General features: G+C 72.7%; 35 protein-coding genes. 8 read left to right on the top strand and 27 right to left on the bottom strand.

The window, feature by feature from the left end:
• Positions 1-215: 215 nt before the first annotated feature.
• From AC0682_RS10120 to AC0682_RS10090, 7 genes are all read right to left on the bottom strand, one after another.
• A complete protein-coding gene (locus AC0682_RS10120; protein ID WP_478532103.1) occupies positions 216-1,709 on the bottom strand; it encodes a DUF1996 domain-containing protein in 1,494 nt (497 codons plus the stop codon).
• Positions 1,710-1,882: 173 nt separating this feature from the next.
• Positions 1,883-2,530 carry a LuxR C-terminal-related transcriptional regulator gene (locus AC0682_RS10115; RefSeq protein WP_478532101.1) on the bottom strand — a complete coding sequence of 216 codons (648 nt, stop codon included), beginning with the start codon at positions 2,528-2,530 and terminating at the stop codon, positions 1,883-1,885.
• The gene (locus AC0682_RS10110) at positions 2,515-3,795 is read right to left on the bottom strand and encodes a sensor histidine kinase (RefSeq protein ID WP_478532099.1); all 1,281 of its coding nucleotides are present in this window, start codon (positions 3,793-3,795) and stop codon (positions 2,515-2,517) included. The genes AC0682_RS10115 and AC0682_RS10110 overlap by 16 nt, the downstream gene beginning before the upstream one ends.
• A 245-nt stretch (positions 3,796-4,040) precedes the next feature.
• Positions 4,041-4,697 carry a winged helix-turn-helix domain-containing protein gene (locus tag AC0682_RS10105; RefSeq protein WP_478532097.1) on the bottom strand — a complete coding sequence of 219 codons (657 nt, stop codon included), beginning with the start codon at positions 4,695-4,697 and terminating at the stop codon, positions 4,041-4,043.
• Between the two features lie 402 nt (positions 4,698-5,099).
• Positions 5,100-6,134 (bottom strand): glutamine synthetase, encoded by a 1,035-nt coding sequence (glnII, locus tag AC0682_RS10100; protein ID WP_478532095.1) that lies wholly within the window; start codon positions 6,132-6,134, stop codon positions 5,100-5,102.
• Between the two features lie 164 nt (positions 6,135-6,298).
• Positions 6,299-7,444: an ARPP-2 domain-containing protein gene (locus tag AC0682_RS10095; RefSeq protein WP_478532093.1), complete on the bottom strand. Its 1,146-nt coding sequence runs from the start codon at positions 7,442-7,444 to the stop codon at positions 6,299-6,301.
• A complete protein-coding gene (locus AC0682_RS10090; protein ID WP_478532092.1) occupies positions 7,441-8,991 on the bottom strand; it encodes a hypothetical protein in 1,551 nt (516 codons plus the stop codon). The genes AC0682_RS10095 and AC0682_RS10090 overlap by 4 nt, the downstream gene beginning before the upstream one ends.
• 388 nt (positions 8,992-9,379) lie before the next feature.
• Between AC0682_RS10090 and AC0682_RS10085 the strand changes: the two genes are divergently transcribed.
• On the top strand, positions 9,380-10,309 hold the full coding sequence (locus AC0682_RS10085; RefSeq protein WP_478532091.1) for a Gfo/Idh/MocA family protein: 930 nt from the start codon (positions 9,380-9,382) through the stop codon (positions 10,307-10,309).
• An 83-nt stretch (positions 10,310-10,392) separates the two neighbouring features.
• On the opposite strand, the gene AC0682_RS10080 is transcribed toward AC0682_RS10085, so the two are convergent.
• A complete protein-coding gene (locus AC0682_RS10080) occupies positions 10,393-10,770 on the bottom strand; it encodes an ArsC/Spx/MgsR family protein (protein WP_478532089.1) in 378 nt (125 codons plus the stop codon).
• Positions 10,771-10,889: 119 nt separating this feature from the next.
• On the opposite strand from AC0682_RS10080, the gene AC0682_RS10075 reads away from it, so the two are divergent.
• The 3 genes from AC0682_RS10075 (at position 10,890) to AC0682_RS10065 (ending at position 12,473) form a co-directional block, all read left to right on the top strand.
• Positions 10,890-11,195, top strand: a complete 306-nt coding sequence (locus AC0682_RS10075; protein WP_478532087.1) for a hypothetical protein — start codon at positions 10,890-10,892, stop codon at positions 11,193-11,195.
• A gap of 140 nt (positions 11,196-11,335) precedes the next feature.
• Positions 11,336-11,896: a chloramphenicol phosphotransferase CPT gene (cpt, locus tag AC0682_RS10070; RefSeq protein WP_478532085.1), complete on the top strand. Its 561-nt coding sequence runs from the start codon at positions 11,336-11,338 to the stop codon at positions 11,894-11,896.
• A 10-nt stretch (positions 11,897-11,906) separates the two neighbouring features.
• Complete coding sequence (locus AC0682_RS10065) at positions 11,907-12,473, top strand: GNAT family N-acetyltransferase (protein WP_478532083.1); 567 nt, start codon at positions 11,907-11,909, stop codon at positions 12,471-12,473.
• 356 nt (positions 12,474-12,829) lie between these two features.
• Here the strand turns inward: AC0682_RS10065 and glnA are convergent, their stop codons facing one another.
• Positions 12,830-14,239 (bottom strand): type I glutamate--ammonia ligase, encoded by a 1,410-nt coding sequence (gene glnA / locus AC0682_RS10060; protein WP_028415537.1) that lies wholly within the window; start codon positions 14,237-14,239, stop codon positions 12,830-12,832.
• A 294-nt stretch (positions 14,240-14,533) separates the two neighbouring features.
• Here glnA and AC0682_RS10055 point away from each other — a divergent pair, with 294 nt between their 5' ends.
• Entirely contained in the window at positions 14,534-14,941 is a 408-nt protein-coding gene (locus AC0682_RS10055) for an RDD family protein (protein WP_254813280.1), read from the top strand.
• Positions 14,942-15,099: 158 nt separating this feature from the next.
• Here AC0682_RS10055 and AC0682_RS10050 read toward each other — a convergent pair whose 3' ends face one another.
• From AC0682_RS10050 to lipB, 4 genes are all read right to left on the bottom strand, one after another.
• Positions 15,100-15,807 (bottom strand): DUF4191 domain-containing protein, encoded by a 708-nt coding sequence (locus AC0682_RS10050; protein WP_254812687.1) that lies wholly within the window; start codon positions 15,805-15,807, stop codon positions 15,100-15,102.
• Positions 15,808-15,837: 30 nt separating this feature from the next.
• Positions 15,838-16,038: an SCO2195 family GlnR-regulated protein gene (locus AC0682_RS10045; protein WP_254812688.1), complete on the bottom strand. Its 201-nt coding sequence runs from the start codon at positions 16,036-16,038 to the stop codon at positions 15,838-15,840.
• A gap of 289 nt (positions 16,039-16,327) precedes the next feature.
• Positions 16,328-17,305, bottom strand: a complete 978-nt coding sequence (lipA, locus tag AC0682_RS10040; RefSeq protein ID WP_254812689.1) for a lipoyl synthase — start codon at positions 17,303-17,305, stop codon at positions 16,328-16,330.
• Positions 17,306-17,487: 182 nt separating this feature from the next.
• Positions 17,488-18,303, bottom strand: a complete 816-nt coding sequence (gene lipB / locus AC0682_RS10035) for a lipoyl(octanoyl) transferase LipB (RefSeq protein ID WP_254812690.1) — start codon at positions 18,301-18,303, stop codon at positions 17,488-17,490.
• 344 nt (positions 18,304-18,647) lie between these two features.
• On the opposite strand from lipB, the gene AC0682_RS10030 reads away from it, so the two are divergent.
• Positions 18,648-20,441 (top strand): regulator, encoded by a 1,794-nt coding sequence (locus AC0682_RS10030; RefSeq protein ID WP_478532082.1) that lies wholly within the window; start codon positions 18,648-18,650, stop codon positions 20,439-20,441.
• A gap of 99 nt (positions 20,442-20,540) precedes the next feature.
• Here the strand turns inward: AC0682_RS10030 and AC0682_RS10025 are convergent, their stop codons facing one another.
• Positions 20,541-21,977 carry an FAD-dependent oxidoreductase gene (locus AC0682_RS10025; RefSeq protein WP_478532081.1) on the bottom strand — a complete coding sequence of 479 codons (1,437 nt, stop codon included), beginning with the start codon at positions 21,975-21,977 and terminating at the stop codon, positions 20,541-20,543.
• A gap of 250 nt (positions 21,978-22,227) precedes the next feature.
• Positions 22,228-23,127, bottom strand: coding sequence for a TIGR01777 family oxidoreductase (locus AC0682_RS10020; RefSeq protein ID WP_478532080.1), 900 nt, complete (start codon positions 23,125-23,127; stop codon positions 22,228-22,230).
• Positions 23,128-23,223: 96 nt separating this feature from the next.
• Here AC0682_RS10020 and AC0682_RS10015 point away from each other — a divergent pair, with 96 nt between their 5' ends.
• Positions 23,224-23,760, top strand: a complete 537-nt coding sequence (locus AC0682_RS10015) for an N-acetyltransferase family protein (protein ID WP_478532079.1) — start codon at positions 23,224-23,226, stop codon at positions 23,758-23,760.
• A 131-nt stretch (positions 23,761-23,891) separates the two neighbouring features.
• Here AC0682_RS10015 and AC0682_RS10010 read toward each other — a convergent pair whose 3' ends face one another.
• From AC0682_RS10010 to AC0682_RS09975, 8 genes are all read right to left on the bottom strand, one after another.
• A complete protein-coding gene (locus AC0682_RS10010) occupies positions 23,892-24,413 on the bottom strand; it encodes a DUF4240 domain-containing protein (protein ID WP_478532318.1) in 522 nt (173 codons plus the stop codon).
• A 62-nt stretch (positions 24,414-24,475) separates the two neighbouring features.
• The gene (locus AC0682_RS10005; protein ID WP_254812691.1) at positions 24,476-25,465 is read right to left on the bottom strand and encodes a helix-turn-helix transcriptional regulator; all 990 of its coding nucleotides are present in this window, start codon (positions 25,463-25,465) and stop codon (positions 24,476-24,478) included.
• 277 nt (positions 25,466-25,742) lie between these two features.
• Complete coding sequence (aceE, locus tag AC0682_RS10000) at positions 25,743-28,463, bottom strand: pyruvate dehydrogenase (acetyl-transferring), homodimeric type (RefSeq protein WP_478532078.1); 2,721 nt, start codon at positions 28,461-28,463, stop codon at positions 25,743-25,745.
• Between the two features lie 268 nt (positions 28,464-28,731).
• Positions 28,732-29,355, bottom strand: coding sequence for a GntR family transcriptional regulator (locus AC0682_RS09995; RefSeq protein WP_070203261.1), 624 nt, complete (start codon positions 29,353-29,355; stop codon positions 28,732-28,734).
• A gap of 149 nt (positions 29,356-29,504) precedes the next feature.
• The gene (sucB, locus tag AC0682_RS09990; protein ID WP_478532076.1) at positions 29,505-31,319 is read right to left on the bottom strand and encodes a 2-oxoglutarate dehydrogenase, E2 component, dihydrolipoamide succinyltransferase; all 1,815 of its coding nucleotides are present in this window, start codon (positions 31,317-31,319) and stop codon (positions 29,505-29,507) included.
• Between the two features lie 62 nt (positions 31,320-31,381).
• Entirely contained in the window at positions 31,382-32,770 is a 1,389-nt protein-coding gene (gene lpdA / locus AC0682_RS09985) for a dihydrolipoyl dehydrogenase (protein ID WP_019764045.1), read from the bottom strand.
• A gap of 344 nt (positions 32,771-33,114) precedes the next feature.
• Complete coding sequence (locus AC0682_RS09980) at positions 33,115-34,662, bottom strand: leucyl aminopeptidase (RefSeq protein WP_254812694.1); 1,548 nt, start codon at positions 34,660-34,662, stop codon at positions 33,115-33,117.
• Positions 34,663-34,888: 226 nt separating this feature from the next.
• Positions 34,889-35,674 (bottom strand): adenosylcobinamide-GDP ribazoletransferase, encoded by a 786-nt coding sequence (locus AC0682_RS09975; protein ID WP_478532075.1) that lies wholly within the window; start codon positions 35,672-35,674, stop codon positions 34,889-34,891.
• 102 nt (positions 35,675-35,776) lie between these two features.
• Between AC0682_RS09975 and AC0682_RS09970 the strand changes: the two genes are divergently transcribed.
• Positions 35,777-36,541, top strand: a complete 765-nt coding sequence (locus tag AC0682_RS09970; protein WP_478532073.1) for a hypothetical protein — start codon at positions 35,777-35,779, stop codon at positions 36,539-36,541.
• On the opposite strand, the gene AC0682_RS09965 is transcribed toward AC0682_RS09970, so the two are convergent.
• From AC0682_RS09965 to AC0682_RS09950, 4 genes are all read right to left on the bottom strand, one after another.
• Positions 36,481-37,242 carry a hypothetical protein gene (locus AC0682_RS09965; protein WP_478532071.1) on the bottom strand — a complete coding sequence of 254 codons (762 nt, stop codon included), beginning with the start codon at positions 37,240-37,242 and terminating at the stop codon, positions 36,481-36,483. The genes AC0682_RS09970 and AC0682_RS09965 overlap by 61 nt on opposite strands.
• Positions 37,239-39,020, bottom strand: coding sequence for a phosphatidylglycerol lysyltransferase domain-containing protein (locus AC0682_RS09960; protein WP_478532069.1), 1,782 nt, complete (start codon positions 39,018-39,020; stop codon positions 37,239-37,241). Before AC0682_RS09960 ends, AC0682_RS09965 begins: the two co-directional genes overlap by 4 nt.
• Before the next feature lie 180 nt (positions 39,021-39,200).
• Positions 39,201-40,328 carry a nicotinate-nucleotide--dimethylbenzimidazole phosphoribosyltransferase gene (cobT, locus tag AC0682_RS09955; protein ID WP_478532067.1) on the bottom strand — a complete coding sequence of 376 codons (1,128 nt, stop codon included), beginning with the start codon at positions 40,326-40,328 and terminating at the stop codon, positions 39,201-39,203.
• A gap of 187 nt (positions 40,329-40,515) precedes the next feature.
• Positions 40,516-41,706: a bifunctional adenosylcobinamide kinase/adenosylcobinamide-phosphate guanylyltransferase gene (locus tag AC0682_RS09950; protein WP_478532317.1), complete on the bottom strand. Its 1,191-nt coding sequence runs from the start codon at positions 41,704-41,706 to the stop codon at positions 40,516-40,518.
• Positions 41,707-41,731 lie beyond the last annotated feature (25 nt).

Below are 41,731 nucleotides of genomic sequence, written 5' to 3'. Positions count from 1 at the left end.
ACCCCCCCCGCCAAACACCCGACCACCCATTACCCCTACAGCTGCCCCCCCCCCCCCCCCCCCCCCCCCCCCCCCCCCCCCCCCGACGCCGGAGTCGCGGCGTCGGCGCGTGGGCCCTGCCGGATCGGCGGGCAGCGGCGCGTGGGGCCGTGCCGGACCGGCGGCGTAGGCGTGGGGGCCGTGCCGGACCAGCGGTGGCGGCGCCGGAAGGTGTATCAGCGGCAGCGGCGCCCGTCGTTGATGCACCGCACCATCTTCTTCATCAGCTGCTGGTCGAAGACGTTGATGAAGTCGCCGTGGTCGGTGACCGGTTTGTGCAGCTGCTCGGGGAAGGAGTCGACGGCGAAGCCGGGACCCGGCGGCACGTCGTACACGATCCGCTGGACCAGCTGCGGAATCGCCCGGAACCCCTTCGGACAGCGCCCGTCGGCCCGTGCGAACGCCACATGGGTGCGGTGGTTGGCGCTGTCGGTGTTCCGCCCGTCCCAGCAGCTCTGGAACGCGAAGGTCCGCACCACCTGACTGCCCTCGGGGCAGATCGGGTACTTGTCCTTGAGCTGGCGGTCCTCGAAGCCGGTGCAGCTCCAGGAGGCGTTCGCGTTGGCGTCGCCGTTGGTGAACGCCTTCGCGTCCCCGGTGATGATCCGCAGGAAGCGCGGCATCGCGGTGACCCTGCCGACAGGGGAGCCGACGAACCTCAGCGTCACCTCGGACGGCGTCTGGATCTCACCGACGTTCTGGTCCCGCCCGCCCCCGTCCGCGTCCACGTCGGCCTCGTCCTGCCCGTTCTGCAGCCGCAGCACGGGCCAGTAGTAGGTCGATCGGTCGCCCTGGTTGCGGCAGGTGGTGGCGCCGCCCGCCAGGACGTCGTCGGTGGCGAAGGCGTCGTTGGCCTGGTTGCCGATGTAGTCGTGCATATGGTGCGCGCCGTTGCTCACGCCGGGCGCGACGATGACGTTGTCCGGGTTGAACTTCCCGTTCTCGTTGCGGCCGCAGTCGGTGGTGAAGGTGCCCCGGGAGGCGCCGCGGCGCTGCCGGGGGCGGACGACGTTGGGCTGGACGGACTGGATGTCCACAAAATCGGACGCCTGGGGGCCGTTCCCGGCCTGGCCGCTGCCACCGCCCGGGCCGCCGCTGTTGCTGCCCTTGCCGCCATCACCTCCGCCCCCCGTATCGCCGGAGCCGCCCGTGCCGCCCGGGTTCCCCGGGGCGTTGTCGTCGGCGCGCAGGCTGCATCCGGCGAGGCTCTCGATCCCCGCCGGCCGCTGCCCGACGCGACCGATGGCGATGGCGATGCGGTCGAGGCTCGCCGTCCGCTTGCTCCGCAACGGGCCGAGCACGGCGTTCTCCGCGAGCCCCGGATCCCGGGATATCCGCTCCTTCCGATCGGCGAACTGCCGGTAGGCATCGGTGATCTGCGTATCCATCGCCGCGAGCTCGCGGTCCACCTCGCCGCGTGCCTGCTCGGGCACCTCGCGCAGTTCGTTACCGGCATCGGGACAGTCGATGGTGGACATCTGGCGGCCCACGTCCTGGGCCCGGGAGGGCGGTGCGGCGGACGGCCGCCCTTCCCCCGCGGAGGCGTGGACATTGACCGCCACCAGCCCTCCCCCGCCGAGGATCAGGGCGGCGGAGGCGGCTATGGCCCGGTTGACCCGGCTGGAGCGCTTCTTACGGGACGTACGGGGGGTACGTGTTGAGCGTGGCATGGGACTCCTCTGCTTCGAGGGAGAAGCGTGACGTCCCATACGCGCGGCCCCGGCCTCCCGTTCAGCTCCCCGCTCGAAGCCCCGGAGCATTCGTCGAAAGCTCCAGCGGGAAAGCGGCCCGAATACCCAACTGCCCCGCGAAGAAGGTCAATCCGGCACCAACCGGTTCCTGTTCAACCACGGTCCAGGTAGGCGAGGACGGCGAGGACGCGGCGGTTGTCGTCATCCGAAGGCGGCAGGCCGAGCTTTCCGAAGATGTTCGAGGTGTGCTTGGCGACCGCCCGTTCCGTGATCACCAGCTGGGCGGCGATCGCCGTGTTGGACCGGCCCTGGGCCACCAGCTCCATCACCTCCCGCTCGCGCGGGGTGAGCCCGCCTATCGGCTCGTCCCGCGAACGGCGGGAGAGCAGCTGGGAGATGACCTGCGGGTCCATCACCGTGCCGCCCGCCGCCACCCGCCGCACGGCGTCGACGAACTGGTCGGCGTCGAACACCCGGTCCTTCAGCAGATAGCCGATCCCCCCGTTGCCGTCGGCCAGCAACTCCCGCGCGTACAACTGCTCCACGTGCTGGGAGAGCACCAGCACCGGCAGCACCGGGCGCGCCCGCCGGGCCGCCAGCGCGCACTGCAGCCCCTCGTCCGTGTGGGAGGGCGGCAGTCGTACGTCGACCACCGCGACGTCCGGGTCCAGCTCGGCCAGTGCCCGGGCCAGCTCCGGCCCGGTCTCCACGGCGGCGGCGATCTCGAACCCGTACGCCTCCAGCAGCCGCACCAGCCCGTCCCGCAGCAGGAAGAGGTCTTCGGCTAGGACAACACGCAAGGCAGCTCCATGGTGACCATGGTGGGGCCGCCCGCGGGGCTGCTGACGGCCAGGACGCCGTCGAATGTACCGAGCCGCCGTTCGATTCCGCTCAGACCGGAGCCCGCCCCGGCGCGGGCGCCGCCCCCGCCGTTGTCCGTCACGGATATCCGCAGCATGTCCTCGCCGTGGTGCAGATCCACCCAGATCCGGTCGCAGCCGGAGTGCTTCACCGCGTTGGTGAGGACCTCGCTCACCGCGAAGTACGCCGCCGACTCCACCGGTGCCTCCGCCCGTCCCGCCAGCTCCACCGTCACCTCCGTCGCCACCGGCAGCCGCAGCGCCAGCGCCTTGACCGCGTCGCCCAGGCCCCGCTCGGCCAGGACCGGCGGGTGGATGCCCCGGACCAGGTCGCGCAGCTCGGTCAGCGCCTCCGCCGACGACTCCCGAGCCATGGCCAGCATCTTCTTCGCCTGCGCGGGGTCCTTCTCGACGAGCGCCTCGATCGCGCCCAGATTCATCCCCATCGCCACCAGCCTCGCCTGCGCCCCGTCGTGCAGATCCCGCTCGATGCGCCGCAGCTCGGAGGCGGCCGTGTCCACCGCCTCGTGCCGCGTCTCGGTCAGCCGGTCCACCCGCCGTGCCAGGGTCTGCTCCGGTGTGGGCGCCAGCAGGGCGCGGGCCAGCAGGAAGTGCGCCCGCAGCACCGGCCCGGTGGCCCGCATGCCGAAGTGGAAGAGTGCGACGCCGAGCGCCAAGGCGGCCAGCGCCGTGAGCTGGCTGCTCACCGGCACGAACATGTACCAGTACGGCTCGTCCTGGAACACCCGCCACAGCCCCGCCGCCAGCACGACCGACTCCAGCGGGTAGAGCATCAGCCCCGCGGCCACCACGGCCGGTACGGCGCCGGCCGTCATGTCGACCAGCAACCACTGGAGGTCCCGCCAGGTCGCCGGGTCCTTCAACAGCAGCGTCGTCCGCTCCACCTGCCCGGTCACACCCCCGCGCAGGCCCGCGGGGAACGGGCGGTACGGGACCGGTATCCGCACACCGCACCAGTCGGCCGCCCACAGCCGGCGCTGGTTGGCATGGCGGCGCACCGCCTCCAGTACCGCCGGAGTGGTGAACACGCCGATCCCCAGCATGATGAAGGCGATCGACACCACCGCCAGCACGAACAGGGTGATCGAGACCGCCAGCCCGTACACCGCGAGGAAGAGCCCCCGCCCCGCCGCCACCATCGACGGCCGCAGTCGTCCCACGGCCTGACTCGCGCGTGCGCTCATGACGATCGGACCCTCTCCCCTACAGGGCCCGGGTCGGCCCCGCTCCCGATCAAGTCTCGTCCCACCGGCCCGGCGTCGGCAGCCGGTGAACCACCCACTCAGGGGTGCAGCCAGCACCACCCCCGTACGGGGCCTACCCCCTCACCACCGCCGGTGGCCGGAGACCGGCAGGACCTCGACCACGGCAGCGGCCCCGGTCCACGGCGAAGGACGTGGACCGGGGCCGCGGAGGGCCAACGAGCCGGTCAGGGCGTGTACTTGTACCCCACCCGGCGGACCGTCTGGATGGAACGGCGGTGCTCCGCCCCGAGCTTGCGGCGCAGCCGGGCCACATGGACGTCGACGGTGCGTCCGTCGCCCACGTGCCCGTACCCCCACACCGTCGTCACCAACTGGTCGCGGGTGTGCACCCGGTGCGGGTGCGCCACCAGATGGGCCAGCAGCTCGAACTCCAGGTAGGTCAGATCGAGGGCGACCCCGTCGACGGAGGCCGTACGCCGGGCCGCGTCGATCCGGACCGGACCGGGCGCCCCCGCCCCCTCGACCGGCTCGTCCGCCATCTGCTGCGGGAAGGGCGCAGGTTCCTGCCGGCCGATCTGCCGACGATTCTGGGAGGCGGCGACCGCACCGGCGGACGCCGACTGCCGGTCGGCCGGCAGGAGCACCAGATAGCCGATCATCGGCGGCTGACCGGGCAGGGTGGGCAGGGTGTGCTGGGGTGCGGGCAGCCAGGTCGCGCCGGGCGGCAGGAAGTCGGCCACGTCCGCGAGCCGAGCGGCCTCGTCACGGTCGACGGCGCGCAGGCGGTGGCGGTCGGGGGAGAGGGCGCGGGCGGAGGGACGGGCCGCAGCGGGCGCCGGGGAAGCCGCGGTGGCGGCGGAGGACATACGGGTGTTCGCCATGGAAGGTCAGCTTCTTTCGCGCGAGGAGTCGTCGAGGACGGACTTGCGTCGTGCGCGCGGACCGAAGGCCGGGGTGAGCGGCTTCAGAGGGCCTGCGCGTTCCATGCGCGGCAACACACCCGGTCGAAATCATGGTGCTGACGGGACGGCCAGAACGGTTCGAGGTCGCTGCGACCCGACGCGATGTGCTGGAAGCTCGCCATGGCTCCATTGAAGCAGACATCGCGGCGGTGCATCGGACTTCTCCCACCCGTCGATACGGCCGCCCGGCGTTACCTTCCTCACGCTGCGCTCCATCGCGGGCACAGGTGATCGCGTACGCCTCGAACGGGCGCGAAGACGTACGCGAGGGCCCACCGGTACACCGGACCGGCGGGCCCTCGCGGAGGCGTGGCGTCGGGATCAGACCTGGTCGGCCTTCTCCAGAGCGGTGCAGCAGGTGTCGACGATCAGCCGTGTGACGACGTACGGGTCGACGTTGGCGTTGGGACGGCGGTCCTCGATGTAGCCCTTCTGGTCCTGCTCGACCTGCCAGGGGATGCGGACCGACGCACCGCGGTCGGAGACGCCGTAGCTGTACTCGTTCCACGGGGCGGTCTCGTGCAGACCGGTGAGCCGGTCGTCGATGCCAGCGCCGTAGTTCTTCACGTGGTCCATCGGCTTGGAGCCCTCGCCCAGCGACTCGCACGCGGTGATGATCGCGTCGTAGCCCTCGCGCATCGCCTTGGTGGAGAAGTTGGTGTGCGCGCCCGCGCCGTTCCAGTCGCCCTTGACCGGCTTCGGGTCCAGCGTCGCGGAGACGCCGAAGGCCTCGGCGGTGCGGTAGAGCAGCCAACGGGCCACCCACAGCTGGTCGGAGACGTCCAGCGGGGAGAGCGGGCCCACCTGGAACTCCCACTGGCCGGGCATGACCTCGGCGTTGATGCCGGAGATCCCGAGCCCCGCCGCCAGACAGTTGTCGAGGTGCTTCTCGACGATCTCGCGGCCGAAGATCTCGTCCGCGCCGACGCCGCAGTAGTAGCCCCCCTGCGCGGCCGGGAAGCCGCCCTCGGGGAAGCCGAGCGGCCGGTGGCCGTCGAAGAAGGTGTACTCCTGCTCGATGCCGAAGATCGGAGCCTGGCCCGCGAACTGCTCGGCGACCGGACGCAGCGCCGCCCGCGTGTTGGACTCGTGCGGCGTCATGTCGATGTTGAAGACCTCGCACAGCACGAGGATGTCCGCGCCGCCGCGGATGGGGTCCGGACAGCTGAAGACGGGCTTCAGGACCCGGTCGGAGGCGTGGCCCTCGGCCTGGTTGGTGCTGGAGCCGTCGAAGCCCCAGATCGGCAGATCCGCCACGTCGCCCGACGGCGTGCCGTCCATGATCTTCGTCTTGGAACGAAGCTTGGCGGTCGGCTCGGTGCCGTCTATCCAGATGTACTCAGCCTTGAACGTCACGGACGCCATCCTTTGCGGGTGCAGCGGTCTATGCCGCGCAGCTTGGCAAGGTGCGATTTCCCGTCCGTTGCCCAAGTGTGAACCCCGTGTTACCGAGGATTCCTCCGGTGAAACGGCACCTCGCGGGGCCTCGTCCCACGGTGCTCCCCGCCCTCACCCCCTGTTCACGCGTCGCCCTTGAGGAGCTGGGAGAACCCGGCCGCCCGGATGCGCCGCACCAGCTCCTCGCGGCTCGTCCCGAGCGCCTCGGCGGCCCGGGACAGCTCCCACTCCGCGCCGGCCAGGCGGTGCAGCAGGTGACCGCGTCGGACCTGGGCGTCGGAGAGCCGGAACGTCTTGAGGTAGGCGACCTGCCCCTTGTGGTCGGTGATCGTCTCTCCGATGTGCTGACCGCTCCCGTCCCGGACGAACGGCGGCAGGAACCGCCACAGGGTGAACGATCCCATCCGGTAAGCCCGTTCGAACCCGTACGAGGTGTCCAGCAGCTCCCGCGCGAACAGCCCGTCGTGCGCCTCCTCCCACGCCCGCTCCTGCCCCCGCGCCGCCGCCCGGAGATCGGCGAGCGTACGGATGTGCTCCTCGCCCGTGATCCGCGCCCCGAACTCCGCCACCGGGGCCCCGTACAGCCCGTACTGGTGCACCAGCTCCCCGTACAGGTCCTCCACCAGCGAGGCGTGCAGCAGCCGGTAGTCCTCCGGGTGAGGCACCACGAACGCGGCGGCGAGCACGTCACCGACGTACACCATCACCCCGGACTGACCGGGGTGGATCTCGAAGACCCGCAGCGCGTCCCCGAGCCCGCGCACCGACCACCCCAGGTACGCGTCCTCCGCGCGCGGCGAGAGCCCGTCGCGCAGGGCCTGGCGCGACCACTCCTCCCACGCGGTCGACGGCCCGCCGAAGTGCAGCGCCAGATACCCCTCCAGGGCCAGGTGCGACGGCAGGAAACGCAGCCGGTCACCGGGACGCCGCCTGGGCATGCGGTGGTGGACGAGCCGGGGCAGCCGGACGGCGCGCGGCGCCTCCCGCCCGCCGAGGTGGGTGCCGTACGCGGCCGACTGCCCGCCCCCGTCCCGCACGTCGGCGCCCTCGCCGTCGCCGGACCAGTCGGCGACGAGTCCGTGGGGGATGTACGGGACGTCGTGCGTACGGGGCCCGAGCTCGACGGCCCCCGCCCCGAGCCGCTCGTACACCTCCCGGTGCAGCCGGAGCCCGGCGACCGGCTCCTCACGTACGAGCGGCACGAGCCGGACACCGCCCCAGACCTGCGAGGGCCGGGTGGTGAGACCGGTCAGCTCCAGCCGGTTCACGACGCCGTCCCCTCTCCGGTGAACTGCGCCACCCGCCGGTCCAGATACGCGTACAGCTCCGCCGCCCCGCTCCGGCCCTCCGCGAACCGGGCGATCTCCACCAGCGCGGGCAGATCCTCCGCGTCCCGGGCCCCGGTCGTCGGAACCCCCGCCGCCAGCCGCCGTACGTCGAACCCCTCGGCGTCGTATACGGGGTTGAGGTGCACCACGGCCGTCCGCCGCCCCGGGTCCAGCCGCTGCCGCCACACCCGCAGCACCTCACCCGCCAGCCCGGCCGGAGCGTTGTCCCATCCGTCGGAGACGATCACCAGTCGGTCAGGGCCCGCACGGCCGGGCCCGCCCGGCTCAGAGCCCACCGGCACGTCCGGCCCCCCTTCACCCGGCCCGTCCGGCCCTCCACCCGGCCCGGGCTCCAGCGCGTCCAGGATGCGCATCCCGAGCGGGGTCGGCCCCCACGGGCGTACGAGCAGGGCGTCGCCCCGGCCCGAGGTCCACAGCCCCCGGTACGCGCCCGGCGCCGCGAGAGCCTCCAGCAGATAGTGGCAGGCCAAAGCCACTGCGAGGGGCCGCCGCCGCTTCTGCCCCGACCCGGACGACGAGAAGCTGTCGTCCAGCACGGCGTGCACCCGCCCCCAGCTCCCGGCATGCCCGTCGGCGGCCCGCCGGGCCGCCGTGCGCAGGGCACCGGTTAGCTCGGCACGCCGGGCGACGCGCTGCTCGAAGGGGAGCGCGAGGACGTACAGCGCGAGCCGGGTCAGCGGCATCACGGCCAGATCGACGTCCGGCTCCCGGTCGCCCCCCACCCGCTGCTCCCGGGTGCGCAGCCGCTCCAGCCGGGTCATCCGGGGCGCCGCCCGCTCCAGGAAGGCGGCACGCTTCATCCCGTGCCGCGCCGCGAACCCCTCCGCGACGCTGAACGGCAGCTCGGCCACGGCCCCCTGCTCGTAGTGCGCGCGCCGCCAGGCGTCCAGCAACGGGTGCGCGTACCGCGGCAGCTTCCCCGGCCGGAACAGGAACGCCCCGACCTCGGAGAGCGGCTCGGCACCCCGCGGGCAGCGCAGATGAACATGACGGGCGGCCGTCTTCACGCCCCTGCGGTACTTCACCGCGTCGTGCCCCAGATCCGGCCGGGCCTCCAGCCAGTCCCGCATGATCGCCCGGGTGCGCCGGTTGTTGACGCCGGCCCGGCGTACGGCACCGAAGAGGCGGTAGACGCGCTGAGGCGGCAGCACCGCCAGCCGGGCGGCGATCAGCCGCCCCTCGACGCCTCGCTCCTCGGCGCTCGCCTCGGCCGCGCTCTTCAGCAGCCCGAGGACGATGCGGGCGGCGTTGTGGTCGTTGATGTCGAGGGCGAGGGAAGCGGCGTAGACACGACGGTAGTTGACCCGTACGTAGGTGTGCAGGAAATCCAGCGGGAGTCGCTGGTCCACGGCGTCCGGGCCGCCCGGGCGGAACTCGCGCTGTCCGGTGGCGGTGACCGCGGCGTTCAGGAAGAGCAGGACGTCCTCGGCGGCGACGAGGTCGGCGAGGCTCTCGGACGTGTGCATGGTCTTCTCCCCGGTGAACGCAGCTGCCGGCCGGGGAATGGAGGCGCGAACAACGAAATCATCGCTTCAGAGGCACGTCCCGGAAGTCGCAGCCGAAGTCCCGCGGCCGGCCCGGGAAATCTAACGGGCCGGGGCACGCTGTGGCCACCGCATTCCGGTCGGTGCCCGAGTGCTCCGGTATCCGGCACCGGGCTCACTGCCCGGCCCCGCGCACTCCGGCACCACCCGGGGCCCCGCCCCGCGCGTTCCGGCACGCGGGCTCACCGTCCCGCCCCGCGCACGCCGGCATCCGGCACGCAGGTTCCCCCCGCACCACGCACCCGGGCCCGCCCGAGCTCACCACCCCGCCCCCTGCTCCCCGCGTCCGGGCGCCGGGCAGACTGACTCCATGACGACCTCCGCCGCCGCCTCCGCCACCCCCGCGACAACCCCCCTCCGGATCGGCCTCCTCGGCGCGGGCCCCTGGGCGCGCAACACCCACGCCCCCGCCCTCGCGGCCCACCCCGACGCCGTACTGACCGGTGTGTGGGGCCGCAGGGCCGAGGCGGCCAAGGCTCTCGCCACCGTGCACGGGACCCGGGCGTACACGGGGGAGGCGGGGATCGACGCGCTGCTGGAGGTGAGCGACGCGGTGGCCTTCGCGCTGCCGCCGGACGTACAGGCTCCGCTCGCGGTCCGGGCGGCGGAGGCGGGGTGCCACGTCCTGATGGACAAGCCGGTCGCCACGACGGTGGAGGGGGCGCGGGCGGTCGCGGAGGCGGTGGCGCAGGCGGAGGTGGCCTCGGTGGTCTTCTGCACGCTCCGCTTCGCGCCCGAGACCGTGGCGTGGATCACGGAACAGACGGCGGTGGGAGGCTGGTTCACCGCCCGCGCGCAGTGGCTGGGCTCGCTCTACGCGGCGGGCTCGGCCGGCGAGTACGCCGAGTCGCCGTGGCGGCGGGAGAAGGGAGGCCTGTGGGATGTCGGCCCGCACGCGCTGTCGGTGCTGATCCCGGTGCTCGGAGAGGTCACGGAGCTGACGGCCGCGCGGGGCCCGGCCGACACCACCCACCTGATCCTGCGACACGGCTCCGGCGCCTCCAGCACGGTGACCCTGGGCCTGAGCGCCCCGCCGGCCGCGGCGGGCATGGGCATCGAACTGCGGGGCGAGCACGGGACGGCCGAGATCCCGGGGTGGGACGGTGCGCGGACGGCGTTCCGGGGCGCGGTGGACGCGCTGGCGGAAGCGGTACGAACGGGGGTGCCGCACGCCTGCGACGCCCGCTTCGGCCTCCGGCTGACGGAGCTGCTGGCGGAGGCGGAGAGGCAGGCGGGGTGATGGCGGGGGCCTGATGGCAAAGGCCGCCCCGGGGCCCGGGGCGCGGCACGTCCAGAACACACGACTCCGCTGCCGCGTCCGGCCTACCCCCTACCTGCCGGCCGACGCCCCAGCGCGTCCCGTACGGCTTCCTCGCTCCGCGCCACCAGGGCGCTGCCGTCGTCGGCGGTGATGATGGGCCGCTGGATCAACGTGGGGTGCTCGGACAGGGCGGCGATCCACCGCTCCCGCGAACCGGAGTCCCGCGCCCACTCCTTGAGCCCCAGCTCCTTGGCCACGGCCTCCTGCGTCCGGGTGATGTCCCACGGCTCCAGGCCGAGCCGGTCCAGGACGGCCCGGATCTCCTCGGCCGAGGGCACGTCCTCCAGGTAGCGCCGGACGGTGTAGTCGGCCCCCTCGGCGTCGAGCACGGTGAGTGCGCCGCGGCACTTGGAACACGCCGGATTGATCCAGATCTCCATGGGGCCAAGGGTACGCGAGGGAGCCCCGAAAACGCCTCTGGCCAGGGGTGATTGTCAGTGGGGGGCAGTAAAATGGAGGGAGTTCGTGAGGGTTCCACCACCCCGCCAGGAGGATGCCGATGGCCGTTGCCGCAGCCACCACCGAGCCGCTCGACCGACAGCTCCCGATGCCCTTCCACCCGCCCCTGCCCACCCCGCCGGTGAAGAAGCGCCTGCCCGCGGGCCGCCCCCGTGAGTGGTACGTCTCGCACAACCGCCGCCTGAAGGCCATGCGTCTGGCGATCGCCCTGCTCGACAGCGGGATCTACCAGCCGACCAGCGCGGGCAACCACAAGATACGGACCACCGCCGAGCGTCTGGGCATGCACCCGCCGTCCGACACCACCTGCCGCATGGTCCGCGCCCTGATCCGCTACGGCCGCTGACCCGACCACCACTCGCTGACGTCCTGTGCCCGGCGGACCGGAGGCCGTTCCTCCGGGCACAGCCCTGCCCGCCCCCTACGCGGCGCACGCCGGTCCGAAAAGGGCTCGAACACCGCACGGGTTGCCTCTACCGTGTCCGGGTGACAACTCAAGTGATCGTGCTGAACGGTGGGTCCAGCTCCGGCAAGTCCGGCATCGTCCGCTGCCTCCAGGCGGAGTTGCCGACCCCGTGGCTCGTCGCCGCGATCGACACCTTCGTCGACTCCCTGCCCGCGTCCCTGCGCACGACGGACGCGGGCATCGCGTTCGCGGGGGACGGCGACGTGGTCATCGGCGAGGAGTTCCGGAGACTGGAGGATGCCTGGCGCGAGGGCGTCGCCGCGATGGTCCGGGCGGGAGCGCGGGTCATCGTCGACGACGTGTTCCTCGGCGGCGCCGCCTCCCAGGAACCATGGCGGAAGGCGCTGGCGGGCCTGGACGTGCTGTGGGTGGGCGTCCGGTGCGAGAGCGAGGTGGCCGGGGCCCGCGAGATCGCCCGGGGGGACCGCCCGAGGGGCATGGCCGCGGCACAGGCGGAGAAGGTGCACCGGGGGGTGTCGTACGACTTGGAGGTGGACACGACACATACGGAGTCTCTGGCCTGCGCGAGGACGATCGCGGCCCGCGCGGCCGGGCCGGCCGAGCCGCCCTTGTACGCCTGACGGGAGCGGGATGACCGACCTGTGGACCGGTGAGAGAGTACGCCTGCGCGGCATCGAACCCGACGACTGGGAGGGCTTCCGGACCCTGGCCCTGCACACCGTCGACGCCCGCAACGCCGACGTGGTCGAACCCCCGCGCTCGGACGAGAGCTTCCGCGCCTGGACCGCCGAGCGCGCCTGCCGCCCCCCGGACCCGTCCGCGTACCGACTGGTCATCGAGACCCGCTTCGAGCACGCCTTCGTCGGCGCGGTGTCGGTCGGCGAGACGGACGCCCGCGCCGGCCGCTTCCGTACGGGCGTCGAGGTCACCCGCGAACACCGCCGCCAGGGCTACGCGTCCGAGGCCACCGGACTGGTCCTCACCTACATGTTCGCCGAACAGCGCAGCCACAAGTGCGAGGTGGAGGTCTACGCCTTCAACGACGCCTCCCTGGCCCTCTACCGCTCCCTCGGCTTCGTGGAGGAAGGCCGCCTGCGCCAGCACGAGTTCTTCGCGGGCGCCTACCACGACGTGGTCCTGCTGGGCATCACGGCGGACGAGTACTGGGCGGGGCGGGCGCGGCCTTCGCTGCGGTGACACCGAGTCGGTTCCGGTCGCCGAAGGCCCTGAACCAGCCGCGGTGCACGGATCGGCGGACACCGGGCATATCCACCCCCGAGGATGCTCTCAGTGCACCGACCGACGGCTCGGGAGGCCCCGTGGGCAAGCAAGTCACGTGCGGATCACTGAAGACGAAGACCGGCAGGCCGTGCCGGAACCCGGCCATGATCGGCTACTCCCGGTGCCAGCTGCATCGGGGCGATTGGACACCTCCGCAGAGGAGGAGGACCAAGAAGCGGTAGCCGCACGCGGGCGTTCGACGCGGCTGAGGGCCGCCACCTCCGGGAGGAGGTGGCGGCCCTCAGCGTTCGACGCCGTGGTTCAGCCGCGGCTCAGAGGTCGAAGTACAGCTCGAACTCGTGCGGGTGCGGGCGCAGCTGGATCGGGGCGATCTCGTTCGTGCGCTTGTAGTCGATCCACGTCTCGATCAGGTCCGACGTGAAGACGCCGCCCGCCTGGAGGTACTCGTTGTCGGCCTCCAGGGCCTCGAGCACGGCCGGGAGGGAGGTCGGGACCTGCTGGACGTTGGCGTGCTCCTCGGGAGCCAGCTCGTAGAGGTCCTTGTCGATCGGCTCGGCCGGCTCGATCTTGTTCTTCACGCCGTCCAGGCCCGCCATCAGCAGCGCGGAGAACGCGAGGTACGGGTTGGAGGACGGGTCCGGGGCGCGGAACTCGACGCGCTTGGCCTTCGGGTTCGAGCCGGTGATCGGGATGCGCATCGCGGCGGAACGGTTCCGCTGCGAGTACACGAGGTTGACCGGGGCCTCGAAGCCGGGGACCAGGCGGTGGTACGAGTTCACCGTCGGGTTGGTGAAGGCCAGCAGCGACGGGGCGTGCTTCAGGATGCCGCCGATGTAGTAGCGCGCGGTGTCCGAGAGACCGGCGTAGCCCTGCTCGTCGTAGAAGAGCGGCGAGCCGCCCTGCCACAGCGACTGGTGGACGTGCATGCCCGAGCCGTTGTCACCGAAGATCGGCTTCGGCATGAAGGTCGCGGTCTTGCCGTTGCGCCAGGCGACGTTCTTCACGATGTACTTGAAGAGCATCAGGTCGTCGGCCGCGGCGAGCAGCGTGTTGAACTTGTAGTTGATCTCGGCCTGGCCGGCGGTGCCGACCTCGTGGTGCTGGCGCTCGACCTGGAGGCCGTTCTTGTCCAGCTCCAGGGAGATCTCGGCGCGCAGGTCGGCGAAGTGGTCCACCGGTGGGGCCGGGAAGTAGCCGCCCTTGTAGCGGACCTTGTAACCCCGGTTGTTCTCGACCGCACCGGTGTTCCAGGCGCCGGCCTCGGAGTCGATGTGGTAGAAGCTCTCGTTCGCCGACGTCTGGAAGCGGACGTTGTCGAAGACGTAGAACTCGGCCTCCGGGCCGAAGTACGCGGTGTCCGCGATGCCGGTCGAGGCCAGGTACGCCTCGGCCTTCTTGGCGATGTTGCGCGGGTCACGGCTGTACTGCTCGCCCGTGATCGGGTCGTGGATGAAGAAGTTGATGTTGATCGTCTTGTCGCGGCGGAACGGGTCCACCCGAGCCGTCGACAGGTCCGCGCGCAGCGCCATGTCCGACTCGTGGATGGCCTGGAAACCGCGGATCGACGAACCGTCGAAGGCCAGCTCCTCGGCCGGGTCGAACGTCGCCGCCGGGATCGTGAAGTGCTGCATCACCCCGGGCAGGTCGCAGAACCGGACATCGATGAACTTGACGTCGTTGTCCGCTACGTACTTCTGCACTTCGTCGGCGTTCCGGAACATCCAACTCCTCCTACTCCCGGCCCGGGAGGGACGGGGTTGTAGCTCGTTGAGCGGCCAGTGCGGGTGGCACACGCTGGACCCGACCATAGGCAGACGTGGTTTCTCAAGCATGACCCATTTGTTTCGCTCAAGTTAACCGGGCCAGGGGTGACCGGCATCTCGGCGGTACCCCCGCACGGTTCTTTCGCCGCCCCGCCCGGCCGGGAGTGCACGGGGGCGCAGTACCGTGGTCGGGTGGACAACAGGCAAGCAATCGGATCGTGGCTCTCGGGGCCCCGCGCGGCCGCCGAAGAGATGGGCGTCGACTTCGGCTACCGCGGCAAGCGGCTCGGGCTGCCCGAGGAGGGGCCGGGGGCCATCGCGCCGCTCGGCCGTCGTTTCGGGGCGATCTTCATCGACTGGTCGCTCTGCATGGTGATCGCATACGGGCTGCTCGCTCGCGGTGACCAGCAGGCGGCGGGGAACTGGGCGCTCGGCGTCTTCCTCCTGATGAGCGCCCTCACCGTCGGCACCATCGGCTGCACCCCCGGCAAGCGCCTCCTGGGGCTGCGCGTGGTCGCCGAGGACGGCGGCCGTCTCGGCTTCGGCCGTGTGATCGTACGGACCGTGCTGCTCCTGCTCGTCATCCCGGCCCTCGTCTGGGACCGCGACGGGCGCGGACTGCACGACCGGCTCGGCCGCGCCGTACAGGTACGCATGTAGCTCTGCCCGTACGGGTACAAGCCGCACCCCTGCCGTGGAAGTACGGACGCAGTCCTCACGGCAGGCGGATGCGGCCCGCACGGCAGGCGCGGAACGCAGCGCGGCCCCGGACCGTCCTCGGTCCGGGGCCGCTGCGTTTCCGGTGCGTACGTCCGGTGTCAGCGCATCTTTCCACCGCGCGGCATCCGCATGCCCTTGGGCATCGGGCCCTTCGGCAGCGGCATGTTGCTCATCAGGTCGCCCATCGCGCGCAGCCGGTCGTTGGTGGTGGTCACCTGCGGGCCGGTCAGGACACGGGGGAGCTTCAGCATCTTGGTGCGGACCTTCTTCAGCGGCACCTGGCCCTCGCCGTTGCCGACGATGATGTCGTGGACCGGGACGTCCACCACGATGCGGGCCATCTTCTTCTTCTCGGCCGCCAGCAGGCCCTTCACCCGGTTCGGGTTGCCCTCGGCGACCAGGACGATGCCTGCCTTGCCGACCGACCGGTGCACGACGTCCTGGCTGCGGTTCATCGCCACCGCGGGGGTCGTGGTCCAGCCGCGGCCGATCCGGTCCAGGACGGCGGCCGCCGCGCCGGGCTGGCCCTCCATCTGGCCGAAGGCCGCCCGCTCGGCCCGTCGCCCGAAGACGATCGCCATCGCGAGGACGGCCAGGACGAAGCCCAGGATGCCCAGGTAGATCGGGTGCCCGATCACGAAGCCGATACCGAGGAGGACACCGAAGGTGGCGATTCCGACACCCGCGATGACAAGACCGATCTTGCTGTCGGTCCGCCTGGTCATCTTGTAGGTCAGGGCGATCTGCTTGAGCCGCCCCGCGTTCTCGGCGCTGTCCGCGCCTTCAGTTTTTGCCTTCCTCGCCATGTATCGAAGTTTACGTGGCGAGGAAGCGACCTAGGAACGGCGGTCGGCCACCGCGTCCAGGACGTACTCGGCCTCCACCCGGTCCTTGGCCCGGCGGCGGTCTTCCAGGACGGCCGTCCAGGCGTTGCGGCGGGCGGTGCGCTGGCCGCCGCTCAGCAGCAGCGACTCGACGGCCCGCAGGGCGGTGGTGACGGACGGAAGGGCGTGGGCGCGGACCGGTGCGGCCGGCATGGTGTCTCCCCCTCGGAGCGGGTGCGCCACCCGCGGCACGGGCGGCGCGGACTGAGTACGGGGACCTCGGTACGGGGACCGTGGCGGCGGCCGTCGGGAGCTGCCGCCGTACATGTACCTAGGGTCACTGCTCGGTGTTACCAGCGCGTGACCGGTCGGTCAAACACCAATGAACCCTTCATTCCGGCGCCCCGCACGCCGAAGCGGCCCATACGCGTCCCCCACCTGCGGGGAGCGTACGGGCCGCTTCGATCGTGCGGTCACCGCCCGGTGGGACGGGTGAGCGGACTCACACAGCCTGGGTCGTCGGCACGCCTGCGGCGGCCGCGCCGCGGGCCGCCATCGCCTGCTGGAAGAGCCGGCCCGCGCGGTACGAGGAGCGCACCAGCGGCCCCGACATCACGCCGGAGTACCCGATCGCGTCGGCCTCGTCCTTCAGCTCGACGAACTCCGTCGGCTTCACCCAGCGCTCGACCGGGTGGTGGCGCACGGTGGGCCGCAGGTACTGCGTGATCGTGATGAGCTCGCAACCCGCGTCGTACAGGTCCTGGAGCGCCTCGCTGACCTCCTCGCGGGTCTCGCCCATGCCGAGGATCAGGTTCGACTTGGTCACCAGCCCGGCCTGGCGGGCCCGCGTGATGACCTCCAGCGACCGTTCGTAGCGGAAGCCGGGGCGGATGCGCTTGAAGATCCGCGGCACCGTCTCCACGTTGTGCGCGAGCACCTCGGGGCGCGAGGAGAAGACCTCCGCCAGCTGCTCGGGCTCCGCGTTGAAGTCGGGGATCAGCAGCTCGACCTTGGTCGCACCCGCCTCCCGCTCCGCGGTCAGCGTGTGGATCTGGCGCACGGTCTCCGCGTACAGCCAGGCGCCGCCGTCCTCCAGGTCGTCGCGGGCGACGCCGGTGATGGTGGCGTAGTTCAGGTCCATCGTGACGACGGACTCCCCGACCCGGCGGGGCTCGTCACGGTCCAGCGCCTGCGGCTTGCCCGTGTCGATCTGGCAGAAGTCACAGCGCCGGGTGCACTGGTCGCCACCGATGAGGAACGTGGCCTCGCGGTCCTCCCAGCACTCGAAGATGTTGGGGCAGCCCGCCTCCTGGCAGACCGTGTGCAGCCCCTCGCCCTTCACGAGATTCTGCAGCTGCTTGTACTCGGGGCCCATCTTCGCCCGCGTTTTGATCCACTCGGGCTTGCGCTCGATGGGGGTCTGGCTGTTCCGGACCTCCAAGCGCAGCATCTTGCGCCCGTCGGGTGCGACAGCGGACACTCCGGCTCCCCTTTGCTTTCGCTGCATTGGACTCGCATTGGATTCTTCGGCGAACACCAGGGTACGCCCGTAAATCAAACGGCCTTACGTCTGCCCAACCTGCGGCCGACGGGGCCTATTCCCCCGGCCGGCCTACTGGCGGGTAGACCTGCCGGTAGCCACCACGGGGATCCCGGCGGGGGCTACGCGGGCGCGGGGGCCTGCTCGGCCGCCCGCTCGATCACGCGGGGTGCAGGCTCCGCGTTCTCCAGGATGTCCCGCAGGTGCTTCTCGGCGACCGGCAGCACCTCCTCGATGGTGATCTCCCGGCCCAGCTCGTTCGAGAGCGAGGTGACCCCCGCGTCCCGGATGCCGCACGGCACGATCCGGTCGAACCAGGTGTTGTCCGGGTTCACGTTGAGGGCGAAGCCGTGCATCGTCACGCCCTTGGCCACCCGGATCCCGATCGCCGCCAGCTTGCGGTCCTCGCGGCGCTGGCCCGCGTTGGACGGGGCGTACTCCGGGCCGTTCAGCCGCGGGTCGAACTCCTCGTCCTGGAGTCGCGGGTCGAAGTCCAGCGAGAGCCCGCCGAGCGCCTGGCGCTGCTCGACCGGGTCGCCCAGCACCCAGACACCGCTGCGGCCCTCCACCCGCGAGGTCTCCACCCCGAAGTCGGCGGCGGTACGGATCAGCGCCTCCTCCAGGCGGCGGACGTGCGCGACGACGTCGACCGGGCGCGGCAGCTTCTGGATCGGGTAGCCGACGAGCTGCCCCGGGCCGTGCCAGGTGATCTTCCCGCCCCGGTCCACGTCGATGACCGGAGTGCCGTCCAGCGGACGTTCGCTGTCGGCCGTGCGGCGCCCCGCCGTGTAGACCGGCGGGTGCTCCAGGAGCAGGCAGGTGTCCGGCACCAGGTCCTCGAACCGGGCCGCGTGCACCTCACGCTGCTTCTGCCATGCCTCCTGGTACTCGACCGCCTCCGGACCGAAGCCCAGACGGACGAACCGCAGCTCGCTCACGACAGATGCCTCCCTACGTCGGACGCCGCGTGCCCGGAGGGGTGTCCCCGGGATGACGGCACCCTGCACTGGTCGCGCCCGCAACCACTGTACGACCGTCACCCGGTCGGCCCACCGGCAGGGCGAGGGCGGACCGGCGGGGAGGGGGGCCGCGGATCGGCGGGGGGCGGTGGCGGATCGGTCGAGGATCACCATCCGGGCGCCGCCGTCAGCTCGGTTCGCAATCCTCACACGATCGGATGAACGTGGAGCAAAGGGTGTCACCGACCGCCCCGGCGGACGCTAAATTCGCGCCGTTCCCCAGGGGCTGTCCCGGCCCCCGAAGGCAGGAGACCGTACAGCTGATGTCGGAACGACCCCCGCAGCGCACACCCAACCGCCGCCTCGCCTCACTCATCGCGGAAGCCGGGTTCTCCCACGCGGGCCTCGCCCGCCGGGTCGATCAGCTCGGCCTCGAACACGGACTGGACCTGCGGTACGACAAGACCTCGGTCACCCGCTGGCTGCGGGGACAGCAGCCGCGCGGCACCACCCCCGCCCTGATCGCCGAGGTCTTCACCCGGCGTCTCGGGCGCCGGCTCTCCGCCCAGGACCTCGGCCTCGACGCCTGCGCGCCCGTCTACGCGGGCCTGGAGTTCGCCGCCACGCCCAGCGAGGCCGTCGACATCGTCAGCGGCCTCTGGCGCAAGGACTCCGGTTCACACACGGAGCTGCGCAAGATCGCCTTCACCCCGGCCGGGCTCGTCGTCCCCAGCCGCGACTGGCTGATCGGCTGCGCCGACGAATGGGTGGCCCGCGACGGCGGGCCGGACCGGCCGCCTTCCCCGCATCGCAGGCCGGGAGCGGGGGCGGGGGGCGCCGGCGGCCCGTCGTCACCCGGCCGTCCGGACGCGCCCGGCCGTACGGACGGGGGGTCGCGCACCGAGCTGCGCGGCGCGCCCAGGCCCGGCGGGCCCGTACGCCCCGGTGGCCGGCCCGCCACGTCCGCCGGCCACCCGGGCCAGACGGTCGGCCACCCCGTGTCGGCCGGTGGCCGCTCCGCCACGGCCGACCCGTCCGGAGCGGGCGGCCGATCCGGGGCGGGGGCCCTCCAGGGCGGTCCGACCGGAGGGCTGTCCGCGGGCGGGCTCCTCGGCGGACTGCCCGGCGGCGGTCAGCCCGGCTCCGGGGCTTCCTCCGGCGCGGAGGCGCTGCCCGTGGTCCCGCGCCAACGGCAGACCGAGCGCGGGCCCGGCCTCCGGGTCGGCACCGGTGACGTCTCCGCCCTGCGCTCGGTCGGTGAGCTGTTCCGCACACTTGACCACGCCTACGGCGGCGGCCACGCCCGCCAGGCCCTCGTGCGGTATCTGGAGCACGAGGCCGAGCCGATGCTCCGCGGGAGCTACGGCGAGGTCACCGGGCGCCGCCTCTTCGCCGCGGTCGCGGACCTGACCCGGCTGGCCGGCTGGACCTCGTTCGACATCGCCGCCCACGGTCTGGCCCAGCGGTACTTCGTCCAGGCCCTGAGGCTCGCCCAGGCCGCCGGGGACCGGGGGTACGGGGCGTACGTCCTGATCACCATGAGCCGTCAGGCCGTCCACCTCGGCCACGGCAGGGAGGCGGTCCAGCTCGCCCGCGTCGCCCAGCAGGGCATCGGCTCCGCCGCCCCGCCCCTCGTCCAGGCCCTGCTGCACTCGGTGGAGGCGCGCGGCCACGGGATCCTCGGTGAGGCGCGGGCCTGTACCGCCGCCCTGACCCGGGCCGAGCGCGCCCTGGAGACGGCCCGGCCCGGGGACGAGGCGCCGCCGTGGGCCCGCCTCTTCGACGAGGCCCAGCTCGCCCACGAGCTGGGCCACTGCCACCGCGACCTCCAGCAGTACCGGGCCGCCGCCCAGCACGCCGAGCGCTCGCTCCAGCTGCGCGCTCCGGCGTACGCCCGCAGCCGACTGCTCTGCCGGGTGGTGCTCGCCTCCGCCCGGCTGGGGCTCGGTGAGTTGGAGCAGGCCTGCCAGCTGGGGGCGGAGGCGGCCCAGCAGGCCGCCGAGATGCGGTCGGTCCGGGCCACCGAGTACGTACGCGCCTTCGAGCGCAGCCTGGAACCGTACCGGGACGCGGCGGCTGTACGCGGCTACCGCGACCGGGTGGCGGCCCTGGGCTGACGGGCCGGGGCGACCGGGGGCCTGCGATGTGGTGCGCCCGGCGAGCGGAGACGGGGCCCGTACGCCGTACGTCCACGCCCCCCTGCGCCCCCCACGCTCCTACGCCGCCTCCCGCAGCCCCGTACCCCCCGCGTGCGCCGGGCGCACGCCCAGGTCGGTGAGGATCGCCTCGGCCGCCCGGCGCCCCGAGTGCAGCGCCCCCTGGACCGTGCTCGTGTCGCGGTGGTCGCCGCACACGTACAGCCCGGCCAGCACCCGCACCGGCCGGCGAGGGTCGTGCGGGGCCTCCATCGCGGGGACCGCCTCCGGGTCGTGGTGGGCGGCCAGCAGCTCCCAGCCGTCCGTCGGCGTCCCGTACAGCCGCGCCAGATGGGCCCGTACGGAACGGTCCAGCTCCGGCGGCGCTGTCCCGAGCACCGTCGAGGTGATCAGCGCCCGGCCCTCCGGTGCGCGTGAGGGGTCGACCTCGCTCATCACCGCCGTGTACGCCACGGGACCCGACCGGTCACCGTCGAGCACCAGTGACCGGCCGGTCGGCGGCGGTACGGGCGCGGTGTGGTGAAGGACCGTCACCGGGCGGAAAGCGGGCACTCGCAACCCCGGCAGCAGCTCGGCCGCCGCTCCCGCGCCGGTGGCCAGCAGCAGGGAACGGCACCCCAGCTCACCGTGTTCCTTGGTCCGTACGGTGGTGATGTCGGCGGCCGTCACATGCACCCCGGTCCGGACCGTTCCGGGAGGCAGCGCCGCGGCCAGCAGATCGGGCAGCGTTCCCGAACCGCCCGCCGGTACACACAGTCCGCCCCGCGCATAGTCGCGCAGCGCCAGATCCGCGCACCGGCTCGATGTGGTGAGACCCGGGTCACCGAGCAGCGCGGTCAGCAGCGGACGCAGGACGCCGTCCACCGTGCGGGCGGGCATCTGGCCCGCGGTCAGCGCGGCGAGCGCCGTCCGCTCGGGGCGGGCCAGCAGCCGGGCCGTCGGGGTGGCGGCCAGCCGGGAGAGCGCCGCGCCGAGCCGGGCCCGGTCGATCGCGTCGGAGACCGTACGGCTGTTCCGCAGGCCGGGGGCACGGAGCCCCGAGCCCCGCAGTCCGGCGCTCGGGAGCACTGTGCTCGGGGCGCCGAGCCCGCCCCGTGACGCGGCCCGCGGCTGGCTCCCGTACCTGCCCGGCGGATCGTGGGGGGCGCTCGACCGGGTGCGTACAGCCCTGAGTGCGCCCCTCGCGCTCCGTATGTCGGCGGTGCGGTGGCGGCGGCCCTCGCTGTGCACCAGCACCCCGGGGGCGAACTCCCGCAGTTCCGGGGTGCCGAGCCCGGGCGTGGAGGTCAGCTCCGGCCAGGCGGTGCAGAGCAGGGGGCCGAGCCGGTCGAGCCGGAAGCCGTCCACCTCGTCGGTGGCCAGTCGGCCGCCCGGGGTGGGGGCAGCCTCCAGGACACTGACGCCGACTCCGGCGCCGGTCAGCAGATGGGCCGCTGAGAGGCCGGCGATCCCGGCCCCGATGATGATCACGTCCGCGTGGTGTGCCGTGCTGCGCACAAGCCCCTCCCCGAGTCGGTGCGACTGGTGGGGGGCTATTGCCCCCAACAGGACCCCGGAATGCCGGAGTTCGCATCGAGGTTAGGAGGATGGCTGATAGTGGGTCAGACGCGCGTGGCCGGGAGCACCGGGGCACGCGGTCGCACAGCCGGTCGCCGGTGCGCCCGCGGAAACGCTGTGGCGGACGCGGGCGCGGCTGCGGCTGCGGCTCGGCGCGGGGCCGCGCGGTCGGCCCCAGGGCGGCGTCGGCTCAGCGCAGGGCGGCGCGGATCGCCGCGTCGATGCCCGGGAACGCGAACGAGAAGCCGGAGTCCAGCAGTTTCCCCGGGATCACCCGCTGACTGCCCAGCACATCGCCGGCGAACTCCCCGAGCACGATCCGCAGGGCGGGCGCGGGGGCGGTGAACAGCGTCGGGCGGTGCAGCACCCGGCCCATCGCGGCGGTCACCTCGGCGTTGGTGGCGGGGTCGGGCCCGGTCAGGTTCACCGGGCCGGTCAGCGACTCGGTGTCCAGGATGTGGCGCAGGGCCGCGACGTGGTCGTGCAGCGCGATGAAGCTCCAGTACTGCCGCCCGTCGCCCATCCGCCCGCCCAGCCCGGCCTTGAACAGCGGGAACAGCCGCCCCCACGCCCCGCCCTCGCGGGCCACCACCAGTCCGGTGCGGGCGTGCACCGTGCGGATGCCCCGCTCCTCGGCGGCGGCCGTCGCGGCCTCCCACTCCTCGCAGACGGAGGGCAGGAAGCCGTCCCCGGGCGGGGCGCTCTCGTCCACCGGGCGGTCGCCCGTATCGCCGTAGAAGCCGATGGCCGAGCCGGAGAGCAGCACCTTCGGCGGGGTGTCGAGCGAGGCGACGGCCTCCGCGACCGCGGCGGTGCCCAGCACCCGGCTGTCGCGGATCTCCCGCTTGTAGGCGTCGGTCCAGCGCCGGTCACCGACCCCGGCCCCGGCCAGGTGCACGACCGCGTCGCAGCCCACCAGCCCGGCCACGTCCACGTGACCCCGCTTCGGGTCCCACGCCACCTCGTCCCCGGACCTGGCCGGCCGGCGCACCAGGCGGATCACCTCGTGCCCGTCGGCGCGCAGCGAGCGCAGGAGCGCCGCTCCGATGAGTCCGGAGGAACCAGTGACGGCGATACGGGAGGTCGGCATGGTGCCATCCTGCCCCAAGGACTGGGGGAAACACGGCAGCTCTTCCGGGGGAGAACTCCATGGAGCGGGGGGATGCAGGCGTGGGACAGTGACGTCATGTCCGCACCTGCCCTCCACTCCGTCTCCGTCCGATCCGCCCGGTCCGCCGACGAGGAAGCCCTCGGCGAGCTGGACCGCTCCACCTGGTCCACCCTGCACGCGGTGGTGCCGCGACCCCGCCCGCCGTACGACCCGTTCTTCGACGAGCGCCACCGGCCCGAGGACTTCCTGGTGGCCGAGATGGCGACGTCCTCCGCCACGGGGCCCGGCGGGACGTGCATCGCCGGGTACATACGCCTGGTGCCGCCCACGCCGCTCGCCTGCAACGCCCACGTGCGCCAGATACAGGGCCTCGCCGTGGCCGCCTGGGCCCGCGGCTCCGGGGTCGGGCGGACCCTGCTGCGGGCCGCGTGCGCCGAGGCGCGGCGACAGGGCGCCAACCGGATCACGCTGCGGGTGCTCGGGCACAACGCCCCCGCCCGGGCGCTCTACGCTTCCGAGGGGTTCGCCGTGGAAGGCGTGCTGAGCGGGGAGTTCTTCCTGCAGGGCCGCTATGTCGACGACATCCTGATGGGCCGGTCGCTCACGCACTGACAGGACGGGGCTCCGCCGCCCCGGGCCCCTGCCACGGAGTGCCCCGAGCGCCCCGGGCCCGCGCGGCCCTGTTCAGCGAGGCGCCCTCAGCAGGGCCTGGATCAGCGGGGCCTGGATCAGCGGAGCCCGGCTCAGCGGGGCGCGAAGCGGTCCCAGAGTTCGGGGTAGCGGGCGGCCAGCGCCTCGTCGTCCTCGAAGTCGACCGGGGAGCCCAGCGGCTCGGTGGCCTGCGGCGGCAGACCCAGGTCGGGCGCGACCACGCCCGTGAGCTGCTCGTAGGCCTCGTCGGCCGCGTAGCCCAGCTCCTCCCCGTCCCCGTCGACCTCCTCGTCGAAGTCGTCCAGCAGCTCCGCCAGAGCGTCCGGGTCGTGCAGCGCGCCCTCGAAGACCTCCCGGCCCTGGCCGATCAGCCAGCATCGGAAGTAGTCGAAGGCGTCGTCGCTCGCCCCGCCCAGCAGCACGGCTGCCGCGCCCCACAGATCCCAGCGGTAGGCGCGGTTGTAGCGGGCCTCGAAGTGCCTGGCGAAGTCCAGCACGGACTCGGGGTCGAGCTGCACCAGCCGCTCCACGAGCAGGTCGGCCTGCTCCTCGGGGTCGCCCTCGGCTCCCTCGCGGCTGCTGTCGATGATCTCCCAGAACTCCGTCTCGTCCATCACGGGTCCAGCATCCAGCCTGCCGGGACCCCTCGCACGCCCAGACGGCGAAAAGAAGCCTTTCAGCGATACAGCTCGCGCAGGCGTTCGGCCGCCGCCGCGAACCGGCTCCGCAACGACTCGGGGGCCACGACCTCCAACTCGGGACCCAGCGAAAGGAGCTGGCTGTATGCCACGTCCAGCGATTCCACGGGGAGAACGACCGTGCGCCACCCGTCCGGACCGGGCGGAGGGGCCTGCGCGAGAGCCTCCGCGGCCGCCGCCCGATCCCCGGCGTACGCGAGCTGCCGCGCCCCGCTCTCGGACACCCGTACGGTCACCTCGGTACGGAGGAGGGACCGGGCGAAGTCGGCGGCCCGCTCCTCCCAGAACGCGGGCAGGTCGAAGGCCTCGTCCCGCTCGAAGCGCTCGTCGGCAGGCTCCACGGAGGTGAACCGGTCGATCCGGTAGACCCGGAAGTCGTCGTCCGCCCTGGCGCAGAGGTACCAGACCCCTGCCTTGAGGACGAGCCCGTACGGAGCCAGTTCCCGCGCCACTTCCCTACGGTCACGGCCGCCGTCGACGCCCCCGCCTCTGCGGTAGCGGGCCCGGACCAGGCGGTCGTCCCAGACGGCGTCGGCGATCGCGGGCAGCAGCTCGGGCGTCTCCGGCTCGTGGTACCAGGAGGGCGCGTCCAGGTGGAAGCGGCGGGCGGCGGAGGAGGAGGCGTCACGGAGGGAGGGCAGCAGGGCGGCCGACACCTTGAGCCGGGCGGCCGACGCCGCGTCCTCCAGGCCCATCTCGCGCAGGGCCGAGGGCAGCCCGGAGAGGAACAGCGCCTCCGCCTCGTCGCGGGCCAGGCCGGTCAGCCGGGTGCGGTAGCCGCCGACGAGCCGGTAGCCGCCCGCCCGGCCGCGCTCGGCGTAGACCGGGACGCCCGCCTCGGAGAGCGCCTGCGCGTCCCGGGTGACCGTACGCTCCGACACCTCCAGCTCCGCCGCCAGTTCAGCGGCGGTCATGGCGGGACGGGACTGAAGAAGGAGGACCATCTTGATCAGCCGGGCAGCACGCATGGCCCCATTGTGGCGCCGCCGAAACGCCCTGACCGCCCACGCCGAAGGCGCAGACCGCCCATGCGGGTCGACCACCCGCGTGAGAACCCGGGGCGCCCACGCCGAAGGCGCAGACCGCTCGCACGGGCCGACCGGCCGGGCCGCATCCCCGGCCGCCCACGTCCGGCGTCCCCACAGGCCGACCGTTCACGCCGGAACCCCCGACCGCCGGGGCGGGCGCGTTGTCGGACGCGGCCGCCCCGGCGACCGGGGGCTCGGGTCTGTACGGGAGCGGGGCTCAGAGGCCGTAGCGCTCCCGGGCCTCCTTGACCGCCGAGGCCGGGACCTCGCCGCGCTTGGCGAGCTGGGCCAGCGAAGCGACGACGATCGACTGGGCGTCGACGCCGAAGTGGCGGCGGGCCGCCTCACGGGTGTCGGAGAGGCCGAAGCCGTCGGTGCCGAGCGAGGACCAGTCCTGCTCCACCCACTGGCTGATCTGGTCCGGCACCTGGCGCATCCAGTCGCTGACCGCCAACACCGGGCCCGGCGCACCGGCGAGCGCCTGCGTCACGTACGGCACCCGCTGCTCACCGCGGAGCAGCGCCTCGTCCGCCTCCAGGGCGTCGCGGCGCAGCTCGCCCCACGAGGTGGCGGACCAGACGTCGGCCGTGACACCCCAGTCGGCGGCCAGCAGTTCCTGGGCCTCCAGGGCCCAGTGGATCGCCGTGCCGGAGGCCAGCAGCTGCAGGCGCGGCGCGTCCGCCGTGGCGGGCGTGCCCTCCTTGAAGCGGTACAGGCCCTTGACGATGCCCTCCTCGACGCCCTCGGGCATCGCGGGCTGGGGCTTCGGCTCGTTGTAGACCGTCAGGTAGTAGAAAACGTCCGAGTCCTCGCCGGGGGCGGCCTGGCCGTACATCCGGCGCAGACCGTCCTTGACGATCACCGCGATCTCGTAGGCGAACGCCGGGTCGTAGTTGAGCGAGGCCGGGTTGGTGGCCGCGATCAGGTGCGAGTGGCCGTCCGCGTGCTGGAGGCCCTCACCCGTCAGGGTCGTACGACCGGCGGTGGCGCCGACGATGAAGCCCTTGCCGAGCTGGTCGGCGAGCTGCCACATCTGGTCGCCGGTCCGCTGCCAGCCGAACATCGAGTAGAAGATGTAGAACGGGATCATCGTCTCGCCGTGCGTCGCGTACGACGTGGCGGCGGCGATGAAGTCGGCCATGGCCCCGGCCTCGGTGATCCCCTCGTTGAGGATCTGGCCGTTCTTGGCCTCCTTGTAGTACATCAGCTGGTCGCGGTCGACCGGCTCGTACGTCTGGCCCAGCGGCGAGTAGATGCCGGCGGACGGGAACAGCGACTCCATACCGAAGGTACGGGCCTCGTCCGGGACGATCGGCACCCAGCGCTTGCCGGTCTCCTTGTCCCGCATCAGGTCCTTCACCAGGCGGACGAACGCCATGGTGGTGGCCATCTCCTGCTTGCCCGACCCCTTGTACAGGGCCTTGAACGCGCGCTCCTCGGGCTGCGGCAGCGGAGCGGAGGCGTGCAGGCGGCGCGCCGGGGCGGGACCGCCGAGGGCGGCACGGCGCTCCTGGAGGTAGCGGACCTCGGGGGAGTCGGCGCCGGGGTGCCCGTAGGGGACCTGCCCGTCCTGGAAGGCGCTGTCCGGGATCGGGAGGCCGAGCAGCTCGCGCATGCTCTTGAACTCGTCGACCGACAGCTTCTTCATCTGGTGGTTGGCGTTCTTGGACTCGAAGCCCCTGCCGAGCGTGTAGCCCTTGACCGTCTGGGCCAGGATCACGGTCGGCGCGCCCTTGTGCTCGACCGCCGCCTTGTAGGCCGCGTAGACCTTGCGGGCCTCGTGGCCGCCGCGCGAGGTGTAGAAGCACTCGGCGATCTTCGCGTCGCTGAGCAGCTTCGCCAGCTCGACGAGGGCGGGCTCGGCACCGAAGAAGTGCTCGCGGATGTAGGCGACGTCGCGGGTGGCGTACGTCTGGAACTGCGCGTCCGGGACCTCGCGCAGCCGACGCAGCAGCGCCCCCTGGGTGTCCAGCTGGAACAGCTCGTCCCAGGCGTTGCCCCAGAGCGTCTTGACGACGTTCCAGCCGGCCCCGCGGAAGGCGCCCTCCAGCTCCTGCACCACGCGGAAGTTGGCGCGGACCGGGCCGTCGAGCCGCTGGAGGTTGCAGTTGATGACGAAGGTCAGGTTGTCGAGGCCCTCACGGGCCGCCAGCGCGAGGGCGGCGGTCGACTCGGGCTCGTCCATCTCGCCGTCGCCCAGGAAGGCCCAGACGTGCGAGTCGGAGGTGTCCTTGATGTTGCGGTTGGCCAGATAGCGGTTGAAGCGCGCCTGGTAGATGGCCGAGAGCGGGCCGAGGCCCATCGACACCGTGGGGAACTCCCAGAGCCAGGGCAGCCGCCGCGGGTGCGGGTAGGAGGGCAGACCCTCGCCGCCCGTCTCCTGGCGGAAGTTGTCGAGGTGCTTCTCGGTGAGCCGCCCGTCGAGGAAGGCGCGGGCGTAGATGCCGGGGGAGGCGTGGCCCTGGATGTAGAGCTGGTCGCCGGAGCCTCCCCCGTTCTCGGCTGCGCTCGAACGGGAGGTGCCCCCTCCCTCCTTGCCGCGGAAGAAGTGGTTGAAGCCGGTCTCGTAGAGCCAGGCCGCCGAGGCGAAGGTCGCGATGTGGCCGCCGACCCCGTGCTTGGCGCTCCGGGTGACCATCGCGGCCGCGTTCCAGCGGTTCCACGCGGTGATCCTCGACTCCATCTCCAGGTCGCCGTCGAACGCGGGCTCGGCGGCGGTCGGGATGGAGTTGACGTAATCGGTCTCCAGCAGCTTGGGCAGCGCGAGACCGGCGCCCTCGGCGTGCTGCAGCGAGCGGCGCATCAGGTACGCGGCGCGGTGCGGGCCGGCGGCCCGGGTGACGGCGTCCAGGGAGGCCGCCCATTCGGCAGTCTCCTCGGGGTCGCGGTCCGGGAGCTGGTCGAGCTCGCTCGGAAGCTTTCCTACGGGGTCGGTCATGATCGCCGCCTTCCGGAGAGGAGGGGGGTGGAGAAAGGCCCTGACTGGCAGGACAGGGCGATGGGGCCGGTGGGCCCGCGCAGTGAACTGTAAGGCGCTGATCGATGATCGATCAAAGGATTGAAGGCAAAACTTCTCGATGCGAAGAAAAGTGGCATGGGGTGCCTCGAAACAGGGCACGGAGTGACGCGAAAAAGTGCGCAAAAAGGGCGCTGACCTGCACGGAAGAGCAGGTCACACGCCAGATGATCGGACGGTCGCGGGCGGCTCAGGCGCGCGGCGCGCACCCGAGCACATGGGCCTTCACCAGCGCGCCGATCTGCGGGTCATGAGCCAGGAACGCGTCGACGAGCGCCTGGTGCTCCTCCGCGTACGACTTCTGCACCGTGCCCAGCCAGCGGATCGAGAGGGCGGTGAACACCTCGATGCCGAGCCCCTCCCAGGTGTGCAGCAGCACCGCGTTCCCGGCGGCCCGGACCATCTCCCGGTGGAAGCCAACCGTGTGCCGCACCTGCGCCTCGCCGTCGGCCAGCCGGTCCGCCTCGTACAGCGCCGCCACATGCGGCTCCAGCGCCGAGCAGTCCTCGCCCAGCAGCGGGGCCGCCAGCTCCGCCGCGATCTGCTCCAGACCGGCCCGTACGGGATAGCTCTCCTCCAGGTCGGCGGCCGTCAGATTGCGGACGCGGACACCTTTGTTGGGGGCCGACTCGATCAGCCGCAGCGTCTCCAGCTCGCGCAGCGCCTCCCGCACGGGCGTCTGGCTGACCTCCAGCTCCGTGGCGATCCGGCGCTCCACGATCCGCTCGCCCGGCTTCCAGCGCCCGCTGACGATCCCCTCCACGATGTGCTCGCGGATCTGTTCGCGCAGCGAGTGGACGACGGGCGGGGTCATGTGGTGCTCCTTCGGGGGCAGGCCGGTGCTGCCTACATCATCACGGTGGCGGTGGCTGCCCGTGGTGTTTAGACAATACGGCGGCGCCCCCGCCCGGAAGGTGTTCCGGACGGGGGCGCCGCTGGTGAGGCTGGTTACAGCCGGAGCGCTCAGAGGCCCAGCTCGACCTCGAACTCACCGGCCTCCAGGATCGCCTTGACCGACGTCAGGTAGCGGGCGGCGTCCGCGCCGTCCACCAGACGGTGGTCGTAGGAGAGCGAGAGGTACGTCATGTCGCGCACCGCGATGGTCTCGCCGAGGTCCGGGTGGTCGATGACCACCGGGCGGCGGACCGTGGCGCCGATGCCCAGGATGGCGGCCTGGTTCGGCGGCACGATGACGGTGTCGAAGAGCGCACCGCGCGAACCGGTGTTGCTGATGGTGAAGGTGGCACCGGACATGTCGTCCGGGGTCAGCCCGCCACCGCGCGCCTTGCCGGCCAGCTCGGCGGTCTTCTTGGAGATACCGGCGATGTTCAGGTCGCCCGCACCCTTGATGACCGGGGTCATCAGACCCTTCTCGGCGTCCACGGCGATGCCGATGTTCTCCGAGTCGAAGTACGTGATGGTGCCCTCGTCCTCGTTGATCCGGGCGTTGATGACCGGGTGGGCCTTCAGCGCCTGGGCCGCCGCCTTCACGAAGAACGGCATCGGGGACAGCTTGACGCCCTCACGGGCGGCGAACGCGGCCTTCGCCTGGTTGCGCAGCTTCATCAGCTTGGTGATGTCGACCTCGACGACCGAGGTCAGCTGGGCCTGCGAGTGCAGCGCCTTCATCATGTTGTCGCCGATGACCTTGCGCATGCGGGTCATCTTGACCGTCTGACCGCGCAGCGGGGAGGCCTCCAGCTTCGGCGCCTTGGCGGCGGCCGGAGCGGCGGAGGGTGCCGGGGCAGCGGCGGCGGCCTTGGCGGCCTCCGCGGCGGCGACGACGTCCTGCTTGCGGATACGGCCACCGACGCCGGTGCCCTTGACCGAGGCCAGGTCCACGTTGTTCTCGGACGCGAGCTTGCGGACCAGCGGCGTGACGTAGGCGCCGTCGTCACCGGAGGGCGCGGCCGGGGCGGCCGGTGCCGGGGTGGCGGGGGCGGGCTGCGCCGGAGCGGCGGGGGCCGCCGGGGCCTGGGCGGCCGGAGCCGGAGCAGGCGCCGCGGGAGCGGCCGGCGCCGGGGCGGGAGCCGCGGGGGCCTCCTGCTTCGGCGCCTCGGCCTTGGGGGCTTCGGCCTTCGGCGCCTCGGCCTTCGGGGCCTCCTGGGCCGGGGCGGCGGGCTGCGCCGGAGCGGCGGCGGGGGCCGCGCCCGGAGCGCCGATGACGGCGAGCTTGGCGCCGACCTCCGCGGTCTCGTCCTCACCGACCACGATCTCCAGCAGCACACCGGCGACCGGGGCGGGGATCTCGGTGTCGACCTTGTCCGTGGAGACCTCGAGCAGCGGCTCGTCCTCCGCGACCTCCTCGCCGACCTCCTTCAGCCAGCGGGTGACGGTGCCCTCGGTGACGCTCTCGCCGAGCGCCGGGAGGGTGACGTCGGTGCCCTCGGCGGACGAACCGCCCGTGGTCGCCTCGGCGGTGGGGGCCTGGGCCGGAGCCTCGGTCTCGGTCGACGGGGCGGTGGGCGCCTCCTCGGCCTGCGGGGCCGGGGTGGACGCGGGCTCGGCGGCCGGAGCCGCGGCCTCGGCCGGAGCGCCGGAGCCGTCGTCGATGACGGCCAGCTCGGCGCCGACCTCGACGGTCTCGTCCTCGGCGACCTTGATGGAGGTCAGAACACCGGACGCGGGGGCCGGGATCTCGGTGTCGACCTTGTCGGTCGAGACCTCGAGCAACGGCTCGTCGGCCTCGACGCGCTCGCCCTCGGCCTTCAGCCAACGGGTGACAGTGCCCTCGGTGACGCTCTCGCCGAGCGCCGGAAGGGTTACGGAAACCGACATGGTTTCAGTTGCTCCTTACGAAAATGCGGAAGTGGTCGGTCGTCGCGCCCGGAACGGGGGGATCAGTCGTGGGCGTGGAGGGGCTTGCCGGCCAGCGCCAGGTGCGCCTCGCCCATCGCCTCGTTCTGCGTCGGGTGGGCGTGGATGAGCTGGGCGACCTCGGCGGGCAGCGCCTCCCAGTTGTAGATCAGCTGGGCTTCGCCGACCTGCTCGCCCATGCGGTCGCCCACCATGTGGACGCCGACCACGGCACCGTCCTTGACCTGGACGAGCTTGATCTCGCCCGCGGTCTTCAGGATCTTGCTCTTGCCGTTGCCCGCGAGGTTGTACTTGAGGGCGACGACCTTGTCCGCACCGTAGATCTCCTTGGCCTTGGCCTCGGTGATGCCGACGGAGGCGACCTCGGGGTGGCAGTACGTCACCCGGGGCACGCCGTCGTAGTCGATCGGGACGGTCTTGAGGCCGGCGAGCCGCTCCGCCACGAGGATGCCCTCGGCGAAGCCGACGTGGGCCAGCTGGAGGGTCGGGACGAGGTCGCCCACGGCCGAGATGGTCGGCACGTTGGTCTGCATGTACTCGTCGACCAGGACATAGCCGCGGTCCATCGCGACGCCCTGCTCCTCGTAGCCCAGGCCCTGCGAGACCGGGCCGCGGCCGATCGCGACGAGGAGGATCTCCGCCTCGAAGGTCTTGCCGTCGGCCAGGGTCACGCGGACGCCGTCCTGCGTGTACTCGGCCTTCTCGAAGAACGTACCGAGGTTGAACTTGATGCCGCGCTTGCGGAACGCGCGCTCAAGAAGCTTCGAGCTGTTCTCGTCCTCGACCGGGACGAGGTGCTTCAGGCCCTCGACGATCGTGACCTCGGTGCCGAAGGACTTCCACGCCGAGGCGAACTCGACGCCGATGACGCCGCCGCCGAGCACGATGGCCGACTTCGGGACGCGGTCCAGCTTCAGCGCGTGGTCCGAGGAGATGATCCGGTTGCCGTCGATCTCCAGGCCCGGCAGCGACTTCGGCACGGAGCCGGTCGCCAGCAGCACGTGGCGGCCCTGGATGCGCTGGCCGTTCACGTCCACCGAGGTGGGGGAGGAGAGCTTGCCCTCACCCTCGATGTAGTGGACCTTGCGGGAGGCGACGAGACCCTGCAGACCCTTGTACAGGCCCGAGATCACATCGTCCTTGTACTTGTTGACGGCCTCCATGTCGATGCCCTCGAAGGTGGCCTTCACGCCGAACTGGGCCGACTCGCGGGCCTGGTCCGCGATCTCGCCCGCGTGCAGCAGCGCCTTCGTGGGGATGCAGCCGTTGTGCAGGCAGGTGCCGCCGACCTTGCCCTTCTCGATCAGGGCGACGTCCAGGCCCAGCTGCGCTCCGCGCAGGGCCGCGGCGTAACCGCCACTGCCACCGCCGAGGATCACTAGGTCGAAAACGGTGCTGGCGTCGTTCGCCACGTCACGTCCTCCATGCATGTGCGCCGTACGCCGGGCCCCGTCGCTGGGGTGTGACCGGCCGGTCGGCTGGTGTTCGGCCGCTTTTGTCTTCGGCCCTGTGGTGGGGGCCCTGTCCTGCCGAGAACCCATCTTCGCACTTGTCGACGGTGGGCGGGACGCGGGGCCCGGGTCCGGGACGGATGATCGTCCGTTCCGGAGGGTTACTGCTGCGTAGTTGCCTACGGATTCGGCCGGTGTTCATCGAGAGCGAAACCCGGCCGTCCTCCGTCACCTTCCTTGCCGCTTCCGCTGCGACAACACGTACGGCCCCGGACCTATGCCCGGGGCCGTACATGACTGATCACTCAGCCCAGGTCGCCGTCGGCGGTGCGCTCGGCCAGCCGCACCAGGGTCCGGACCGCGGAGCCGGTGCCGCCCTTGGGCGTGTAGCCGTACGGGGCGCCCTCGTGGAAGGCCGGGCCCGCGATGTCCAGGTGGGCCCAGGCGATGCCCTCGCCCACGAACTCCTTCAGGAAGAGACCGGCCACCAGGCCGCCGCCCATCCGCTCGCCCATGTTGGCGATGTCGGCGGTGGGGGAGTCCATGCCCTTGCGCAGGTCGGCCGGGAGCGGCATCGGCCAGGAGGCCTCGCCGACCTCCTCCGCGATCTCGTGGATCGAGGTGCGGAAGGCGTCGTCGTTGGCCATGATGCCGAAGGTGCGGTTGCCGAGCGCCAGCACCATCGCACCGGTCAGGGTCGCCACGTCGACGATCGCGTCCGGCTTCTCCTCCGAGGCGCGGGTCAGCGCGTCGGCCAGGACGAGCCGGCCCTCGGCGTCGGTGTTGAGGACCTCGACGGTCTTGCCGCTGTACATGCGCAGCACGTCACCGGGGCGGGTGGCGTTGCCGGAGGGCATGTTCTCGGCCAGAGCCAGCCAGCCGGTGACGTTGACCTTCAGGCCCAGGCGGGCGGCCGCGACGACGGCGGCGAACACGGCGGCGGCGCCGCTCATGTCGCACTTCATCGTCTCGTTGTGGCCGGCCGGCTTGAGCGAGATGCCGCCCGAGTCGTAGGTGATGCCCTTGCCGACGAGGGCGAGGGTCTTCTCCGCCTTGGGGTGGGTGTAGGCGAGCTTCACCAGGCGCGGGCCGTTCGCGGAGCCCTGGCCGACGCCGAGGATGCCGCCGAAGCCGCCCTTGACGAGGGCCTTCTCGTCGAGCACCTGCACCTTGATGCCGTGCTCCTTGCCCGCGGCGGTGGCCACGGCGGCGAAGGACTCGGGGTACAGGTCGTTCGGCGGGGTGTTGATCAGGTCGCGGGCGCGGTTGATCTCCTCGGCCAGCGCGAGGGCGCGCTCGACCGCGGCCTTGTAGGCCTTGTCGCGGGGCTTGGCACCGACGAGGGCGATCTCGGCGAGCGGGAGCTTCGGGCCGCTGTCCTTGGCCTTGGCGTCCTTGGGGGCGAGCTTGTTCTCGCCGCCCTGGTAGGCGGTGAAGGCGTACGAGCCGAGCAGGGCGCCCTCGGCGACGGCCGCGGCGTCCTCGACGGAGCCGGCGGGCAGTGCGAACCCGGCCTTCTTGGAACCGGCCAGCGCACGGGCGGCGGTGCCCGCGGCACGGCGCAGTGCCTCCGCGTCGTACGCGTCCTCCTTGTCCGGGACCGGGCCGAGGCCGACCGCGACGACGACCGGGACCTTGAGGCCGGACGGCGCGGGCAGCTTGGTCAGTTCGCCCTCGGCTCCCACGGCCCCCAGGGTCGCGAGAACGGAGGCGAGCTTTCCGTCGAACGCCTTGTCCACGGCCTCGGCGCCCGGCGCCAGGACCAGCCCCTTGGCGGTCTTCGCGACGCCGACGACGAGTGCGTCGGCGCGCAGCGTCGCCGCACCGGCAGTGCTGAGAGTGAGAGCAGTCACGGTGGTGAAATCTCGCTTCCGTTGAGTTCCTGTTCGGCCGAGGGGTGGGGCGACCGTGCCCGGCGCATCGTAGACGTCTGTGCGACGTGCCGTGAACGAGCCTACGCGCGCCGTTCGCCCGGGGTTACGGCGGCGGGCCGTTCAAGACCGGTAGGGCGGTCGGTTCCGGCCGCACGGGGAACCGTTCTCCGCCGGTGCGCCGGTGGGCGCGCGCCCCGTCGCGACGTCAGCGCCCGAGCGCCAGCACCACCAGCGCCGCCGTCGCCGCCGTCTCCGCCACCCCGCCGAACACGTCCCCGGTCACCCCGCCGAACCGCCGCACGCAGTGCCGCAGCAGGAGTTCGGCGGCGGCGAGGGCGGCCACCACCGCGAGCGCGTGGTGCACCGCCCCGTAAGGGCCGAACGCCGCGCCCGCCGCCGCGCACAGGGCCACCGTCACCGCCGCGACGGCCACCGCCCGCCCCACCGGGACCGTGCCCGCCACCACCGCGCCGAGCCCCTCCGGCCGGGCCGCCGGGACCCCTTGACGGGACGCCAGGGTGAGCGCCAGCCGGGCGGCGACGGCCGCCACGACGGCCCCGAGCGCCCCGTGCGCCCAGCTCCCCTCCCCGTACAGCCGGAAGAGGACCGCGACCTGGGCCAGCAGCACCAGGAGCAGGGTGATGACACCGAACGGCCCGATGTCGGACTGCTTCATGATCCGCAGCGCGTCCTCGGCCGGTCTCCCGCTGCCCAGCCCGTCCGCCGTGTCCGCGAGGCCGTCCAGGTGCAGCCCCCGGGTGAGCGCGGCGGGCACCGCGACGGAGGCGACCGCCGCGAGCAGCGGACCCGCCCCGGCCAGCAGCGACAGCGCGCCGAGCGCGGCGGCGAGCAGCCCGACGACGAGCCCGGCGAGCGGGGCGCGGAGCATGCCGCTACGGGCCGTCGCGCGGTCCCAGTGGGTCACGCGGACGGGCAGCACGGTGAGGGTGCCGAAGGCGAATCGCAGGCCATGGCCGTTCAGGGAAGTCATCGCGGGCAGGCTAGCCGCTCCCGCCCGCGCAGGGATCCCGCGGCTAGATTGACGTGAAACGGAGAATTATTGACAAGATGGTGCACATCGGAAACGAGTGGCATGGGTAACTGGTGGCACACCAACATCGCCGAGCCGGGCAAGCTCCCCCTGCTCCTCGCGCTGGCCGCCTTCGTCCTGACCTTCGCGATCACGCGCACCGTCACCCGGATGATCCGCGCCGGGAAGGGCCCGTTCCGCAACATCACCCCGGGCGGGCTGCACATCCACCATGTGGTGCCCGGGGTCGTGCTGACGGTGGTCGGCGGCTTCGGGGCGGTGGCGGCCGGGCGGCACGGGGTGGCCGCCGGGCTCTGTGCGGTGGTCTTCGGGGTCGGGGCCGGTCTGGTGCTGGACGAGTTCGCGCTGATCCTCCACCTGGACGACGTGTACTGGACCGAGGAGGGCCGCCAGAGCGTGGAGGCGGTCGTGCTGACCGCCTCGCTGGTGGTGCTGGTCCTGGCGGGGTTCTCCCCGCTCGGCGTGGACGATGTGACGGACGAGGAGCAGCAGGGCAGGCTCGGCGTCATCACCACGTACGTGATCAACTTCTGCTTCGTCCTGATCACGCTCTTCAAGGGCAAGACCCGGATGGCGGTGGTCGGCACCCTCGTCCCGTTCGTCGCGCTGGTCGGTGCGCTCCGCCTCGCCCGCCCCTCCTCGCCCTGGGCCAAGCGGTTCTACCGCAACCGCCACCGCGCCCGCTCCCGGGCGGTGCTGCGCGCCTACCACCACGATGTGCGGTGGGCGGGCCCGCGCCGGAGGTTTCAGGACCTCATCGGCGGCGCCCCGGACCGCACCCCGCCGCCCCCGGCCCGCAAGCCCTGATCCCGGCCCGTCCGCCGACGCCCGAGCCACTCCCGTACGGCACAGATCACCAGGACCGCGGCGATGGAGGCCAGATGCTCCCGGCCCGCCAGGTTGTCCTTGACCAGGACCTCCACGACCATCGCGACGATCACCAGCGCCCCGGTGAACCAGGCCCGGCGGGCATGGCACACGTAGACCGCGAGCCCCACCACCGCCGCCGACGGCCCGGTGTCCACCACCTGCGCGTCCGAGGCGGGCAGCCCCAGGAACGCGTCCGGGCCGAGCGCGATGCCGACGCGGGCGTACAGCGTCCCCGCGAGCGTGGCGACGTACGCGATCACCAGCGTCCGCCACCGCCCCAGGCACACCTCCGCGATGCCGAACACCAGCAGGATCTGCGCCAGCGCACCCCACACCGGCAGATCGAGGGCAGGGACGAACAGCGACAGCGGCGTACGCAGCAGAGCCAGCCACACCGGGTCCTCGGCCCGCACCGCCCCCAGGGCCTGGACCGGGCCGTAGCCCCACGACTGGTTCTGGATCAGCTGGACGGTCGCGGTCAGCGTCACCGCCGTCCACGTCAGCGCGAGCGCCCGCACCCCGCGCTCGCGGAGTCCGGCCCGTACGGTGGTGAAGAGCGGGCGCCACTCGCGCAGCGCGGCCCGGCGGAGCGCGGGGAAGCGGCCCGCCTCGGAGCGGCCCCTCGTGGAGCGGTTCATCTCGGGGCGCCGAGACGCGCGCGGTGCAGCCACTTGGGCAGCCCCGGCGCTTCCAGGAACCCCTCGGCGCGGCCCGCCGCGATGGAGATGCGCGCCAGGTCGGCGCTCTTCTCGAACAACATGAAACGCGGCTCCCAGATCGGTCGGTACTTGGCGTTGGCCCGGTAGAGCGACTCGATCTGCCACCAGCGCGAGAAGAAGCTCAGCAGCGCACGCCACAGCCTCAGCACCGGTCCCGCGCCGAGTCGCGATCCCCTCTCGAAGACGGAGCGGAACATGGCGAAGTTGAGCGAGACCTGAGTGATCCCGATCTCGCCGGAGCGCTGGAGGAGCTGGATCACCATGAACTCCGTGAGGCCGTTCTCCGCCTCGCGGTCCCGGCGCATCAGGTCCAGGGAGAGGCCGTGGGACCCCCAGGGCACGAAGCTGAGGAGCGCCCGCAGCTCGCCCTTCTCGTCTCCCCCGCCCGCGTTCCGGCACTCCAGCATCACGCACTGCCCGTCCGCCGGGTCCCCGAGCCGGCCGAGCGCCATCGAGAAGCCGCGCTCGGTGGCCCCGTCGCGCCACTCGTCGGCGCGGCGTACCAGCTCGGCCATCTCGGCCTCGGGGATGTCCGCGTGGCGCCGGATCGTCACCTCGAAACCGGCCCGCGCGACCCGGTTGTAGGCCTGGCGCACCCCGCGCATGGCCCGTCCGTCGAGCGAGAACTCGGCCGTTTCCACGATCGCCTCGTCACCCAGCTCCAGGGCGTCCATCCCGTGCCGGGCGTAGACCGTGCCCGCCTCCTCGCTCGCGCCCATCACGGCGGGGATCCAGCCGTGCTCCCGGGCCTCGGCCAGCCACGGGCCGATCGCGCCGGGCCAGGCCTCCGGGTCGCCGATCGGGTCGCCGGAGGCCAGTGACACCCCGCCGACCACCCGGTAGACGACGGCGGCCTTGCCGGTCGGGGACCACACGGCGCTCTTCTCCCGGCGCAGCGCGAAGTAGCCGAGCGAGTCGCGGTCGCCCTGCCTGTCCAGCAGCGCGCGCAGCTTCTCCTCGTCCTCGGGGGAGAGCGGGTCGACGGCCCGGCGGGAGCGGAACGCGGCATAGACGACGGCGATCAGCAGCAGCGTCGAGAGGATGTTGATGACGACATTGACCCAGCCGGGGGTGGTGATCCCGGGGAAGCGCGAGTCGTCGGCGGCCACCGAGACCAGCCGCAGCGCCCCGTAGCGCCAGCGGTCCAGGAAGGTCGATCGGTAGTCGTCGTGGGCGGTGTTGGTGACGGTGACCAGGGCCGACGCGATGAGCGAGGTGACCAGCAGCCCCACCGCGGCGACCAGGGCGGCCAGCTTCGGGTTGGAGCGGTCGCCCTTGGCGTAGAACTCCCGCCGACCCGCCACCAGCGCCACGACGAAGGCGGCCGTCAGCGCCAACGAGACCCAGTTCTGGGCGTGCTGCCTGATCTCCGCGAAGAAGAACGCGAGCACCAGCGCGGCGAGGACGAGCCCGCTCAGGACCATGTTCACGATCCAGGCGGCCCGCTTCCGCCGCCGCATGGTGATCGCCAGGAACAGGGCGACGACCCCGGAGGAGAACCCGGCGGTGAGCAGGTACGGCGTGAAGTAGTTCTCGGTGTTGTGGCGGCGCAGGTCCTGGCCGAAGGCGACCCAGACGGCGCTCAGGAAATTGATGAACGAGACGACGCGCAGATACCAGATGGCGAACGCGGCACCACGCCGGGACCGGACGGTACTGCGCCGGGCCGCCTCTTCGGCCGATCGAACCTCTCCCATAGCAGAGGATCATATGGCGCATTACGGACATTCCGGCATGTGTGTCGTACGGGGACGGTACGGGAGGGGTGGGGGCGCCCGCCCCCCGAGGCCGCCCGTCCCGACCCACCCTCGGTCCCGGGCCTCAGGCCGCGTCGGGCGCACCCCCGACCCCGGACCTCAGGCTCCAGCCCTCAGCCCTCAGGTCGCGTCGAGCACCTTCACATCGTCCGCGTCGCGGCTCCCGGCAGCCCCCTCGGCGTCCGCGGCCCCGTCCTCCTCGGCCACCACCGGCGTACGCTCCGGCAACTCGGCGGCGAGCGCGGCCGCCGCCTGCACCAGCGGCAGGGCCAGCAGCGCCCCCGTCCCCTCGCCCACCGTCACCCCGTGGTCCAGCAGCGGGGTCAGCGCCATCCGGTCCAGCGCCTTCGACTGCGCGGGCTCCCCGCTGACCTGCCCGGCCAGCCACCAGTCCGGCGCCCGGAACGCCGCCCGCTGCGCCACGAGCGCACAGGCCGCCCCGACGACCCCGTCCAGGACCACCGGCATCCGCCGCACCGCCGACTGGAGCAGGAACCCCGTCATCGCGGCCAGGTCCGCCCCGCCCACCGTGGCCAGCAGCTCCATCTGGTCACCCAGGACCGGCCGGGCCCGGCGCAGCGCGTCCCGGATCGCGGCGCACTTGCGCATCCAGGCGAGATCGTCGATGCCCGCACCACCGCGCCCGGTCACCACCGACGCGTCGGTGCCGCAGAGCGCGGCGACCAGGGTGGCGGCGGCCGTGGTCCCGCCCACGCTCAGATCCCCGAGCACCACCAGATCGGTACCGGAGTCGGCCTCCTCGTCGGCGATGGCCATGCCCAGGCGGACGGCCCGCTCGGTCTCCTCGGCGGTGAGCGCGTCCTCGATGTCGATGCGCCCCGACCCCCGCCGCACCCGGTGCCGTACGACGGACTCGGGCAGCAGCTCCGGGTCGCAGTCGATCCCCGCGTCCACGATGCGCAGCGGCACCGCGAAGCGCCGGGCCAGCACCGCCACCGGGCTGACCCCGTCCAGGGCCGCCCGGACCAGCTCGTGGGTGGTGCCCGCCGCCCGCCCGGAGACCTCCAGCTCCGCCACCCCGTGGTCGGCTGCGAAGAGGACCACGCGGGGCTGCTCGACGGCCCTGACCGGAACGGACTGCTGCGCGGCGCTGAGCCACTCGCCCAGCTCGTCGAGCCTGCCCAGCGCCCCCGGCGGGACGATCAGCCGTTCCCGCCGTTCCTCGGCGTCGCGCCGGACACCCCCGTCGGGGCGTTCGATCAGGTCGGAGAAGTCGTCCAGATTCACGGAGGTCTGCCTCGCGGGTCGTCACGTCGGTTTCCGGTCCGGGAACCCGGCGCCGGGCCCCCGCCGGGAACAGTACCGCCCGCCCCGCGGGCACAGCCCGGCACCGGTGACACCCCCTCACCGACGCGGCACCGTCCCGCCGACGCGATGCCCCGCGCGGCACCCCTTCACCGGCGCGGCACCCTCTTCACCCCCGTACCACCACCGCCTGCCCCGCCACCACCAGCAGGACCTCCTCGCACTCGGCCGCCACCGCCGCGTTCAGCCGTCCCAGCTCGTCCCGGAACCGCCGTCCCGCCGGAGTCGCCGGGACCACCCCCGCACCGACCTCGTTGGTCACCAGCACCACCTGACGGCGGGTCCCGCGCACCGCGGCCACCAGCTCCGCGACCCGCGCCCGCAGCGCCTGCTCACCGCCCTCCCGCCACCGCACGTCCTCCCAGGCGTCCACCCGGTCCATCGCGTCGGTCAGCCACAGCGACAGGCAGTCGATCAGCAGCGGCGGCCCCTCCGCGCCCAGCAGCCCCACCAGCTCACAGGTCTCCTCGGTCCGCCACGCGCCCGGCCTGCGCTCCCGGTGCAGCGCCACGCGGTCCGCCCACTCCCGGTCCCCGCCGCGCCGCCCGCCGGTCGCCACGTACACCACCTCGGGGAACGTCTCCAGCCGCCGCTCCGCCTCCAGCGACTTCCCCGACCGGGCGCCCCCCGTCACCAGCACCCGGCGCGGCACGTCCGGCGCCACCGGATACTCACCCACCGCCAGCGTCGTCCCGTCCGGCACCGCTCGCGCCCCGGCCGCCGCGAGGAGCCGGTCCAGCGCCGCACCCGGCGGGGCGTCGTGGTCCAGATGGACCGCGATCACCTCGGTGGCCGGGCCGACCGCGCCCACCGCCCGCAGCCGCGCCACGGCGTCGGGCCGCCCCACCACATCGCAGGCGACGAGGTCGTACGGGGGCTCCGCCCGCCCGTCGAGACCGGCGGGCGCACCCCCGGGCGGCAGGTACAGCAGCCGCTCGCCGTCCGGTGAGGCGACCTCGTAGCCGGTCCCCGGCGCGTCCATGGGGACCGCCCGCACCCGGTGCCCGCTGATCAGCGTCAGCACCTGGCCGTCCGGCACCCGCCCGGCCGGCGGCAGGGTGGGCGGCAGCTCGACGGCGGGCCCGTCGTGCGGATGGGTCAGCAGCACCTGGCGTACGGCGCTCAGCGAGTGCCCCGCGCGGGCGGCGGCGAAGACCGCCCCCGGGGTCAGGTCGAGCAGCAGCGCGTCGTCGACCAGCAGGGCGGTCGCGGGCCGGGCCCCCGGGCCGCGGGGCCGCGCGCAGAACGCGCAGGGGGAGGAGGGGGGGGGGAGCCCCCCGGGGGGTCCGGTGCCGGGCAGAGGCCGTTTCCCCCCCTGACTCTCC

The sequence above is a fragment of the Streptomyces sp. NPDC043746 genome (assembly GCF_056436485.1).
This window is presented reverse-complemented; position numbering and strand designations above follow the sequence as displayed.

Bases quoted from the DNA above. Each gene is read 5' to 3' on its own strand.
- AC0682_RS10120 (WP_478532103.1), bottom strand. From the start codon at position 1,709: ATGCCACGCTCAACACGTACCCCCCGTACGTCCCGTAAGAAGCGCTCC.
- AC0682_RS10110 (WP_478532099.1), bottom strand. From the start codon at position 3,795: ATGAGCGCACGCGCGAGTCAGGCCGTGGGACGACTGCGGCCGTCGATG.
- AC0682_RS10105 (WP_478532097.1), bottom strand. From the start codon at position 4,697: ATGGCGAACACCCGTATGTCCTCCGCCGCCACCGCGGCTTCCCCGGCG.
- AC0682_RS10090 (WP_478532092.1), bottom strand. From the start codon at position 8,991: ATGCACACGTCCGAGAGCCTCGCCGACCTCGTCGCCGCCGAGGACGTC.
- AC0682_RS10085 (WP_478532091.1), top strand. From the start codon at position 9,380: ATGACGACCTCCGCCGCCGCCTCCGCCACCCCCGCGACAACCCCCCTC.
- AC0682_RS10080 (WP_478532089.1), bottom strand. From the start codon at position 10,770: ATGGAGATCTGGATCAATCCGGCGTGTTCCAAGTGCCGCGGCGCACTC.
- AC0682_RS10075 (WP_478532087.1), top strand. From the start codon at position 10,890: ATGGCCGTTGCCGCAGCCACCACCGAGCCGCTCGACCGACAGCTCCCG.
- AC0682_RS10065 (WP_478532083.1), top strand. From the start codon at position 11,907: ATGACCGACCTGTGGACCGGTGAGAGAGTACGCCTGCGCGGCATCGAA.
- glnA (WP_028415537.1), bottom strand. From the start codon at position 14,239: ATGTTCCGGAACGCCGACGAAGTGCAGAAGTACGTAGCGGACAACGAC.
- AC0682_RS10055 (WP_254813280.1), top strand. From the start codon at position 14,534: ATGGGCGTCGACTTCGGCTACCGCGGCAAGCGGCTCGGGCTGCCCGAG.
- AC0682_RS10050 (WP_254812687.1), bottom strand. From the start codon at position 15,807: ATGGCGAGGAAGGCAAAAACTGAAGGCGCGGACAGCGCCGAGAACGCG.
- AC0682_RS10045 (WP_254812688.1), bottom strand. From the start codon at position 16,038: ATGCCGGCCGCACCGGTCCGCGCCCACGCCCTTCCGTCCGTCACCACC.
- AC0682_RS10030 (WP_478532082.1), top strand. From the start codon at position 18,648: ATGTCGGAACGACCCCCGCAGCGCACACCCAACCGCCGCCTCGCCTCA.
- AC0682_RS10020 (WP_478532080.1), bottom strand. From the start codon at position 23,127: ATGCCGACCTCCCGTATCGCCGTCACTGGTTCCTCCGGACTCATCGGA.
- AC0682_RS10015 (WP_478532079.1), top strand. From the start codon at position 23,224: ATGTCCGCACCTGCCCTCCACTCCGTCTCCGTCCGATCCGCCCGGTCC.
- AC0682_RS10010 (WP_478532318.1), bottom strand. From the start codon at position 24,413: ATGGACGAGACGGAGTTCTGGGAGATCATCGACAGCAGCCGCGAGGGA.
- AC0682_RS10005 (WP_254812691.1), bottom strand. From the start codon at position 25,465: ATGCGTGCTGCCCGGCTGATCAAGATGGTCCTCCTTCTTCAGTCCCGT.
- aceE (WP_478532078.1), bottom strand. From the start codon at position 28,463: ATGACCGACCCCGTAGGAAAGCTTCCGAGCGAGCTCGACCAGCTCCCG.
- AC0682_RS09995 (WP_070203261.1), bottom strand. From the start codon at position 29,355: ATGACCCCGCCCGTCGTCCACTCGCTGCGCGAACAGATCCGCGAGCAC.
- sucB (WP_478532076.1), bottom strand. From the start codon at position 31,319: ATGTCGGTTTCCGTAACCCTTCCGGCGCTCGGCGAGAGCGTCACCGAG.
- AC0682_RS09975 (WP_478532075.1), bottom strand. From the start codon at position 35,674: ATGACTTCCCTGAACGGCCATGGCCTGCGATTCGCCTTCGGCACCCTC.
- AC0682_RS09970 (WP_478532073.1), top strand. From the start codon at position 35,777: ATGGGTAACTGGTGGCACACCAACATCGCCGAGCCGGGCAAGCTCCCC.
- AC0682_RS09965 (WP_478532071.1), bottom strand. From the start codon at position 37,242: ATGAACCGCTCCACGAGGGGCCGCTCCGAGGCGGGCCGCTTCCCCGCG.
- AC0682_RS09960 (WP_478532069.1), bottom strand. From the start codon at position 39,020: ATGGGAGAGGTTCGATCGGCCGAAGAGGCGGCCCGGCGCAGTACCGTC.